The organism is Geomonas oryzisoli, from assembly GCF_018986915.1.
Classification (GTDB): Bacteria; Desulfobacterota; Desulfuromonadia; order Geobacterales; family Geobacteraceae; genus Geomonas; species Geomonas oryzisoli.
In genome coordinates, this window is record NZ_CP076723.1 from 57,672 (window position 1) to 114,788 (window position 57,117).

General features: G+C 61.4%; 52 protein-coding genes (2 of these 52 running past the window's edge). 38 read left to right on the forward strand and 14 right to left on the reverse strand.

Going from position 1 to position 57,117, the window contains the following annotated elements; all coding sequences use genetic code 11:
* From rpmE to recQ, 22 genes are all read left to right on the forward strand, one after another.
* A protein-coding gene (gene rpmE, locus KP004_RS00225) for a 50S ribosomal protein L31 (RefSeq protein WP_183349277.1) crosses the window boundary here: on the forward strand, positions 1-62 show its 3' end. It extends 142 nt beyond the left edge of the window; the window shows 62 of its 204 coding nt (coding positions 143-204); the start codon falls outside the window, past its left edge; it ends in the stop codon at positions 60-62.
* 110 nt (positions 63-172) lie between these two features.
* Complete coding sequence (gene thyX, locus KP004_RS00230) at positions 173-862, forward strand: FAD-dependent thymidylate synthase (RefSeq protein ID WP_183349275.1); 690 nt, start codon at positions 173-175, stop codon at positions 860-862.
* A 216-nt stretch (positions 863-1,078) separates the two neighbouring features.
* The gene (locus tag KP004_RS00235) at positions 1,079-1,984 is read left to right on the forward strand and encodes a DUF1385 domain-containing protein (RefSeq protein ID WP_216800408.1); all 906 of its coding nucleotides are present in this window, start codon (positions 1,079-1,081) and stop codon (positions 1,982-1,984) included.
* 123 nt (positions 1,985-2,107) lie between these two features.
* A complete protein-coding gene (gene prfA, locus KP004_RS00240) occupies positions 2,108-3,181 on the forward strand; it encodes a peptide chain release factor 1 (RefSeq protein ID WP_199391177.1) in 1,074 nt (357 codons plus the stop codon).
* 77 nt (positions 3,182-3,258) lie between these two features.
* A complete protein-coding gene (prmC, locus tag KP004_RS00245) occupies positions 3,259-4,113 on the forward strand; it encodes a peptide chain release factor N(5)-glutamine methyltransferase (RefSeq protein ID WP_216800409.1) in 855 nt (284 codons plus the stop codon).
* A gap of 126 nt (positions 4,114-4,239) precedes the next feature.
* On the forward strand, positions 4,240-5,505 hold the full coding sequence (gene murA, locus KP004_RS00250; protein WP_216800410.1) for a UDP-N-acetylglucosamine 1-carboxyvinyltransferase: 1,266 nt from the start codon (positions 4,240-4,242) through the stop codon (positions 5,503-5,505).
* A gap of 180 nt (positions 5,506-5,685) precedes the next feature.
* The gene (gene hisG, locus KP004_RS00255; protein ID WP_199391165.1) at positions 5,686-6,324 is read left to right on the forward strand and encodes an ATP phosphoribosyltransferase; all 639 of its coding nucleotides are present in this window, start codon (positions 5,686-5,688) and stop codon (positions 6,322-6,324) included.
* Positions 6,325-6,568: 244 nt separating this feature from the next.
* The gene (hisD, locus tag KP004_RS00260) at positions 6,569-7,858 is read left to right on the forward strand and encodes a histidinol dehydrogenase (RefSeq protein WP_216800411.1); all 1,290 of its coding nucleotides are present in this window, start codon (positions 6,569-6,571) and stop codon (positions 7,856-7,858) included.
* A gap of 133 nt (positions 7,859-7,991) precedes the next feature.
* Positions 7,992-8,579, forward strand: coding sequence for an imidazoleglycerol-phosphate dehydratase HisB (gene hisB, locus KP004_RS00265; protein WP_216800412.1), 588 nt, complete (start codon positions 7,992-7,994; stop codon positions 8,577-8,579).
* 213 nt (positions 8,580-8,792) lie between these two features.
* Positions 8,793-9,416 carry an imidazole glycerol phosphate synthase subunit HisH gene (gene hisH, locus KP004_RS00270; RefSeq protein WP_216800413.1) on the forward strand — a complete coding sequence of 208 codons (624 nt, stop codon included), beginning with the start codon at positions 8,793-8,795 and terminating at the stop codon, positions 9,414-9,416.
* Between the two features lie 140 nt (positions 9,417-9,556).
* Positions 9,557-10,285, forward strand: coding sequence for a 1-(5-phosphoribosyl)-5-[(5-phosphoribosylamino)methylideneamino]imidazole-4-carboxamide isomerase (gene hisA / locus KP004_RS00275; RefSeq protein ID WP_216800414.1), 729 nt, complete (start codon positions 9,557-9,559; stop codon positions 10,283-10,285).
* A gap of 192 nt (positions 10,286-10,477) precedes the next feature.
* A complete protein-coding gene (gene hisF / locus KP004_RS00280; RefSeq protein WP_199395663.1) occupies positions 10,478-11,236 on the forward strand; it encodes an imidazole glycerol phosphate synthase subunit HisF in 759 nt (252 codons plus the stop codon).
* A gap of 129 nt (positions 11,237-11,365) precedes the next feature.
* Positions 11,366-11,695, forward strand: coding sequence for a phosphoribosyl-ATP diphosphatase (locus tag KP004_RS00285; protein WP_199391170.1), 330 nt, complete (start codon positions 11,366-11,368; stop codon positions 11,693-11,695).
* A gap of 131 nt (positions 11,696-11,826) precedes the next feature.
* On the forward strand, positions 11,827-12,024 hold the full coding sequence (rpsU, locus tag KP004_RS00290) for a 30S ribosomal protein S21 (RefSeq protein ID WP_183349251.1): 198 nt from the start codon (positions 11,827-11,829) through the stop codon (positions 12,022-12,024).
* A gap of 13 nt (positions 12,025-12,037) precedes the next feature.
* A complete protein-coding gene (locus tag KP004_RS00295) occupies positions 12,038-12,481 on the forward strand; it encodes a GatB/YqeY domain-containing protein (protein WP_216800415.1) in 444 nt (147 codons plus the stop codon).
* Between the two features lie 116 nt (positions 12,482-12,597).
* Positions 12,598-13,173: a CvpA family protein gene (locus KP004_RS00300; protein ID WP_216800416.1), complete on the forward strand. Its 576-nt coding sequence runs from the start codon at positions 12,598-12,600 to the stop codon at positions 13,171-13,173.
* A gap of 12 nt (positions 13,174-13,185) precedes the next feature.
* Positions 13,186-14,943 carry a DNA primase gene (gene dnaG, locus KP004_RS00305; RefSeq protein ID WP_216800417.1) on the forward strand — a complete coding sequence of 586 codons (1,758 nt, stop codon included), beginning with the start codon at positions 13,186-13,188 and terminating at the stop codon, positions 14,941-14,943.
* A gap of 52 nt (positions 14,944-14,995) precedes the next feature.
* Entirely contained in the window at positions 14,996-16,753 is a 1,758-nt protein-coding gene (rpoD, locus tag KP004_RS00310; RefSeq protein WP_216800418.1) for an RNA polymerase sigma factor RpoD, read from the forward strand.
* A 176-nt stretch (positions 16,754-16,929) separates the two neighbouring features.
* Positions 16,930-17,607, forward strand: coding sequence for a 7-cyano-7-deazaguanine synthase QueC (queC, locus tag KP004_RS00315; RefSeq protein ID WP_199391174.1), 678 nt, complete (start codon positions 16,930-16,932; stop codon positions 17,605-17,607).
* A 198-nt stretch (positions 17,608-17,805) separates the two neighbouring features.
* Entirely contained in the window at positions 17,806-18,603 is a 798-nt protein-coding gene (gene folE2, locus KP004_RS00320; protein WP_216802316.1) for a GTP cyclohydrolase FolE2, read from the forward strand.
* Positions 18,604-18,728: 125 nt separating this feature from the next.
* On the forward strand, positions 18,729-19,400 hold the full coding sequence (locus KP004_RS00325; RefSeq protein WP_216800419.1) for a TIGR04282 family arsenosugar biosynthesis glycosyltransferase: 672 nt from the start codon (positions 18,729-18,731) through the stop codon (positions 19,398-19,400).
* A 219-nt stretch (positions 19,401-19,619) separates the two neighbouring features.
* Positions 19,620-21,410, forward strand: a complete 1,791-nt coding sequence (recQ, locus tag KP004_RS00330; protein WP_216800420.1) for a DNA helicase RecQ — start codon at positions 19,620-19,622, stop codon at positions 21,408-21,410.
* Between the two features lie 206 nt (positions 21,411-21,616).
* On the opposite strand, the gene ilvA is transcribed toward recQ, so the two are convergent.
* The 3 genes from ilvA to KP004_RS00345 are packed head-to-tail and all read right to left on the reverse strand — an operon-like array spanning position 21,617 to position 24,640.
* Positions 21,617-22,825 (reverse strand): threonine ammonia-lyase, encoded by a 1,209-nt coding sequence (ilvA, locus tag KP004_RS00335; RefSeq protein ID WP_216800421.1) that lies wholly within the window; start codon positions 22,823-22,825, stop codon positions 21,617-21,619.
* 21 nt (positions 22,826-22,846) lie between these two features.
* Positions 22,847-23,860 carry a cation diffusion facilitator family transporter gene (locus tag KP004_RS00340; protein ID WP_216800422.1) on the reverse strand — a complete coding sequence of 338 codons (1,014 nt, stop codon included), beginning with the start codon at positions 23,858-23,860 and terminating at the stop codon, positions 22,847-22,849.
* Positions 23,861-23,902: 42 nt separating this feature from the next.
* Positions 23,903-24,640, reverse strand: coding sequence for a hypothetical protein (locus tag KP004_RS00345; RefSeq protein WP_216800423.1), 738 nt, complete (start codon positions 24,638-24,640; stop codon positions 23,903-23,905).
* Between the two features lie 146 nt (positions 24,641-24,786).
* On the opposite strand from KP004_RS00345, the gene trxB reads away from it, so the two are divergent.
* From trxB to KP004_RS00360, 3 genes are all read left to right on the forward strand, one after another.
* Positions 24,787-25,737, forward strand: a complete 951-nt coding sequence (gene trxB / locus KP004_RS00350; RefSeq protein WP_216800424.1) for a thioredoxin-disulfide reductase — start codon at positions 24,787-24,789, stop codon at positions 25,735-25,737.
* Positions 25,738-25,864: 127 nt separating this feature from the next.
* Complete coding sequence (locus KP004_RS00355) at positions 25,865-27,391, forward strand: YifB family Mg chelatase-like AAA ATPase (protein ID WP_216800425.1); 1,527 nt, start codon at positions 25,865-25,867, stop codon at positions 27,389-27,391.
* Positions 27,392-28,492: 1,101 nt separating this feature from the next.
* On the forward strand, positions 28,493-29,728 hold the full coding sequence (locus KP004_RS00360) for a diguanylate cyclase (RefSeq protein ID WP_216800426.1): 1,236 nt from the start codon (positions 28,493-28,495) through the stop codon (positions 29,726-29,728).
* A gap of 241 nt (positions 29,729-29,969) precedes the next feature.
* Here KP004_RS00360 and KP004_RS00365 read toward each other — a convergent pair whose 3' ends face one another.
* Complete coding sequence (locus KP004_RS00365) at positions 29,970-30,416, reverse strand: ferritin-like domain-containing protein (RefSeq protein WP_216800427.1); 447 nt, start codon at positions 30,414-30,416, stop codon at positions 29,970-29,972.
* Between the two features lie 182 nt (positions 30,417-30,598).
* On the opposite strand from KP004_RS00365, the gene KP004_RS00370 reads away from it, so the two are divergent.
* Positions 30,599-31,606 (forward strand): YhdH/YhfP family quinone oxidoreductase, encoded by a 1,008-nt coding sequence (locus KP004_RS00370; protein WP_216800428.1) that lies wholly within the window; start codon positions 30,599-30,601, stop codon positions 31,604-31,606.
* Between the two features lie 135 nt (positions 31,607-31,741).
* Here the strand turns inward: KP004_RS00370 and KP004_RS00375 are convergent, their stop codons facing one another.
* From KP004_RS00375 to KP004_RS00385, 3 genes are all read right to left on the reverse strand, one after another.
* Positions 31,742-32,140, reverse strand: a complete 399-nt coding sequence (locus KP004_RS00375) for an Hsp20/alpha crystallin family protein (RefSeq protein WP_216800429.1) — start codon at positions 32,138-32,140, stop codon at positions 31,742-31,744.
* Between the two features lie 31 nt (positions 32,141-32,171).
* Complete coding sequence (locus tag KP004_RS00380; RefSeq protein ID WP_216800430.1) at positions 32,172-32,618, reverse strand: Hsp20/alpha crystallin family protein; 447 nt, start codon at positions 32,616-32,618, stop codon at positions 32,172-32,174.
* Between the two features lie 196 nt (positions 32,619-32,814).
* Positions 32,815-33,216, reverse strand: coding sequence for a YidB family protein (locus KP004_RS00385; protein WP_216800431.1), 402 nt, complete (start codon positions 33,214-33,216; stop codon positions 32,815-32,817).
* 193 nt (positions 33,217-33,409) lie between these two features.
* Between KP004_RS00385 and KP004_RS00390 the strand changes: the two genes are divergently transcribed.
* The 7 genes from KP004_RS00390 (at position 33,410) to KP004_RS00420 (ending at position 39,152) form a co-directional block, all read left to right on the forward strand.
* Entirely contained in the window at positions 33,410-33,859 is a 450-nt protein-coding gene (locus KP004_RS00390; RefSeq protein WP_216800432.1) for a DNA-processing protein DprA, read from the forward strand.
* A 273-nt stretch (positions 33,860-34,132) separates the two neighbouring features.
* A complete protein-coding gene (locus KP004_RS00395; protein ID WP_216800433.1) occupies positions 34,133-34,582 on the forward strand; it encodes a Fur family transcriptional regulator in 450 nt (149 codons plus the stop codon).
* A gap of 242 nt (positions 34,583-34,824) precedes the next feature.
* The gene (locus tag KP004_RS00400) at positions 34,825-36,258 is read left to right on the forward strand and encodes a carbohydrate porin (RefSeq protein ID WP_216800434.1); all 1,434 of its coding nucleotides are present in this window, start codon (positions 34,825-34,827) and stop codon (positions 36,256-36,258) included.
* 69 nt (positions 36,259-36,327) lie between these two features.
* Positions 36,328-36,582 carry a FeoA family protein gene (locus KP004_RS00405; RefSeq protein ID WP_216800435.1) on the forward strand — a complete coding sequence of 85 codons (255 nt, stop codon included), beginning with the start codon at positions 36,328-36,330 and terminating at the stop codon, positions 36,580-36,582.
* Between the two features lie 4 nt (positions 36,583-36,586).
* Positions 36,587-36,814, forward strand: a complete 228-nt coding sequence (locus KP004_RS00410; RefSeq protein ID WP_216800436.1) for a FeoA family protein — start codon at positions 36,587-36,589, stop codon at positions 36,812-36,814.
* Positions 36,811-39,024, forward strand: a complete 2,214-nt coding sequence (feoB, locus tag KP004_RS00415) for a ferrous iron transport protein B (RefSeq protein ID WP_216800437.1) — start codon at positions 36,811-36,813, stop codon at positions 39,022-39,024. Before KP004_RS00410 ends, feoB begins: the two co-directional genes overlap by 4 nt.
* Positions 39,025-39,026: 2 nt before the next feature.
* Positions 39,027-39,152, forward strand: a complete 126-nt coding sequence (locus KP004_RS00420; protein WP_216800438.1) for a FeoB-associated Cys-rich membrane protein — start codon at positions 39,027-39,029, stop codon at positions 39,150-39,152.
* Between the two features lie 63 nt (positions 39,153-39,215).
* On the opposite strand, the gene KP004_RS00425 is transcribed toward KP004_RS00420, so the two are convergent.
* Together KP004_RS00425 and KP004_RS00430 are read right to left on the reverse strand one after the other, a co-directional pair.
* Positions 39,216-39,392: a hypothetical protein gene (locus tag KP004_RS00425; RefSeq protein WP_216800439.1), complete on the reverse strand. Its 177-nt coding sequence runs from the start codon at positions 39,390-39,392 to the stop codon at positions 39,216-39,218.
* Between the two features lie 146 nt (positions 39,393-39,538).
* The gene (locus tag KP004_RS00430; protein WP_216800440.1) at positions 39,539-40,783 is read right to left on the reverse strand and encodes a bifunctional alpha/beta hydrolase/OsmC family protein; all 1,245 of its coding nucleotides are present in this window, start codon (positions 40,781-40,783) and stop codon (positions 39,539-39,541) included.
* A gap of 277 nt (positions 40,784-41,060) precedes the next feature.
* Here KP004_RS00430 and KP004_RS00435 point away from each other — a divergent pair, with 277 nt between their 5' ends.
* The 3 genes from KP004_RS00435 (at position 41,061) to KP004_RS00445 (ending at position 45,022) form a co-directional block, all read left to right on the forward strand.
* Positions 41,061-43,529: a methyl-accepting chemotaxis protein gene (locus KP004_RS00435; protein ID WP_216800441.1), complete on the forward strand. Its 2,469-nt coding sequence runs from the start codon at positions 41,061-41,063 to the stop codon at positions 43,527-43,529.
* A gap of 272 nt (positions 43,530-43,801) precedes the next feature.
* Complete coding sequence (locus KP004_RS00440; protein WP_216800442.1) at positions 43,802-44,581, forward strand: endonuclease/exonuclease/phosphatase family protein; 780 nt, start codon at positions 43,802-43,804, stop codon at positions 44,579-44,581.
* Positions 44,582-44,680: 99 nt separating this feature from the next.
* On the forward strand, positions 44,681-45,022 hold the full coding sequence (locus KP004_RS00445) for a hypothetical protein (RefSeq protein WP_216800443.1): 342 nt from the start codon (positions 44,681-44,683) through the stop codon (positions 45,020-45,022).
* Between the two features lie 183 nt (positions 45,023-45,205).
* Here KP004_RS00445 and KP004_RS00450 read toward each other — a convergent pair whose 3' ends face one another.
* A complete protein-coding gene (locus tag KP004_RS00450) occupies positions 45,206-47,023 on the reverse strand; it encodes a KUP/HAK/KT family potassium transporter (RefSeq protein WP_216800444.1) in 1,818 nt (605 codons plus the stop codon).
* Positions 47,024-47,304: 281 nt separating this feature from the next.
* Here KP004_RS00450 and ileS point away from each other — a divergent pair, with 281 nt between their 5' ends.
* Together ileS and lspA are read left to right on the forward strand one after the other, a co-directional pair.
* On the forward strand, positions 47,305-50,082 hold the full coding sequence (ileS, locus tag KP004_RS00455; RefSeq protein WP_216800445.1) for an isoleucine--tRNA ligase: 2,778 nt from the start codon (positions 47,305-47,307) through the stop codon (positions 50,080-50,082).
* A gap of 145 nt (positions 50,083-50,227) precedes the next feature.
* The gene (lspA, locus tag KP004_RS00460) at positions 50,228-50,734 is read left to right on the forward strand and encodes a signal peptidase II (protein ID WP_216800446.1); all 507 of its coding nucleotides are present in this window, start codon (positions 50,228-50,230) and stop codon (positions 50,732-50,734) included.
* A gap of 133 nt (positions 50,735-50,867) precedes the next feature.
* Here lspA and ybgC read toward each other — a convergent pair whose 3' ends face one another.
* The 4 genes from ybgC to gatB form a co-directional block, all read right to left on the reverse strand.
* Positions 50,868-51,269, reverse strand: a complete 402-nt coding sequence (ybgC, locus tag KP004_RS00465; protein WP_216800447.1) for a tol-pal system-associated acyl-CoA thioesterase — start codon at positions 51,267-51,269, stop codon at positions 50,868-50,870.
* A gap of 135 nt (positions 51,270-51,404) precedes the next feature.
* Entirely contained in the window at positions 51,405-54,581 is a 3,177-nt protein-coding gene (glnE, locus tag KP004_RS00470) for a bifunctional [glutamate--ammonia ligase]-adenylyl-L-tyrosine phosphorylase/[glutamate--ammonia-ligase] adenylyltransferase (RefSeq protein WP_216800448.1), read from the reverse strand.
* Positions 54,578-55,618, reverse strand: coding sequence for an S-methyl-5-thioribose-1-phosphate isomerase (gene mtnA, locus KP004_RS00475; protein ID WP_216800449.1), 1,041 nt, complete (start codon positions 55,616-55,618; stop codon positions 54,578-54,580). The genes glnE and mtnA overlap by 4 nt, the downstream gene beginning before the upstream one ends.
* Before the next feature lie 278 nt (positions 55,619-55,896).
* Positions 55,897-57,117, reverse strand: the 3' portion of a protein-coding gene (gene gatB, locus KP004_RS00480) for an Asp-tRNA(Asn)/Glu-tRNA(Gln) amidotransferase subunit GatB (RefSeq protein ID WP_216800450.1). Its footprint extends 219 nt past the window's final position; the window shows 1,221 of its 1,440 coding nt (coding positions 220-1,440); the start codon falls outside the window, past its right edge; it ends in the stop codon at positions 55,897-55,899.

A 57,117-nucleotide genomic window follows, 5' to 3' on the forward strand; every position in this document is an offset into this window, starting at 1 on the left:
AGCTGATCGACACCGCAGGCCGCGTCGAGCGCTTCCGCAAGAGATACAACCTGGAGAAGTAGGCTTTCGCGGTTGCGAATCCGTTCGGAGGGGATTTTGTCTATGGCGAAATCCCCTTGTTTCGTTTTCTATGGCCTCGATTGCAAAACAATGCAGCATGTGAAGGATCTTCATGAAGGTTGCCCTTCTGCAGCACACCCCCGATCCCGAGTTGACCATCGCACTTGCGGCCCGGCTCTGCTATTCGTCGGCCGACATCGAGGCGCTCAAGGACAAGCTCTCCGGCGCTGACGTCAAAAAATTCCTGGACAAGATCATGTCGCTTGGGCACCAGTCGGTGCTGGAGCACGCATCGTTCACCTTCGGCGTGGACGGGATCTCGCGCGTCACCAGCCACCAGCTGGTGCGGCACCGGGTCGCCTCCTTTTCCCAGCAGTCCCAGCGCTACGTTTCCCACAAGGAGCGTTTCGCGGTGGTGACGCCGCAATCGATCGCGGACAATCCCAAGCACCTGGAACTCTTCGAGGCCCAGGTCGCCTCGCTGCACGCGGCCTATGCCGCCCTGGTCGAGGCGGGTGTCCCGGCCGAGGATGCGCGCTACCTGCTTCCCAACGCCACCGAGACCAAGATCATCATCACCATGAACGCCCGGGAGCTGTTGCACTTCTTCGCCGTGCGCTGCTGCGAGCGGGCCCAGTGGGAGATCCGTGCCATGGCCATCGAGATGCTCCGTCTGGTGAAGCCGGTCGCGCCGACCGTATTCGACAAGGCCGGTCCCGGCTGCCTTGGCGGTCCCTGCCCCGAAGGTGCCATGTGCTGCGGCAAGATGGCGCAGGTTCGGGAGTACTTCCGGGAGATGTAAAACATCCCCCTCCCTGTCCCTCCCCCTCCGGGGGCGGGAACGCTAGCTCACCTCCCTCTGAGGTTTGAGACGCACGGCTCACGTTCCAGCGAGGCAGGTTGTCCATGCTCCCCCGGGGGCGGCGTCCATGCTCCTCCCCCTGGAGGGGGGAGGTCGGGAGGGGGGAAGGCTTTTTGACCCTGAAGGTTTTTTGCCCCTCAACACACGAGGTAACAAGTGTCAAAGATAAACATAGGCGGACAGGCGGTTCTGGAAGGCGTCATGATGCGGGCCCCGCGCTCGATGGCCATCGCGGTGAGAAGGCCCGACGGCGAGATCTCGGTCAAGAGCGAGACGGTGATCCCGCTTTCCGAGCGTTTCCCCATCACCAAGCTCCCCATAGTCCGGGGGGCGGTGGCGCTCTTTTCCTCGCTCATCATCGGCATCAAGGCGCTCAACTTTTCAGCCAACGAAGCGCTCGCCGAAGGTGAGGAAAAAGAAGAGATCAACGACTGGGCCATTGCCGGGACCATGGCCGTGGCGTTCGGCTTCGGCATCCTGCTCTTTTTCATCCTGCCGCTCTACCTGACCAAGCTGCTGATCCCGATCATCGGCGACTCCAACATCGTCTTCAACCTTGTCGACGGCGTCATCCGGGTCGCCGTGTTCCTGATCTACATCATCGGCATCTCGCGCATGAAGGACATCCAGCGGGTGTTCCAGTACCACGGCGCGGAGCACAAATCGATCTTCACCTTCGAGGCGGGCGAGGAGCTCACCGTTGACAACGTCAGGAAGTACAGCTGCCTGCACCCGCGTTGCGGCACCAGCTTCCTGTTGATCGTCATGCTGGTGAGCATCGTGGTGTTCTCCCTGATCCCGAAGCTGTGGCCGTTTTACTTCAAGGCCGGCTCAAGGATCATCCTGTTGCCGATGATCGCCGGTCTTTCCTACGAAGTCCTCAAGTGGACCGCGAAGCACGACAACCACGCCCTGGTGAAGATGGTGATCGCCCCCGGCCTCGCACTGCAGCGGCTCACCACCCGCGAGCCGGACGACAGCCAGCTTGAAGTTGCCATCAAGTCCATGCAGGTCGCCCTCGAACTGAACGACGGCTTCAAGGACGACCGGCTGGTGGTTTAACTAAAACACGTTCAACGTTCAACGTTCTACGTTCTATGTTAGAAGCAACCACCTGCGGGTGTGCCTTTAACGTTGAACGTTGAACGTTGAACGTTGAACCTCTTTTGAGGTGTTTTGATGTCCATGTTCGATAAAATAGCAGATCTTGAAACCCGTTTCGGCGAGCTCGAATCGCTCCTTTCCGATCCGGAGGTGCTGGCGAACCAGGTCGAGTTCCGGAAGCTCTCCAAGGAGCACGCCGGTCTCACCGAGCTGATCGCCGCCTACCGCGAGTATAAGAAGGTGCTCTCCGACATCGAGGGGAACAAGGAACTCCTGAAGGAGCCGGACCAGGAGATGCGCGAGATGGCCCAGGCCGAGCTGGAGACCCTGGAGGAGCGCCGCGAGCAGCTGGAAAGCGAGATCCAAGTGCTCCTGCTCCCCAAGGACCCCAACGACGACAAGAGTGTCGTCCTCGAGATCCGCGCCGGTACCGGCGGCGACGAGTCGGCCCTCTTCGCGGGCGACCTGTTCCGCATGTACAGCCGCTTTGCCGAGACCAACCGCTGGAAGGTCGAGGTGATCTCCGCCTCCGAGTCCGAGCGTGGGGGCTTCAAAGAGGTCATCGCGCTGGTCGAAGGTGACGGCGTCTTCGCCAAACTCAAGTACGAGTCCGGCACCCACCGCGTGCAGCGCGTGCCCGAGACCGAGGCGCAGGGACGCATCCACACCTCCGCCTGCACCGTCGCCGTCATGCCCGAGGCCGAGGATATCGACATCGACATCAATCCGGCCGACCTGAAGATCGACGTGTACCGCTCCTCCGGCGCAGGTGGCCAGCACGTCAACACCACCGACTCCGCGGTCAGGATCACCCATATTCCGACCGGCACCGTCGTCGCCTGCCAGGAAGAGCGCAGCCAGATCAAGAACCGCGCAAAAGCGATGAAGGTTCTGAAGTCCAGGATCCTGGACAACATCGTCATGGAGCAGAACGCGAAGATGGCCGCCGACAGGAAGAGCCAGGTAGGTAGCGGTGACCGCAGCGAGCGCATCAGGACCTACAACTTCCCGCAGGGACGCATGACCGACCATCGCATCGGGCTCACCCTGTACCGCCTCGACTCCATCATGGCCGGCGACATCGCCGAGATCGCGGACTCCCTGCGTGCCCACTACCAGATGGAAGCCCTGCAGGCCCAAAGCGAAGGTATGTAACAGACGCCGCCCCCAGGTCGATCAGGTCCACCCGGCTCACCGGGTTCACTGGGGCCGCAACATCCAAGTAGGTTGCCATGACCACCACCCCCGAAAAATGGGATGTCCTCAAAGTCCTCAATTGGACCAAAGGCTACCTTGCCGAGAAAGGCGTGGAAAACCCGCGTCTCGAGGCGGAGTGGATGCTGTGCGAGGCGCTCTCCCTGGACCGGGTCGGGCTCTACCTCAATTTCGACAAGCCCCTTTCCGACGCCGAGCTGGCCGCCTACCGCACCATGGTGGCGCGGCGGGGCAAGCGCGAGCCGCTGCAGTACATCCTGGGGACCCAGGAGTTCATGGGGCACGAGTTCCACGTCACCCCCGCAGTGCTCATCCCGCGCCACGACACCGAGGTGCTGGTGACCGAGGCGATCAAGCGCGCCACTGCCGCGAAGAGCATCCTCGATATCGGCACCGGTAGCGGCTGCGTAGCCATATCCCTTGCCAAAGAACTGCCGCAGGCCGAGGTCTGCAGCGTCGACGTTTCCGCGGAAGCCCTCGAGGTGGCGCGCGGCAACGCCGAGCGCAATGGGGCCAGCGTGCAATTTTTCCAGGGATCCCTGTTCGAACCGTTTGCGGGACGACGCTTCGACATGGTAGTATCCAACCCGCCCTACATTCCCAATTCCGAACTGGCGACATTGCAGGCCGAAGTGCGCGGCTTCGAACCGATGGGCGCGCTCGACGGCGGGGCCGACGGCCTCGACTTCTACCGGCGCATCGTGAACGACGCGCCCGGCTATCTGAACCCCGGCGGCTGGCTCATCTTCGAAGTCGGCGCCGGACAGGCTCCCCAGGTGCTGGGGCTTTTAAAGGCCGGCGGCTTCGCCGACGAGACCTTCACCCAGACCGATCCCGCGGGCATCGAACGCGTAGTCGGCGGTCGGCTGTAGGGGACTGGCTCCGAGGGGACTGGCTCCGCCAGGTGCCTGTCCCCCTTATGCGTCCCCTTAGGGCGCTGACACATTTCCATCCGCCCCTCGGGGCGCTGAACAAAAGAAAAGAGAACAGAGGTAACAGTGGAAAAACTGGTAATCAAAGGTGGCAACAAACTCTCCGGAGAAGTGACCGTTAGCGGGTCGAAGAACGCTGCCCTCCCCATATTCATCTCGACCATCCTGGCACCTGGGTGCCACACCATCAGCAACGTCCCTTTCCTGCGCGACATCAACACCACCATCAAGGTGCTGGAGAAACTGGGCGCCCATGTCGACGGTCGTGGCAACGTGGTGAAGATCGACACCACCGACCTTAACAGCTGGGAAGCGACCTACGACCTGGTGCGCACCATGCGCGCCTCCGTCTTGGTCCTCGGACCACTCCTCGCCCGTTTCGGCCAGGCCCGCGTTTCCCTTCCCGGCGGCTGCGCCATCGGCGCACGCCCCATCAACCTGCACCTGAAGGGCCTTGCCGCACTGGGGGCCGAGATCACCCTGGAGCACGGCTACGTCGAGGCGAAGGCCAAGAAGCTCAAGGGCGCGCGCATCAACTTCGACATCTCCACCGTCGGCGGGACCGAGCAGCTTTTGATGGCCGCCGCCACCGCGCAGGGCGAGACCATTCTCGAGAACGCCGCCCGCGAACCGGAGATCGTAGACCTTGCCGACATCCTCACCAAGATGGGCGCCAACATCGAAGGCGCAGGCACCGACACCATCAGGATCAAAGGCGTTGAGCAGTTGACCGCCGCCGAGCACGCCGTCATGCCGGACCGCATCGAGGCCGGCACTTTCATGATCGCCTCCGCCATCACCGGCGGCGACGTCAAGATCAAGAACATGCGTCTTGAGCACCTGGACGCGCTGACCTTCAAACTGCAGGACGCAGGCGTGGAGATCATCAACAAGGACAACGTCGTTCGCGTCAAGGGTCCCAAGAAGATCCGCAACGTGAACATCAAGACCCGTCCCTACCCGGGCTTCCCGACCGACATGCAGGCGCAGTTCATGGCCCTCATGTGCATCGCCGAAGGCGCCAGCGTGATCTCCGAGAACATCTTCGAGAACCGTTTCATGCATGTCTCCGAGCTGCTGCGTTTCGGTGCCGACATCATCTGCGAAGGGAACAGCGCCACCGTGAAGGGCGTCAAGAAGCTCTCCGGCGCGCCGGTCATGGCGACCGACCTCAGGGCCTCCGCGTCGCTGATCCTCGCCGCCCTCGCTGCCGACAACACCAGCGAGATCTCCAGGATCTACCACCTGGACCGCGGTTACGAAAACATCGAGAAGAAGCTCGCCGGTCTTGGTGCCGACATCGTCCGCGTCCCGGACGTCGACGCGCCTTAAGACTGATACAGGTTGATCCCCTCTCCGCTGATGAGAGGAAAACAGTGCAGGCGTCCCCTCCCCCGGAGGGGGAGGGCTAGGGAGGGGGCACCACAAGCTTCCTCCCTCCCATCCTCCCCCCCTCCGGGGGGAGGTGCGCATCGTTAATCACTGAATGCCATGCTCCACTGGAGTTTTTAAATGACCGACTACGTCACCATTGCCATCCCCAAAGGCCGCATCCTGCAGGACTCCGTCGCCCTGTTCAAGAAGATCGGCATCGACTGTGAAGAGCTCCTCTCCGACACCCGCAAGCTGGTCTTCGAGAACCATGAGCAGAAGATGCGCTACATGATCGTGCGCGCCACCGACGTCCCCACCTACGTGGAATACGGCTGCGCTGACCTCGGCATCGTCGGCAAGGACACCCTGATGGAGGCGGAGAAGGATCTGTACGAGCCGCTGGACCTGAAGTTCGGCTACTGCCGCCTCATGGTCGCCGAGCCGGTCGAGCTCTCCACCAAGGACGATCCCGCGGCCTGGAACAACATCCGTATCGCCACCAAGTACCCCAACGTCACCGAAAAGTATTTCGCGGCCAAGGGAATACAGGTTGAGCTGATCAAGCTCTACGGCTCCATCGAGCTGGCTCCGCTGGTCGGTCTTTCCGAGCGCATCGTCGACCTCGTTTCCACCGGCGAGACGCTGAAGCAGAATGGCCTGGCAGAGATTGAAACCATTGCCGAGATAACCTGCCGCCTCATCGTCAACCGCGCGAGCCTCAAGACCAAGCACGAGCGCATCTCCAAGATCATCGAGGGGCTCGAGCAGCATATTTAGGTAGCGGGAAGGGACAGGCTCCGCCAGGTGCCTGTCCCTCTAGCGGAACGCTCCATTCCGCTGCAGCCATCTTACCCAACTCAACAGCTTCCCCCTTTCGCAAAGGGGGATTGAGGGGGATTTAACACTCTTGCAGCCCAGGATGCTATGGATACCTGGGCTAAATCCCCCCGGGCCCCCCTTCGCAAAGGGGGGTAAAGGCGAGACAACACAAAATTAATGCCATGATTCGCGAGGTCTAAAGATGCAGTTCCTCGACATTAGGGAAGCAGATTTTCAGGCGAAGTTCGATGCCATCGTAGAGCGCGGCGAGGAGTCGGGGCGCGAGGTAGAAGAGGTGGTGCTGGGCATCATCTCCGACGTGCGCAAGCGTGGCGACGAGGCGCTCATCGAGTACACCCGCCGTTTCGACCGACTGGAGTGCGACGCCGCCGGTCTCGAAATCACCGAGGCGGAATTCGCCAAGGCTTTCGCCCAGGTAGACGAGAAGGACCTCGCGGCACTGAAGCTCGCCGTCGAGCGTGTCGCCCGCTACCACGAGAAGCAGAAGCAGCAGACCTGGCTTTCCACCGAGGAGAGCGACATCATGCTGGGCCAGAAGGTGACCCCGCTCGCCAAGGTCGGCATCTACGTCCCCGGCGGCAAGGCCTGCTATCCCTCCAGCGTCATCATGAACGCTGTCCCTGCCAAGGTCGCCGGCGTGGGCGAAATCATCATGGTCGTCCCCACTCCGGGCGGCGAGACCAACGCCCATGTCCTGGTTGCCGCCAAACTCTCCGGCGTCGATCGCGTCTTCCGCATCGGCGGCGCGCAGGCCGTCGCGGCGCTTGCCTACGGCACCGCAACCGTCCCCAGGGTCGACAAGATCACCGGCCCGGGCAACATCTACGTCGCCACTGCCAAGAAGCTGGTCTTCGGCCAGGTCGGCATCGACATGATCGCCGGCCCCAGCGAGATCCTGGTCATCAACGACGGCAGCGGCAACCCCACTCACATTGCCGCGGACCTTCTCTCCCAGGCCGAGCACGACGAGCTTGCCTCCTCCGTGCTGATCACCACCGACCGCAGTTTCGGCGAGAAGGTGGCGGCCGAGGTGGAGCGCCAGTTGAAGGAACTCTCCCGCGAGGCCATCGCCCGCAAGTCTTGGGAGTCCTTCGGTGTCATCATCGTGGCCGGCAACCTGGAAGAGGCCATCGCCTTCTCCAATCGCATCGCGCCGGAGCACCTGGAGCTCGCCGTGGAGAATCCCTTCGAGATCATGCCGCTCATCACCAATGCCGGCGCGATCTTCATGGGACACTACACCCCCGAGGCCTCCGGCGACTACCTGGCCGGTCCCAACCACACGCTTCCCACCGGCGGCACTGCCCGTTTCTTCTCGCCGCTGTCCGTGGATGACTTCGTCAAGAAAAGCTCCCTCATCTATTTCACCAAGGGCGGTCTGCAGCGCGTCGGCAAGGACATCGTCCGCATCGCAACGCTGGAGGGGCTCGAGGCCCACGGCAAGTCGGTCAGCTTCAGGCTCGACAGCTAGTAAGGCAAAAGCAGTTACGCAAAGAACGGTAAGTATCCGCGAAGGGCGCGAAGGAAGGCAGGAGGGATTATGATCCCGTACGCCTTGCGCGTCTGCCTGCTTTACATGTGACATTTCTATTCAAGGAGGCGGCATGGCCAGGTCGGCAAACATCGAACGCATCACCAAGGAGACGCAGATCAAGCTCTCCCTCGAAATCGACGGTAAAGGGGAGGCGCAGATCTGCACCTCGGTTCCTTTCCTGGACCACATGCTGGACCTCTTCGCCAGGCACGGCCTCTTCAACCTCAAGGTCGAGGCACACGGCGACATCGACATCGACTTCCACCACACCGTCGAGGATATCGGCATCGTGCTCGGGACCGCGTTCAAGGAAGCGCTGGGCGACAAGTGCGGCATCCGCCGCTACGGCCAGGCCACCGTGCCGATGGACGAGACCCTTGCCAGCGTCGCCACCGACCTCTCCGGTCGTCCCTACCTGGTCTACAACGTCAATTTACCCAAGGTGAAGATCGGAGATTTCGACGTCGAGCTGGTGCGTGAGTTCTTCCAGGGCTTCGTGAACCACTGCGGCGCCAACCTCCACATCAACGTCATGTACGGCGACAACGTGCACCATATCCTGGAAGCCTGCTTCAAGGCCGCCGCCCGCGCACTGGACATGGCGACGCAAATGGATTCCCGCATCGAAGGGGTCATGTCCACCAAGGGGAAACTGTAAAATCTGCCCTCACCCCGAGCCTCTCCCGGAGGGCGAGGGGGAGTGGACCACGTTGACGGCCTTCTTTTTAGAGTTGGGCTGTCCATCCCTTCCCCCACCGGGGGAAGGTGCCCTGAAGGGGCGGATGAGGGCGTTGGCAGCACGTGTAATGCGCCAGCGCGATAACGGTAAAACAGCAACAGGCGCCGCCTACGGTGCCGGAAGGATAGATAGATGATCGCGATCATAGATTACGGCATGGGGAACCTCCGCTCCGTGCAAAAAGGGTTCGAGAAGGTCGGCTGCGACGCCGTCGTCACCTCCGATCCCAAGGTGCTGCTGGACGCCGAGCGCGTCGTGCTCCCGGGCGTCGGGGCCTTCCGCGACTGCATCAGGAACCTCGAAGAAGGGGGCTTTGTCGAGCCGATCCTCAAGGTTATCAAGGAAGGCAAGCCCTTCCTCGGCATCTGCCTCGGTCTGCAGCTCCTCTTTACCGAGAGTGAAGAGTTCGGCATCCACAAGGGCCTGGACGTGATCCCCGGCAAGGTGCTCCGCTTCCCGGAAGGGATGCAGCAGGCGGGCGAAGACCTGAAGGTGCCGCACATGGGCTGGAACCAGCTTGACATCAAGCGCCCGTCCCCGCTGTTCCAGGGTGTCGAGCAGGGCTCCAACGTCTATTTCGTGCACTCCTACTACGTGAAGCCCGATGACGAGAGCGTGGTGGCGGCGACCACCAACTACGGCATCGACTTCTGCGCCGCCATCTGGCGCGACAACGTGGTAGCCGCCCAGTTCCACCCGGAGAAGTCCCAGGACAAGGGGCTCGCCATGCTCAAGAACTTTTCGCAGATGAAATAATCTCTGCCCGCCCGGGTCTTTGTTCCCTCCCCCGGAGGGGGAGGGTTAGGGAGGGGGATGTTTTTTCTTCCGCCAGCATAGCCCCCCACCCAGCCTCCCCCCTCCGGGGGGAGGAGATATGAAATTACCGAGGGATTGAAATGATCATTATTCCGGCAATAGATCTGAAGAACGGCTGCTGTGTCCGCTTAGAGCAGGGGCTGATGGAGAAGGACACGGTTTTCAACGACGATCCGGGCGCGCAGGCGGCCGAGTGGCAGCGCCAGGGTGGCGAGATCCTGCACATCGTCGACCTCGACGGCGCCTTCGCCGGTGAGCCGAAGAACCGCTCCGCCATCGAATCCATCGTCAAGTCCGTCACCATCCCGACCCAGCTGGGCGGCGGCATCCGCGACATCGCCACCATCGAGGCCTATCTTTCCCTCGGTATCGGACGCGTTATCATCGGCACCGCTGCTCAGAGAAACCCCGCCTTCGTGAAAGAGGCCTGCGCCAAGTTCCCGGGCAAGATCGTGGTCGGCATCGACGCCAAGAACGGCATGGTCGCCGTGCAGGGTTGGGCCGAGGTGACCGGCATCACCGCCACCGAGCTCGCCAGGCAGTTCGAAGGTGACGGCGTCTCCGCCATCATCTACACCGACATCAGCCGTGACGGCATGATGCAGGGGCCGAACATCGAAGCGACCAAAGCGCTGGCCGAAGCCATCAACATCCCGGTGATCGCTTCCGGCGGACTCTCCTCGCTGAAGGACATCGAGAACTTGATCGCCATCGAATCCTCCGGTGTCACCGGTGTCATCACCGGCAAGGCCATCTACTCCGGCGCCATCAACCTCGCCGAAGCGATAGCACTGACCAAACAAAAATAGCTTCGCCTCCTCCGGCGTACGGTCGGTCGCCGCTGCTAGTTCCCAAGCTGGAGCTTGGGAACCAGGATGGTGGAGTTGCTGCTCGTTCCCAAGCTCCAGCTTGGGAACGCAAACCCTCTGCGAAGCTCGAGCTTCGCGTAAGCTGTGGGTTCCCAAGCAGGAGCTTGGGAACCAGGACTGTGGAGTTTTCAGATGCTGACCAAAAGAATCATCCCCTGCCTGGACGTAAAAGGTGGCCGGGTAGTAAAAGGTGTCCAGTTCCTGGGCCTGCGCGATGCGGGCGACCCGGTCGAGATAGCCGAGCTGTACGACCAGCAGGGCGCTGACGAGCTGACCTTCCTCGACATCACCGCTTCCTCCGACGAGCGCGACATCATCATCGACGTGGTGCGCAGGACCGCCGAGCGCGTCTTCATGCCGCTCACCGTGGGCGGCGGGGTACGCACCGTCGACGATATCAGGCGCCTTTTGAACGCCGGGGCCGACAAGGTCTCCATCAACACCGCGGCAGTGCATCGTCCCGAGTTCGTGAACGAGGCGGCCGAGAGGTTCGGCTCGCAGTGCACCGTGGTCGCCATCGACGCCCGCTCCCGCGCCAACGGCGGCTGGGAAGTCTACACCCACGGCGGCCGCAACCCGACCGGCATCGACGCGGTCGAGTGGGCGCAGCGCATGGAAGAGCTGGGCGCGGGGGAGATCCTTCTCACCAGCATGGACCGTGACGGCACCAAGGACGGCTACGACCTGCCGCTCACCCGCGCGGTCGTTGACGCGGTCAGCATCCCGGTCATCGCCTCGGGCGGGGTCGGCGGGCTGTCGCACCTCTACGACGGTTTCACCCAGGCCGGCGCCAGCGCCTGTCTCGCCGCCTCCATCTTCCATTACCGCGAGTACACCATCGAAGAAGCCAAGACCTATCTCCGCGAGCGCGGCGTGCCGGTGAGGCTCTAACGACCGGACCAAGTCCCCTCCCCCGGAGGGGGAGGGTTAGGGAGGGGGAAGTTTTTCTTCAGCCAGCATAGCCCCCCTCCCGACCTCCCCCCTCCAGGGGGAGGAGTGATAATGCCAAGGAGCATCCTTATGGAGCAGCATAAAGACGACATCATCGCCGCGGTCTACCGCGTCATCCAGGAGCGCAAGGCCAACCCCAGCGAAAACTCCTACACCGCAAGCCTCATGGCCAAGGGTATCGACAAGATCCTCAAGAAGCTCGGCGAAGAGGCGACCGAGGTGGTCATTGCGGGTAAGGGGGGCAAGCGCGAGGAGATCGTCTATGAGACCGCCGACCTTTTCTTCCACAGCCTGGTGCTCCTCGGCTTCTACGATATCGACCCGGAAGAGGTCTACGCGGAACTCCGGCGCCGCTTCGGCATGTCCGGCATCGAGGAGAAAAACTCCCGCGTCGGATAGCCCGTTCCACAATGGCACAAATGCCTTGACAAAAAAGACCGCGATGGTATATTGCTGGTTCCTTGAATAATGTCTGCCGGCCCGTACCCACACAAGTAGTAAATCTAGCTAGAGAAGGGGGGGGAATATGAATGCCGGGAGTAAAGGTAAAAGAAACTGAACCGTTTGAGCTTGCGCTCAAGAAGTTCAAGAAGCAGTGCGAGAAAGCCGGAATCCTTTCTGAGGTCCGCAAAAGAGAGCACTACGAGAAGCCGAGCATCAAGAAGAAGAAAAAGGCCATTGCCGCTCGCAAGCGCGCTCTGAAGAAGCAGCGCAAGATGGTCGACTAAGAAAGAGGGTTTCATGCAACTGAGGGAGAGACTTAACGCGGAACTGAAGGAGGCGATGAAAAGTCGTGATACCTTGCGTTTATCTACCATCCGCATGGTACTCTCCTCGGTGAAAAACCGCGATATCGAACTCAGGCGTGAACTGAACGATAGCGAGATCACCGAAGCCATCGTTACCCTCTGCAAGCAGCGCAGGGAATCCATCCGACTCTTTAAGGAAGCAGGCAGGCAGGAGTTGGTGGATAAAGAGGAAGCGGAGCTCGCGCTCCTTATGGGCTATCTCCCCCAGCAGCTGACACGGGAAGAACTGGCCGAACTGGTGGCGAAAGTCATCGCGGAGGTCGGCGCTACCGGCGGCAAGGATATGGGCAAGGTCATGAAGGCCATCCAGCCCCAAGTCGCCGGCCGTGCAGATGGCAAACTGGTGAGCGAAGTTGTGAAGGAAAAACTCGCATGATCAATGCCCCCGGGACCAGTTCCCGGGGGAGTTTGCGGGTTTTGGGTGTCATGAGTAGGGGCGAATCGCAGCGATTCCCCCTTCTTTTGCTTTGTAGCTACTGACCAGGTGTTTGCATGATCCTTCTTGACATCCTTATCTGGGTCGTATTGCTTTTCTTTGTCGCGAAGGGGTTTTCGAAGGGGTTGGTGCGTGAGGCTTGCTCCCTGCTCGGCCTCGTCACCGGCGGCTGGGCCGCTTTCCGATACTATTCCACTCTCAGTCTGGGGATCAGGCATTTCATCAACCTCCCCCCGCAAGTCGCACAGCCGCTGGCGTTCCTCCTTATCTTCATGCTGCTCGGCATGCTTTTCTATTTCCTCGGTCATCTGCTCACCGTCGTCTTGAAAGTCATGCTCCTGGGTGGAATCAACCGCGCGGGCGGGATCGTCTTCGGTTTCCTCCAGGGTGGCTTCATACTCTGCGTGCTCCTCTACCTGGCCACCACCAAGCCGATGCCGGAGAAGGTGAAGGTCTGGATCCACGGCTCCAAGACCGCGGCCGCGTTCGCCTCGACCGGTGCGGACATCGCCGCCGGTTGGGAAGGTGCCATAGCCCAGAACAGGGAAAACCGGGACGCTAAAGAAACAAAGGAAGGCAGCGAAAGCAAAGAAGTAAAGGCGTCGACTCCGCACGGAGCGCATAAGAAATAAGGATTAACCGCAGTGTCGACGATACCGGACGAGAAGATCAGGGAAGTACGCGAGAGGGCCCCGATCCTCCAGGTTGTCTCCGACTATATGAGCCTCAAGAAGTCCGGGGCCAACTACCAGGGCGTCTGCCCCTTCCACGGCGAGAAGACCGCGTCGTTCAACGTGAACCCGGCGCGCGGCATCTTCCATTGCTTTGGTTGCGGCGTGGGCGGCAACGCCGTTGATTTCGTCATGCGCATGGAAGGGCTTTCCTTCCCGCAGGCGGTCAAGTTCCTGGCCAAGAAGGTAGGGGTGGAAATCCCCGAACGTCCGCTGACCCGCGAAGAGAAGCGCAAGGTGGACGAGCAGGAACAGGCCTACCAGATCAACGAGCTGGCCTGCGAGTTTTACCGCCGGGTGCTGGAATCGGACGAGGCGGGTGCCGCCGGCAGGGCCTACCTGGAGAAGCGCGGGGTCGATAAGAACACCGCCGCCACCTACCGCATGGGCTTCGCACCGGCGGGGTGGGACAACCTGACCAGCTTTCTGCGACGCAAGGGGATCCCGCTGGAAGCGGCCGAGAAGCTTGGCCTGCTGAGAAAGCGCGAGGGGAAGGACGGCTACTACGACACCTTCCGCAACCGTCTCCTCTTCACCATCGCGGACCTGCACGGGCGGGCCATCGGTTTCGGCGGGCGGGTCATGGACGACTCGCTCCCCAAGTACATAAACTCGCCGGAGTCCATCGTCTACCGCAAAAGCGAGGTCCTCTTCGGGGTCGACCTGGCCAAGAAGGGGATGCGGGAGAAGGGGAGCGCCATCGTGGTCGAGGGGTACTTCGATCACCTGGCACTGTACCGGGCCGGTTTCACCAACGTGGTCGCCACCTGCGGCACGGCCCTCACGCCGCCGCACGTGAAGCTTTTGCGCCGCTATGCAGACCGGGCCTTCATGCTGTTCGACGGCGACGAGGCCGGGCGCAAGGCGACGGTCCGCTCCATGGAACTGTTCCTCGAGGAAGGGTTCCCGGCGCGGGTGGTCGAAGTCCCGGCGGAGGACGACCCGGACACCTTCATCAACCGTGAAGGGGGCACCGCCTTCCAGCCGCTTTTGGACAAGGCGCTTCCCATCTTCGAGTCCTTCTACAAGGGACTCCTCAAGCGGATGGACGTGAGGAGCGTGGAGGGGAAGGTCGCCTTCGTCAACGAGGTCTCGCCCCGGCTCCAGAAGATCGGCGATCCGGTGGAGCGCGGGCTTTACGAGAAGGAGATCTGCCGGGCGCTCGGCATCGACCGCGCCATGCTGCTGCAAAAAGTGGGGATCCCCGCGCAGGTTCAGGCGCCGCGTCCGCAGCCCAAAGGGGCGCCGCAGCAGCGAGGCACCGAAGAGGTGCTGCTGACCCTGATGGTCAAGTACCCGGACGTTGTGTTAAGGGTTCGCGACCACGGCGCCGATAAGCTGTTCAGCGCAAGCCATCTGAAGCTGGCGCAGGCCATCGTGGCACAGTCGGAAACGGGGGATCTCGATCTCCCCCTGGTGTTGGAACAGATCGAGTCGCACGAGGAAAGAAGCCGTCTCTATTCACTGTTCGTGGAGGATGCACACCTTGAGGACCTTGACCCGATCAAGGCCTTTGAGCAGTGCTGCCAAGCCCTCGAACGGCGGGCGCTCAAGGGGGACGGCAAAGCTCTGGCAAGGGAACTGGCTACTGTCGACCCGGATTCCCCGAGATACTTGGAGATACTGTCTGAACTTGAGCGGTTGCGTAATAAAAAATCGAAATTACTATAGTAGGATTCAAGCGGTACCTGTGCTGGATTCAAGCTGTAGCGGAGCGTGGTAAATGGCCAAGAAAAGCATGGACGAAGTGAAGCAGCTCATCGACCTGGGCAAGGAGAAAGGTTTTCTCACCTACGAAGAGGTGAACGACCTGCTCCCCCCTGACATCGTCTCCTCCGATCAGATCGACGATGTGATGAGCATGTTTGGCGATATGGACATCGAGATCGTGGATTCCGCCCAAAAGGTGAAGATCCCCAAGATCAAGATGGACCTGGAAGAAGACGGGGAAGAGCACGAAGGCGGCGAGGGTGAAGAGGTCGAGTTCGAGCCCGGCACACTCGGCCGCACCAGCGACCCCGTACGCATGTACCTGCGCGAGATGGGTTCCGTTTCCCTTTTGACCCGTGAAGGCGAAGTCGAGATCGCCAAGAGGATCGAAGTCGGCGAGCGCGACGTGGCCAGCGTCATCCTGAACACCCCGATCACCGTGCGCGAGGTCATCTCACTGGGCGACCGTCTGCGCAAGCAGCAGATAGGCGCCATCGAGATCTCCAAGGATGTCGAGGAGGAGGTCCTGGAGGAGGGCGAAGAGGACCTGCAGGCGCTGCGTGTCCTGGGGATCATCGACGAGATCAGCGAGATGTCCCAGCGCATGGAGCAGATCCAGACTGCCCTGGAAGGCAAGGTCTCCGCCAAGGAAGGCGAGGCGCTCAACACCGAGCACGGCGAGCTGAAGGTCAAGATGGCCGAGACCCTGAAGTCCCTGCGCCTCAAAGACCGTCACATCGAGAAGATCGCCCAGCGCCTGAAGGAGCTCTCCTGCAAGGTCGACACGGTCATGCAGGAGATCGCCGAACTGGAGAAGGAAACCAGCACCGTCAAGGACGTGTTCCTGGCCGCCTTCGAAGGGCTGAAGAACGCATCCGATGCCGACTTCTCCAAGAAGATGAACATGAGCCTTGAGGAGGGGCAGAAGCTCGAGAAGCGCTACCGCTCCAGCGAAGCGAAACTGAAGAAGATCGAGCAGGAGTCCGGCTTCAAGGCGAGCGAGCTCGCCAACGCGCTGCTCGCGATCGAAGAAGGTGAGCACAAGGCCAAGCTGGCCAAAAGCGAGCTGGTCGAGGCGAACCTCCGCCTGGTCGTTTCCATCGCCAAGAAGTACACCAACCGCGGTCTCCAGTTCCTCGACCTGATCCAGGAAGGGAACATCGGCCTGATGAAGGCGGTGGACAAGTTCGAGTACCAGCGCGGCTACAAGTTCTCCACCTACGCCACCTGGTGGATCCGTCAGGCCATCACCCGCGCCATCGCGGACCAGGCCCGCACCATCCGTATCCCGGTGCACATGATCGAGACCATCAACAAACTGATCCGTACCAGCCGCCAGCTGGTGCAGGAGATCGGCCGCGAGCCCTCCCCGGAGGAGATCGCCGAGCGCATGGCGCTGCCGCTGGACAAGGTAAGGAAGGTGCTGAAGATCGCCAAGGAGCCGATCTCCCTGGAGACCCCGATCGGCGAGGAAGAAGATTCCCATCTTGGCGACTTCATCGAGGACAAGGGTGTGGTAAGCCCCCTCGAGGCGGTCATCAAGGCGAACCTTTCCGAGCAGACCTCCCGCGTGCTCTCCACCCTCACCCCGCGTGAGGAGAAGGTGCTCAGGATGCGTTTCGGCATCGGCGAGAAGAGCGACCACACCCTTGAGGAGGTCGGCCAGGACTTCGAGGTAACCCGCGAGAGGATCAGGCAGATCGAGGCCAAGGCGCTCAGGAAGCTGCGGCACCCGAGCCGGGCGAAGAAGCTGAAGAGCTTCGTAGAGTAGTCACCAAGGCCGCACCGGAATCGCCGGCGCGGCCTTTTTCTTTTTGTATCTTCCCCAGACCAGCCTTTCATCCCCTCCCCCGGAGGGGGAGGGTTAGGGAGGGGGAAGGTTCCGAGAAAAATCCCCCCTCCCAGCCTCCCCCCTCCGGGGGGAGGAGCCAGGGACAGAGGTAAGCGATGAAGAAGAAAGCGGTAATCCTGTACAGCGGCGGGCTCGATTCGACCACCTGCATGGCCATCGCCCGTCACCAGGGCTTCGAGCCCTACGCCATGAGCTTCAGCTACGGGCAGCGCCACCAGCACGAAGTGGCTCTCGCCAAGCAGAACGCGCGCCCGATGGGGGCCGTGGACCACATGCTGGTCGAATTTGATTTACGAATGATGGGTGGCAGCGCCCTCACCTCCGATATCGCGGTCCCCAAGGAAGGTGTCGGGGAGGAGATCCCGGTCACCTACGTGCCGGCCAGGAACACCATCTTCCTTTCCTTTGCACTGGGCTGGGCGGAAACGCTCGGGGCCTTCGACATCTTCATCGGTGTCAACGCCCTCGACTACTCCGGCTACCCCGACTGCCGTCCCGAGTATATCGCCGCCTACGAGGCGATGGCGAACCTCGCCACCAAGGCGGGCGTGGAAGGAAAGAAAATGACCATCCACACGCCGCTCATCAGCCTGACCAAGGCCGAAATCATCAAGACCGGCCTGACGCTCGGTGTCGACTACGGCAAGACCCATTCCTGCTACGACCCCACCGAGGACGGCGCCGCCTGCGGCCTGTGCGACTCCTGCCGCCTGCGCCTGAAAGGGTTCGCGGAGCTGGGCGTCACCGATCCGGTCCGGTACGTCAAAAGGTAGAGACAGGCCTCTCGAAGATAGACAACGACTCCCGCTGCCTAGCCTGGCTCCCCCTCCCTTGACGGGAGGGGGCCGGGGGGGTGGGTGAAGTTGCCATGTGCAATGCAGTTTGCGGATTCCCCCACCCCCTAACCCCCTCCCGCAAGGGGAGGGGGGAGCAAGTTATCCAGAGCCTGAGGAAAAGGCATGAGCAAAGATATGGAGCAGAAGAAAGAAGGCAAGACCCTCACCGACGTGCAGTTGACCCGCGACACGCGCAACATCCCCATCGGAAAGGTGGGCGTCAAGGACGTCTCCTATCCCATCGTGGTGATGGACAAAAACAAGAAGTTCCAGAACACCATCGCGCGCATCAACATGTATGTCGACCTCCCGCACCACTTCAAGGGAACCCACATGAGCCGTTTCGTGGAGATCCTGAACAAGTACCGGGAGGACATCGCCCTCGACAAACTGGAGGTGATCCTCTCCACCATGAAGGAGAAACTGGGGGCCTCCAACGCGCACCTGGAGATGGAATTCCCCTACTTCGTGGAGAAGAAGGCGCCGGTTTCCAAGGCCAAGAGCCTCATGGAGTACACCTGCACCTTCAGCGCCTCGCTGTCCGACCATTTCGATTTCGTGCTGACAATCAAGGTGCCGGTCACCTCGCTGTGCCCCTGCAGCAAGGAACTTTCCAGCTACGGCGCCCATAACCAGCGCTCGATCATGACCGTCCAGGTCCGCTACAGCGAATTCATCTGGATCGAGGACCTCATCGACCTCATCGAAGAGTGCGGTTCCTCCCCTGTGTATTCCCTGCTCAAGCGCGAGGACGAGAAGTTCGTCACCGAACGAGCCTACGAGAATCCCCGTTTCGTTGAGGATATGGTGCGCGAGGCGACGGTGCGCCTGCTATCTATGGAAAATATCACATGGTTTTCCGTCGAAGCGGAGAACTTCGAGTCCATCCACAAACACTCCGCCTACGCCGCCATCGAGAGAAAAAAGGGGTAGCCGGACCGGTAAAGTCAACAGCTTGACTGGTTCCGTCTGTGGATAACTTTGTTGAAAAGTGGGAAAATTGTGGACAAGTCTAGCTTTTACCCCTTCATTTAACTCCCTTAAGGTTTCTTTCTCTAATGAAACGCGCGCTCGCCATCTTCGCCAAGACACCGCTGCCGGGACGGGTGAAGACCCGTCTCACGCCTCCCTTGTCGCCGCCCCAGGCGGCCGAGCTTTACCGCTGCATGCTGCTGGACATCATCGAGCGCGCGGCCGGGCTTGAGGCGGACATCGTGATCTTTTACGAGGGGAGCGCGGAGTTCTTCAGGAAGGCCGCGCCGGATGCGCTCCTGGTGCACCAGAGCACGGGCGGGTTGGGCCTGCGCCTGGAGCATGCTTTTGAAGAACTGAGCGGGCGAGGATACGGCGCTCGCGTGGTGATAGGAACCGATTCCCCCGATCTCCCCATTGCCTTCATCGAGGAGGCGTTCCGGAACCTTGAACAGGGCAGCGACGCGGTCTTTGGTCCGGCAGATGACGGCGGGTATTACCTGGTGGGAGTCAAAGCCGGCTACGGTGCCCTGTTCCAGGACATCCCCTGGTCCAGTGAAAGGGTGCTGGAGACGAGTCTCAGGCAGGCACAAACCTCGGGGCTGACCGCAGCGCTGCTCACTTCCTGGTATGACGTCGACAGCTATGAAGATCTGCTCCGTCCGAGCCTCCTGGACCCTGCCAACGGCGCGCCCCGCACGCGCGCGTTCGTAGCGGCCCTCGACCTTGCCGCACCGCTTGCCGCCGACGCGATCTGACGGCGCGCGAAGTTGACAAGGTTCCCAGACCTGTTTTGATCTATGGCGTGGCGCGGACCGCGCCTTTGTCGTTTATCCCCTCTCCCTCCGGGAGAGGGCTAGGATGAGGGCGTTGCCCAGAGCAGATTGTCTGAGCCGGCAGAGCCCTCACCGTTGGGCACCCTCTCCCTGAGGGAGAGGGACTATCGGAAGATTGTCACCAATCAGGAAGGTTTATATATGTCGCTTTCCCACATCCAGATCCTGAACGAGGTGTTCGGCTTCAAATCCTTCCGGCCGCGCCAGCAGGAGATCGTGGAGACGGTGCTCTCCGGTAAGGATGCCTTCGTGCTGATGCCGACCGGTGGCGGCAAATCCCTCTGCTACCAGGTCCCCGCCCTTTGCCTTCCGGGCACCGCCCTCATCGTCTCTCCGCTGATCTCGTTGATGAAGGATCAGGTAGATGCGCTGCGCGAGAACGGCGTCGCCGCTGCCTGCTACAACTCCGCTCTCGGCGAGGCCGAGGCACGTCGGGTGCTGGCCGAGTTTCACGCCGGGGAGTTGAAGCTCCTCTACGTGGCACCGGAGCGGCTGCTCTCAGACGGTTTCATCGACCGCATCAAGGCCCTCCCCATTTCCCTCTTTGCCGTCGATGAGGCCCACTGCGTCTCGCAATGGGGGCACGACTTCCGTCCCGAGTACGCACAACTTGGCATGCTGCGCGAGATCTTCCCGCAGATCCCGATGATCGCGCTCACCGCGACGGCCGACGCACAGACCCGCGGCGACATCCTCTCCCGGCTCGGGCTCCAGGACGCCACCTGCTTCTGCACCGGTTTCGACCGCCCCAACATCCGCTACAGCGTCGTGGAAAAGAACAAGCCGTTCAGCCAGCTGACGGCCTTTTTATCGACCCGGAAGGACGAGGCGGGGATCGTCTATGCCCTGTCCCGCAAACGGGTCGAGGAGGTGGCAAGGAAGCTGTGCGAGGCGGGCGTGAAGGCGGCCGCCTATCACGCGGGGCTGCCCGACAAGGAGCGCCACGAGGTCCAGGAGGCGTTTCTGAGGGATGACGTGAAGGTCGTGGTTGCGACGGTCGCCTTCGGGATGGGGATCGACAAGTCCAACGTCCGCTTCGTCGTTCACTACGACATGCCCAAGAGCATCGAGAGCTACTACCAGGAAACCGGCCGCGCCGGCCGCGACGGGCTTCCCGCCGACGCGCTGTTGCTGTTTGGTTACGGAGACATCGCGGTGGCCCGGGGGCTGATCGGCAACGGCGGCAACGAGGAGCAGAACCGGATCGAGCTGCACAAGTTGAACTGCATGGTGGGCTTTGCCGAGGCGCAGACCTGCCGGCGCCAGGTGCTCTTGGGATACTTCGGTGACAGCCTGGCCGCCGGGTGCGGCAACTGCGACATCTGCGAGAGCCCGCCCGAGCGTTTCGACGGGACAGAGGATGCCCGTAAGGCGCTCTCCTGCGTCTACCGGGTCGGTCAGCGTTTCGGCATGGGGCACGTCATCGACGTGTTGCGGGGATCGCAAAACCAGAGGATCCACGAGCTGAAGCACGACCAGCTCTCCACCTTTGGCATCGGCAAGCACCATTCCCAGGAGGTGTGGGGCAACCTCCTACGTCAGTTGATACACCTGGGTTACCTGGAGCAGGACCTGGCCAATTTTTCGGTGCTGAAGCTGACGGAAAAGGCGCGGCCGCTGTTGCGGGGGGATATGGCGCTGGAGTTGGCCAAGCCGAGGGATACCAGGGTGGTCGAGAAGAAGACCGCAGCCAGGAAGCCCAATTATGACGGCGAGCTCTTCGGCGAACTGCGGGAGCTGCGCAAGCAGATTGCCGATGAGCAGCAGGTGCCGCCGTACGTCGTCTTCCCCGACGCGACACTCGCCGAGATGGCGGCGCACATGCCCAAGGACAAGTGGGAGCTGTTGAAGATCACCGGCGTCGGCCAGCACAAACTCGCCCGTTACGGCGACGCCTTCCTTCGGGTGATAAAGGCACACCAAAACCATTAGCCACGGAGAAAGTCTGAAAAAAACGGAGAGAGGCTAAGAACTCGGATTAACCTTTAACAACGAGAAAGTCTGAGGACATCTGAGAGAGACAAAAAGAAAAGGGGACAGGATACCTTATGGAAAAGTAGCCTGTCCCCTGTCCCTAATCCGTTTTAGATCCGCTCAGATTTCCTCAGATTTTATCCGTGGCCAATGGTTTTAGCTTTTTACTTAATCACCTCAATCTGATACCCGCACTTCGTCAGGTGCCGGGTCACCTCCTGGATGTGCTCCGTGCCGCGGGTCTCCAACTCGACCAACACCTCGGTCTTGCCGATCGGCAAGGACTCGGAGCGCCGATCATGGGTAATAATGGAGATGTTGGCCCTCGCCTCGGCGATCTCGGCCGCGAGCCGCGCCAGCGCACCCGGCACGTCGTCCAGTTCCACCTTCAGCTTCAGATAGCGCCCCGCCGCCAGCAGACCTCGCTCCACGACCACCGCGATGGTCTTCACGTCGATGTTCCCGCCCGACAAAAGCACCACCGTCTTGCCGGTGATCTTCTTCACCTTGCCGTTCAGGAGCGCCGCCAGGCCGACCGCGCCGGCACCCTCCACCATTAGCTTGTTGCGCTCCATGAGCGACACGATGGCAAGCGCGATCTCTTCTTCGTCCACCAACACGATCTCATCCACATAGTCCCGCACCACCGGAAAGGTGTTGCTGCCGGCAGTTTTTACCGCGATGCCGTCGGCAAGGCTGGCGCGAATCGGGATGGTAAGAACCTCGCCCGCTTTCACCGCCTGGCGCATGGAGGGGGCCGCCGCTGACTCGACGCCGATGACGCGCACATGGGGATGGGTTTCTTTGATGGCGCGGGCAATCCCGGCGATCAGGCCCCCACCGCCGATCGGCACCAGCACGTTGGCCAGATCGGGAATGTCCTCCAGCAGTTCCAGCCCGATGGTCCCCTGACCTGCCATCACCAGCGGGTCGTTGAAGGGATGCACGAACAGGGCTCCGGTCTGCTCGGCCTGCCTCAGCGCGGCGGCGCAGGCCTCATCGAAATTTTTCCCCTCCAGGACCACCTCCGCGCCGTAGTCGCGGGTGGCGAACACCTTCTGCGGCGGCGTGCTTTCCGGCATGTAGACCACTGCCTTCACGCCGAGCAGATCCGCGGAGAAGGCGACGCCCTGGGCATGGTTGCCTGCCGAGGCCGTGATCACGCCGCCGGCTAGGGCGTCGCGCGACTGGGCCGTCATGAAATTGAGCGCGCCGCGGATCTTGAAGGCGCCGGTGCGCTGCAGGTTTTCGCACTTGAAATAGAGGGGGATGCCGAGTCGTTCGCTGAAGTGGTGGGCTTGGATCAGTTCGGTGCGACGGACCCTTTTTTTCAGGCGTTGGGCCGCGTCGAGAATCAGGTTGTAATCGAGCATCTAAAGGTTTCCGTTCGCAGGTTAATGTGTGTGATCGTGGTCGTCGCAGTGATGGTGCCCCTGGCACGTGCCGTGCGGGTGGTGGTGCGGGTGCGCGTGGGCATGCGCCAGCGACGCGGCGCGGGGACGATGTCGGAACTGCTTGGCCCCCTGCACCTCGGTGCAGCGGGCGCTCTCGACCTGCAGCGTGGTGTGGGAGATGTGGAAATGTTGGAACAGCTTCTCCTCGATCTTGCGCAGGATCTCCCCTTGGTCGCTGGTTGAACAATCGGGGATGACCACATGCGCCGAGAGGGCGATGATGTGGGAGCAGATGGTCCAGATGTTCAGGTGGTGCACCTCGGCCACCCCTTCCACCTCCCGCATGGCGAAGGCGACCTGGTTGATGTCGATGCCGCGCGGAACCCCCTCAAGGAGGATATGTACCGACTCGCGTATGACCCGCCACGACCCCCAGAAGATGATGAAGCCGATGCCGACCGAGATGATGGCGTCGAGAAGGTACCAGTTGGTGAAATACATGATGATGCCGCCCACGATGACCCCGACCGAGGCGGCAGCGTCGCCGATCACGTGCAAGAAGGCGCTGTGGACGTTCAAGTCGTCGTGCGAGTGCGAGTGCAGCGCGCCGGCGGAGAGCAGGTTCATGGCCAGGCCCACGGCAGCGATGATCAGCATCTCGAGGCTCTTTACCGCCTGCGGCTGCATCATGCGCTCTACGGCCTCGTAGCAGATGATGCCGGCGATGAGAAAGACGGTGGTGCCATTGATGAAAGAGGCGAAGACCTCGGTGCGGTGCCAGCCGAAGGTCCGGGTGTCGCTGACGGGATAGGAGGCGAGCTTGATGGCGCCCAGCGAGAGCAGCAGGGCGAACAGGTCGAGGAACACGTGCGCCGCATCGGAAAGGAGGGCGAGCGAGTTGGTCCAGATGCCGCCGACCAGCTCCGCGACCAGGGTCAGCGAGGTGAGCAGGATGGCATACTTGAAGCGTCCGGTTATGCTCTGGTCCAGGTGGCTGTCGGCATGGGCGTGCATAGCGTATCTCGATGGGGAGGGGCCGAAGCCCCTCACTCCCGGTTAGAAGCTCAACCCGGCCTTAAGCGAATAGATCGGGCGTTGCTGGTACTCAACCTCGGCGGTGATGCCGATCAGTGGCAGCGGCGAGAACTTGACCCCGCCGAAGACGCGAGGCTGGAAGACGTCCTCGGACTTGAGAGTCGGGGCCAGGGCCTTCAGGTGCCCTTTTGCCTCACTGTTCACCCACACCCCGCCGACCCCGGCGTAAGGCGTGAGGATCAGGAACCCCTTGCTGATGGAAGCGTCGATGCCGGCGGTCTGCAGGTCAAGGTCGTTGACGCCGGAAAGCCTGCTGTAGGTGGCTCTCACCCCAAGGGCGGGCGTCGCCGCGGTTCCTTCCAGGATCGCCTTGCTCACCTCCAAGCCCCAGAGCTTTATGTTGGAATCGGGTACATAGGAGTACATGGCGCCCACGTCGATCCCCATGGGGAGCCCTTTCCTGGCGCGCAGCTTCGGAATCGCGAGGAACGAAGGAGCGTCGTTGCGGTATGCATCCTTCCAGTAGCTGCTGTTGCTGATGTCAATCGCCGAGAGCTCGACGCCGACGTCGAAGCCGGTGATTCCGAGCGGCTCGGCGGGGGCGACGTTTTTGTAAGAGATGGCGGCACCCGCCTCCCTGGTCAGGTCCCTGAACTCCTTCTGCGTCAGCGGTGAGGTGAAGCTTATGTCCCTGGCCATCGCCTGCGCGGCAGTAAAAAGACCGACCGACAAGGCCAGTAAAACGGCAACCTTTTTCATGTTTTCCCCCTTTTCATTATACTGAGCAATGGGTTGAATCTTAGCAGAGCTGCCTATCGGGGTCAATCGCTTACCCGCCTGGCGCCTTGCAATTTTAACTATATACTGTTATCTTTCCGGCAAATTTCTGTCGGAGGTCTGTACACATGGAACCGATTCACCATCGTCTCATCATATTAGGGTCAGGTCCTGCGGGGTACACTGCCGCGATCTACGCGGCGCGCGCCAACCTGAACCCTGTCCTCATAACCGGGCTGCAACAGGGGGGGCAGTTGATGACGACGACCGAGGTGGATAACTGGCCCGGCGACCCGGAAGGGGTGATGGGGCCCGAGCTGATGGAACGGATGCGCCAGCACGCCGAGCGCTTCGGTGCCGAGTTCATCTTCGACCACATCAACAAGGCTCAGGTCACCAAGCCTCCCTTCGTCCTGGAAGGCGACAGCGGCAGCTACAGCTGCGACGCGCTCATCATCGCCACCGGCGCCTCCGCGAAGTACCTGGGGCTTCCGTCCGAGCACGCCTTCAAGGGTAAGGGTGTGTCCGCCTGCGCGACCTGCGACGGCTTCTTTTACCGAAACAAACCGGTCGCCGTCATCGGCGGCGGCAGCACGGCGGTTGAAGAGGCGCTGTACCTCTCCAACATCGCAAGCCACGTGACGGTGGTGCACAGAAGGGACAAATTCCGCGCCGAAAAGATCCTGGCCGACCGGTTGATCGAGAAGACCAAGAACGGCAACGTCACCATTGAGTGGAACCACCAGCTGGAAGAGGTGATCGGGGACGAGTCCGGCGTCACCGGGGTCAGGCTGCGCCACAAGAGCGGCTCGGACAAGCTGATCGACGTGCACGGCTGCTTCATCGCCATCGGGCACCAGCCCAACACCCACATCTTCGAAGGCCAGCTCGAGATGGACGAGGGGTACATCCGCACCAACTGCGGCTACGAGGGGAACACGACCGCCACCAGCACCCCCGGTGTCTTCGCCGCCGGCGACGTCCAGGACAGGAACTACAAACAGGCGATCACCTCCGCCGGCACCGGCTGCATGGCCGCCCTCGACGCCGACCGTTATCTGGAAATGCTCAAAGGCTGATTGAGGGGACTGATTGAGGGGACTGGCTCCGCCAGGTGCCTGTCCCCTTTGCCCCCGCTAAACCAGAAGCAGCGCACCACCGCAGCCACCGCACGAACTCACCCTTCACCGTTAGTTGGGGGTTCTCATGCTTGCCAAGGTTCTCGCCAGCGCGCTCTTAGGCATTGATGCCATCCTGGTCGACGTGGAAGTCGACATCGCCCAGGGACTCCCCCAACTTGCCACCGTCGGTCTCCCCGATGGCGCAGTCAAGGAGAGCAAGGACCGCGTCAAGGCCGCCCTCAAGAATTCCGGCTACGATTTCCCCAACCGCAAGATCACCGTCAACCTGGCCCCCGCCGACGTCAAGAAGGAGGGGGCTTCCTTCGATCTCCCCATCTCCATCGGCATCCTTGCCGCCACCGGCGCGGTGAAAGAAGAGCAGCTCCAGCGCTATATCCTCCTGGGCGAACTGTCGCTGGACGGCGGCGTCAAGCCCGTGCGCGGCTGCCTTTCGGTCGCGGTCGCCGCGCGCGAGGCGGGACTTGCCGGCATCATCATCCCGGCGGAGAACCTCTGCGAGGGGGGTGTCGTCGAGGGGGTAGAGGTGATCGGCGTCACCGAGCTCTCCCAGGTGGTCGAGTTCCTGAACGGCAACCTCGTCATTCCCCCGTACCGCGCCGACGTCGAAGCCCTCTTCAGCCAGGGGTGCGAGGCCGGCGACGACTTTTCCGAGGTGAAGGGGCAGGAGCACGCCAAGCGCGCCCTGGAGGTCGCCGCAGCGGGGTCGCACAATCTACTTATGATAGGTCCGCCGGGATCGGGAAAGACCATGCTGGCCCGGCGCATCCCCTCCATCCTGCCCCCGATGCTCTTTGAGGAGGCGATCGAGACCACCAAGGTCTACAGCGTCATGGGGCTATTGGAGCGGGACCACGCGCTCATCTCCACCCGTCCCTTCCGTTCGCCGCACCATACCATCTCCGACGTGGGGCTCATCGGCGGCAGCAACACGCCCAAGCCGGGGGAGGTATCCCTGTCCCACAACGGTGTCCTGTTTTTGGACGAGCTGCCCGAGTTCAAGCAGCACGTCCTGGAAGTGCTGCGCCAGCCGATGGAGGACGGCCGGGTCACCATCTCCCGGGCGCTTTCCTCGGTCACCTATCCCTCCCGTATCATGCTGGTCGCTGCCATGAACCCCTGCCCCTGCGGCTACCTCTCCGACCCCGTGCACCAGTGTTCCTGCACCCCCCTCATGATCCACCGTTACCGCTCTCGCGTTTCCGGCCCGCTGCTGGACCGGATAGACATCCACATCGAAGTGCCCGCGGTGAAGTACCGTGACCTGGCTGACCGGGGCGAGAGCGAGAGTTCCGCCGCCATTGCCGCGCGCGTGGCGCAGTCCAGGGAAGTGCAGAAGGAGCGCTTCAAGGGGACCAAGGTGAGGAGCAATGCCCAGATGACCGCCCGGATGATCCGCAAGTTCTGTGAGCCCGACGAGGCGGGGAGCAGGATGCTCGAAGTGGTCACCGACCGTCTCGGCCTCTCCGCCAGGAGCTACACTAGGATCCTGAAGGTAGCCCGCACCATCGCCGACCTCGAAGGCGCTTCCAGCATCGCCGAACATCACATCTCCGAAGCGATCCAGTACCGCAGTCTGGACAGGAAGACCTAAGGGGACTGGCGCCAGATGCCCTGTCCCCCTTACCTTGGCAGATTAGACGGTCTGCCCCCCCTCGATGTCGTCAGGCTCATCGGTAATTTGATAACTCGAAAGGCTGAGCCTCCAGCCTAGGGAGTAATTTGAAAAAGTAAAAGGCTGAGCCTCCGGCGCTGGGAGTAAATTGAAAACGAAGAAGGCTGAGCCTCCAGCCTAGAGAGTAATTTGAAAAAGCAAAAGGCTGAGCCTCCGGCGCTAGGAGTAAATTGAAAACGAAGAAGGCTGAGCCTCCAGCCTAGGGAGTAATTTGAAAAAGCAAAAGGCTGAGCCTCCAGCGCTGGGAGTAAATTGAAAATGAAAAAGGCTGAGCCTCCAGCCTAGGGAGTAATTTGAAAAAGCAAAAGGCTGAGCCTCCAGCGCTGGGAGTAAATTGAAAATGGAAAAGGCTGAGCCTCCAGCCTAGGGAGTAATTTAAAAAAGCAAAAGGCTGAGCCTCCAGCCTCGGGGGTAATTTGAAAAAGTAAAAGGCTGAGCCTCCGGCGCTGGGAGTAAATTGAAAACGAAGAAGGCTGAGCCTTTAGGCTCGGGAGTAAATTGAAAACCGAAGAGGCTGCATCTAGTGGTGCCACATCTAGGGGCTAGTGGTGCCGGCTAGTGGTGCCCGGCTAGGGGCTAGTGGTGCCAGGTCTTGAAAAATCACTATTGCGATGCAAGGATCCGGTGGCGGAGCGGAAGGCCTCGAAAAGGGGACTGGCTCCGCCAGGTGCCTGTCCCCTTTGCCTTGGTTCCTTATGAAGGCCCACCTTGCGCTCCTCCAAGCTTCCCACCCATGATCAGAATCCTCGACAGGGTTAACTTCCAAGCCGATTCCTCCCATCTCAGCAACGCCACTGGCATAACCAATTGGAATTATCAAGTATCCAACTTTCTGAATTTTTTGTGACTTAACTCACTTGATTAGAGGGCATATTTAGTTGTGCATTCATGAATACTGGTATAATGTCATTTGCGACTTTATGTCAGTTTGAATAACTCCCGGTAGTATGCCGTACGGCCTATGAGTGAGATATGCACAACATCGACATAAATGTGAATGTCATGACTCCCAGTCCTGAAATGGAGATGGTGCAAAAGGCCAGGGAGAACCTGGGGGAAGGGGGGCTGAAGTCCGTCCGGTTCCCGGAACCGCTGGAATCCGCCTTCAACGAGTACTACGGCGACAAGACCCTCAAACACGTCAGGGTCGCCCTCTTCACCGGGTTGATTCTCTACGCGGTGTTCGGACTGGTGGACGGCCTGCTCCTGCCTGCTGACCGCGCCCACATGTGGTTCATCCGCTACGCGGTGGTCTGCCCCACGGTCGTCGCCGGCCTTGCTTTCACGTACTTCCCACACCTCAGGCGTTTCATGCAGCCGGTGGTCTCACTGGTGATGCTGGTGGGGAGCCTCGGCATCGTCTCCATGGTCTACTATGACCCGACCCCCACCAAAAATTATTACTACTCCGGTCTGCTGCTTCTCATCATGGGGGCTTTCACCTTCGTGAGCCTCAGGTTACGCTACGCGATGTGCTGGGCCGTCGCCACCACGATGGCATATGAGACGGTAGCTTTTTTCATCAACCACACCGACATCACCATCCTGACCCAGAACACCTTCAGCATCGTCGCAACCATCATTATCGGGGCCTTCTCCAACTCGCTGATGGGAAACTACCTGCGCCGCGACTTCCTGAACGCGAAACTGCTCGAATACGAAAACCGGCAGCTCCAAAACGCGACGCTTGAATTACGCAGGCTTTCCATCTCGGACCCGCTCACCAGCCTGGGCAATCGCCGCCATTTCGAGGTGATGCTCGACCAGGAATGGCTGCGCGCCGTCCGTTCCGAGGCGCCTATCGCGCTCATCTTCTTCGATATCGATTGCTTCAAGCTGTACAACGACAACTACGGGCACCAGGCGGGCGACAACTGTCTGAAGCTCGTAGCGCAGGAATTGGGACGGTTTGCGAGGCGGCCGGGGGACACGGCGGCGCGTTACGGCGGGGAGGAGTTCGTTCTGCTCCTTTCCGGCATCGGCCTCGCCGATGCGGCGACCATCGCCAAGGCGTGCCGCAAGGCGGTGGAGGCCCTTCACATCCCGCACAGCCACTCTCCCGTGGCCCGGGTTGTTACGGTAAGCGCCGGTGTTGCCGCCATGATTCCCGACCTCGACGCAGACAGGCAGCAGCTGGTGGAGGCCGCAGACAAGGCGCTCTATCGGGCCAAGCTCAAAGGGCGCAACAACGTGGTTGCTTCGAGTCGGGACACTGAGCGGAGAGGCCGGCAGGTCTACCAGCAGGCTGTCAGTTAATGGTCGGTGCTGCGCTGCGTCGCTAAATCCCCCCTATCCCCCCTATCCCCCCTTCGCAAAAGGGGGGGACTCCGGTTCACGTGTACCACTTCGTAAGTGGCACTTTCAGCCGGGAACCTTTCAGGAACGCTCCTTTCAGCTCAGCCACTTTCTACAAGCAGTAAGGGGACAGGCACCTAGCGGACAAGCGCTAAGGGGACAGGCACCTGGCGGAGCCAGTCCCCCTCTTCGCAGGGCGGGATCAGAGTTCGCGGCGCGGTATGGACAGAAGCTCTCCGATATAGGAGAGGTGGCGCTGCTCCTGGGAGAGGTTCACCCGCAACACCTTCATGACCTCTTCGGGAAAACCCAGGGTTACCGCTTCCTGATATTTGCGGTTGGTAAGCCTCTCATTGCTCTTCATCGCCTCCAGGGCTTCCTTGGTGCCGGTGAGACTCATCAGGGCGGTGAACCCTTCGATCAGGTAACCTTTGAGATCAGGCACGGGCTTGACCGGCGTCCCCCCCATCTGCTGTACCACGGCGGTAAGGTTGGTGATGTGGGCCTGGTGGTCTTCCTGGAAACCGCGAAACCTCTTTACGATGTCACGATAGTGGATGTGCTTGATGGCATGATCGTAGGCCTCCGCCGCATCGACGTCCAACTGGATCAGCTCGTTCAGTTTGTCAATTATCTCCGCCCTTTCCATGTCCGCCTCCCCTGTTTGAAATGTGAATACTCTAATCTTAATGACAGGCATACATTGTAGCTGCTGCCCGGTTGATGGCAACCGCGGCGGCCACAACTCTCTTGCTGTGCTTGACCTCTCTTTTCCAGCCGTTATCATCCTTGTGTCGAGTCATCACACACAGACACAGCACGGAGAACTACATGGAAACAAGGACCAGGTTCAAAGCACTGGTAGTTGAGAAGGGGGCGGACCAGACCTTCACCAGGAGCATTAAAGAGCGCGACATAGACGAACCAGGGCCGGGGGAACTATCGGTGCGGGTGCGCTATTCCTCGCTCAACTACAAGGATGCCCTCTCCGCCACCGGCCACCCCGGCGTGACCAGACAGTTCCCGCACACTCCCGGGATCGACGCCGCAGGCGAGGTGGTGTCATGCAGCGACGGGAGTTTCGCCCCCGGTGACCAGGTCGTGGTTATGGGGCACGACCTCGGTATGGAAACCGACGGCGGCTGGGGGGAGTACATCCGGGTTCCCGCGAGTTGGGGGGTACCCCTTCCCGCCGGGCTCTCCCTGCGTGACAGCATGATCCTCGGGACCGCCGGATTCACGGCAGGGCTGTCGGTGCTGAAACTGGAATGGGCCGGGGTAAGGCCGGAAAGCGGCGACATCCTGGTCACCGGCGCGACCGGCGGCGTGGGGAGCATGGCGGTGAGCATCCTCGCCGCGGCAGGTTACCGCGTCGTGGCCGCCACGGGCAAGGCGGCCGACGAGAGTTTTCTCCGGGAGCTGGGCGCGGCGGAGGTCATCTCTCGCGAAGAGGTGACCTCGGGAGGGGAGCGAGCCCTGATGAAGGAGCGCTGGGCGGGCGCCGTCGACGTGGTCGGAGGGGAGACCCTGGCAGCGGTGCTGAAGTCGACCCGCTACGGCGGTACCGTCACCTGCTGCGGTCTGGTCGGCTCCGCGGAGCTCCCGGTCAACGTCCATCCTTTCATCCTGCGTGCCGTCACCCTGATCGGGGTCGACTCCTCGCGCTGCCCGCGCGATACCCGGTTTCAGGTTTGGCAGCGCCTGGCCGGCCCATGGCGGCCGCGCCTCTTGGAGCAGATGGTGACCGAGGTGCCGCTGGAGGGGCTGGAGGAGAAGGTCGGGCAGATCCTGCAGGGAAAGGTCACGGGGAGGGTCCTGGTAAAATTGTGTCCCGCTTGAAGTAGCGCTACAGCAGTGGAGCGTTCCGCTACAGGGACAGGCACCTGCGGAGCCAGTCCCTTCCGGCATAAAAAAAGGCCAGTCCGTGACGGACTGGCCTTTTGACTTTGCAGGCGGCTTAGGAGTGTAACATCGTCAGCTCACCTGCACCTCGATGCGACGCGGCTTGGCGATCTCGGCCTTGGGGATGCGCAGGGTGAGTATGCCGTTGGCGAAATCGGCCTTGGCCTTGCCGTGGTCGAGGCTTTCCGGGATGGTGAACTGCCGGAAGTAGCTCCCTAGTTCGAATTCCCGGTAGACCGCGTTGCCGGGCACGGAGTGGGCCGCGGGCGCGCTGATGGTGAGAACTCCCTTTTCCACGTTGACGTCGATGCCTTCCTTGGTTGCGCCCGGGAGGTCGGCTGTCACGAACAGGCCTTCCTCTGTTTCGATGATGTTCACTGCCGGGCGTATGAATCTCTCGTTCGACCTCGTTTCTTCACGGGCCTGGACGTTCATTTCGTCATTTCTTTCGGTCAAGCTGTTGGGTGCCATATCGACGACCTCCTTTCTTCAATGTTCTCGCTTATGAAAGCTTGATCTCGATCTTCTTGGGCTTGGCGTGCTCAGCCTTTGCCATGGTTATGGTCATGATGCCGTCCTTGCACTGGGCGGTGATCCTGTTGGCGTCGATGTCGACCGGAAGCTCCAGTGTGCGGCTGAACTTACCGGAGCCGAGCTCGGTGCGGTGCACGATCCCCTTCATGTCGGCGAAGGGCTTGCGCTCGCCGCTGATGGTGAGGGTGTTCCTGAGCACGGAGAGTTCAACATCCTTAGGATCGACCCCCGGCACAAGGGCTTCGACGTAAACGTTGCCCTCATCCTCGCTGAAGTTGACCATCGGGAATCGGCGGGTGGTCACCGGCGAGAGGAAGGTCGGCCCAAAGGGGCGGTTCATCCCGGCGCCGCGGAAAGCTTCGTCGATCTCTCTTCTTAAATTGTCCAGTTCTCTGAAAACGTCCCAACTTGCCATGTCGATTGTCCTCCTTTCGGTGAGTCAATTTCTAAGCGTAAGATAATCACGGTTTTGATCGTGTCAAGGGGGGCAGAGGAGAGCGGAAGGGACAGGCTCCGCTTCGGTGCCTGTCCCTTTAGCGGAACGCTCGTTTCTGCTTAATCTGCTCACCAAGCCCCAAAGGGGACAGGCACCTGGCGGAGCCAGTCCCCTCCTACGAGAACCGGCTCTTCAGGAAGTCCAGTCCCTTGCCGACGAGCCCCCCTTCGGGAACCTTCCCGTCCGGTGTGGCCTGGTCCACCGCGTCGGGAAGGTAGCGGGTCAGTTTGGTGACGGTTTCGTCGGTGGAGAGTCCGGCCTGGTTCGCCAGCCGCTGGACCCGGTCGCCACCGAGAACCTCGTGCAGCTGGTTGGGGGTGACGGGAAGGTTGGGGCCGGTGTCGATCCAGGAAGAGATGATATGTCCGAGTCCCTTCTGGTTGAAGGCCTGGATGATCCCTCCCAGTCCGCCGCTGTGGCGGTCGGTCAACATCTCTATGATCCCTTGCATGAGACCGGCATCCCCACCGCCGGCCAAGCCGCGCGCCTTGCCGACGACATCGTCAATAATGCCCATATGATCCTCCTGTTCGTTGGTTTGGGTTTGCGGGGCGATTGAGGCTGCACCCCTGTCGACAGGTTCCTGACCGCTTATCCCGGGTGGCTGATACATTGCATTGGTGTATCCTAATAAGCGCAGAAGTGTACCACGCGTCTGGTTGGATGGAAGAGGCCGGATATACTTTGCAATCATGCCAAGGGGGTGCCCGATGCATTCGATAGGAAACGCGGCTTTACTGAAGTTGCGCAAGGTGGCTTTCCTGTGTTCCCGCAAGTTCCCCCATGAGGCGGCGGAGAAGGCCTACGACTGGGCGGAGGCGCAACGCGCCGCCGGCACCTGCGTCATCTCTGGCTATCACTCGCCGATCGAGAAGGAGGTGCTGTGCAGGCTGCTGCGGGGAAGCCAGCCAATCATCATCGCCCTGGCCCAGGGGCTGCACCGGCTCGATCCGGAGTGGGAGCGGCACATGACAGCGGGACGCCTCCTGGTGATATCCCGCTATGCCCAGAGTGTGAGCCACCCCTGTGAGTCCAAATGCTATCAGCGCAACAAAATGATGATCGACCTCGCCGATACCATTGTCATAGCGCATGCATCTCCCGGAGGAAGCCTGGAGCGGCTGTGCTCCGAGCACGGGGATAAAGTGGTTCTGCTGTAACGGACTGGCTCGGAAAATTCTAAAAATAAAAATATTGACAATCACAACGCCCTCCTCTATAAACGAAAACAACTTTCAAAACCAACCACATCGTTGATCCATCCGGCTGCTTTATTCCCCAGTCAATCAGATGTTTAGGTCGGCAACGGACGCTGTCGTGACATTCACGACCCAAGGCGTTTCTGTCAACGGATTGTCCGGTCGATGCTTTGAAAGTGAATGTCATTGTATTGAAGTGTCGGGAGGGCTCCCTCCGGTACCACCGAGGCGTATGTGAACCAATCGAAGCAGAAGGTGAAAGAGCAGTTTCACCGTTTTCTCTCCAAGAAACGGCTCAAGGCCACCCTGCAACGCAGCCTAATCCTGGATGCGTTTCTCGACCTTGACCGCTCCACCCATATCGATGAGCTGTATCTGGTCCTGCGTGGCAGGCACCACCACATCGGGCACGCGACCGTGTATCGCGCCTTGCGGCTGTTCATCGCCGCAGGCATAGCCCGCGAAATATACCTGGGAGACGGGTTGACCCGCTACCAGGTCGACGGACAGGGGCAGCGCCGCGATTACCTGGTCTGCAATGACTGCGGCACCGTCACCGAGTTCGACAACAGCTCCACCGAACGGCACCAGGACGAGGCGGCCCGCACCATGGGCTTCACGGTCCAATCACTTAAGATCGAATTGCGCGGGCTCTGCAGCCGCTGCCTGACGCAGCAAAGCTGACAGTCTCAGGCACGGGATTTCTGCAACTGACATATGACGCTGCGGCACTGAGTTACTCACGGCTACGCGGCGACTCAAGGGAGTATTGTTTTTTTTCTCCAATGAATGAAATTGGTTTTCAGTTTTGAATGACTGTTCCGATAAAGGTCAAATAGTGAAAACAGTTTCGTAGATACGAGAGTTTGTTCAGATCTTGCTGTCAAAACCGTCGAAGTCTCAGCAAAGAAATGAGGAGGGATTCTATGTTCAAAATGAAGAAGATTACCGTGACCGGGATGTTCCTGTTGGGGCACCTTTTTATGACTTCCGGGGCGGCCTTCGCCCTGCATCCCGACCTGGTGGTGCCGGAGAAGGTGGAATGCAAAGTGAAGGCCTGCCAGGAGATCATGCGCCTGGGCAACAAGTACCAGGTGGAGGGGCTCTTCTCCAAGGAGTTCCAGGAGGGAAAGGCGCAGTGCTCCCGCATCGACGTGGCCCTGGCGGTACATCTTCTGACCGAGAAGATGGCCGAGAAGGTGGTCAAGGAGGGGAGCCAGGCGGTGGACAAGGAGGACCTTGTCCTGCTGAGCGACCTCAAGGAGGAACTGCGCGCCGAGATGCTGCTGGTCGGCACCAGGACCTTCCAGTCCCGCCACGAGGACCTGGGTACCAGGTTCACCGCCCTCACCAAGAACATAGCCCTCTCCGGCGGGATGGTCGGGGTGCTGCAGGGCTCCATCGGCAACAAGCCCAAGGACTCCACCGACGCGGTGGGGCGCGCCGACCTCGTCTTCAACTTCAAGGTCGGCGAGAACACCATCGCTGTCATCGACGTGGAAGCGACCGGCGGCGACGGCAGCGACTCCAGGGTGGCATCCTTCTCCGGGCTGAACGGTGTCGCCGGCTCCACCGGGGACCGGGTCCGCTTCCGGGAGGCCTGGATCGAGCACTCAGCGCTCAACGACCACCTGGTACTGACCGCCGGCAAGGTCGATCTCTCGAACTATTTCGACTCCAACGCGGTTGCCAACGACGAGAACAGCCAGTTCCTCTCCTCCGCCTTCGTCCACTCCGCGGTCCTTCCCTTCCCGGCCAACGGGCCGGGCGCGAGGATCCAGGCGAAACTCGCCGAGCCGCTTATCTTCGGCATCGGCTACGGCAGCGGCGACGCCGGCAGCGCGGACAACTCGGACAGCGCGGACATCTTTGACCACGGCTTCGGCATCGCGGAGCTGGCTTACAAGCACAAGGCAGGCGAACTCGAGGGGAACTACCGGATCTACGGCGCCCTGGACGGGGCGCGGCAGGACGGGACCAACAAGCTGGTGCGGAAAAACGCCTACAACGTGGGCGTCAGCCTGGACCAGCAGGTAACCGACAAGCTGACCCTCTTCGCACGCTACGGCCAGCGCGACAAGGACGTCTACGCCGTCAAGGGGGCATGGAGCGCCGGCGGCCACTACCAGGGACTGATTCCCGGGCGCAAGGATGACATCCTGGGCTTCGCCTACGGCCAGGTAAGGGCGGCCGGCACGGTGGCCGATGCCCAGGAGAGACTCACCGAGGTCTACTACAAGTACAAGGTGAGCGACCAGATCGAGATCTCGCCGGTGGTGCAGTACCTGGTGAACCCGGCCGGCCTCAGCAGCAGCGACAACGTGGTGGCCCTGGCCCTGCGTACCAAGATCAGCTTCTAGAGAAGGGTAGGGGACGGCGCCCGAAGGCAGCGCCCCACACCGCACAAAGAAAAACGAAAAGGAGCGCCCATGATACCTCTGGGACTTTTAAGCGCGGGAGAAAGCGGCGAGATCGTCGAGCTCGCATTCGGCGCGGCGGCAGGCAGCGCCGCCGTGAAGGCGGAGCAGGACAAGACCATGGTCCGGGTGGAGGAGATGGGGCTTCGCATCGGCAAGAACGTTGAGATGCTGACCAACGGCGGCAGCACCATCCTGCTCAGGGTGGACGAGGCGAGGATCGCCCTGGCCCGCCGCATGGCGATGAAAATTATGGTGAGGAGATAGCGAGATGAATCTGGCAAAGCTGAAACCGGGGCAGAAGGGAACCATCACGTCGATCGGCTCGATCGGCCCCCTGAAGAGGCGGCTCATGGACATGGGTGTGTTGGTGGGAGAGCAGGTGAAGGTACTCAAGGTGGCGCCGTTGGGCGATCCCATCGAGGTGAGCATCAAGAGCTACAACCTTTCCCTCAGGAAGAAGGAAGCCGAAGGCATCGCGGTGGAGGTGGCGGGATGAGCACGCAGCTGAAGCACAAGGACGAGGAATTCGAGGCCGAAGTCTCCGGGCGCTCGGCCGAGGCGCGCGTCATCACGGTCGCGGTCGCGGGCAACCCCAACTCCGGCAAGTCGACCCTCATCAACGCCATCGCCGGCACCAGGCTCCATGTCGGCAACTGGGCCGGCGTCACCGTGGAGAAAAAGGAGGCCCTCTTCGAGTTCGTCGGCAGGAAAATCCGGCTGGTCGACCTCCCCGGCACCTACTCGCTTTCCCCCTATTCGCAGGAGGAGATCGTGGCGCGCGACTACCTGGTCCACGAGCGCCCCGACCTGATCGTAAACGTGGTGGACGCCACCAACCTGGAGCGCAACCTCTACCTCACCGTGCAGATCATGGAACTGGGCATCCCCGTGGTCATGGCCCTCAACATCTACGACGAGGCCCAGGAAAAGGGATACCGGATCGACGAGAAGGTGATGGAGAAGATGCTGGGGATCGCGGTGGTACCGACCTCGGCCACCAAGAGGACCGGCCTGGACGAGCTGCTCGCGACCGTGCTGCGGGTGGCGGACGCCCGGAACCAGCGGGCGCCGAAAAAGCTCAATTACGGCGAGGACATCGAGGTGGCCTCGGAGCACCTGGCCAAGGCCTTCCATACCAGCTACCCCGCGCTTTGGGAGCGCTACCCGAAACGCTGGCTGCTTTTGAAGCTCATGGAGCAGGACAGCCACGTGATGGAGGAGCTGAACCTGGACGACCTCGGCTTCCTGGACCAGGCGCTGCACCACCTGCGGAAGGCGCACGGCGAGGACATCGAGTCCATCATGGCCGACGCCCGCTACTCGCTCGCCTCCGGCCTCACCCGGGAGGTGCTGCACAAACCCGAGCTGCGCCAGACCGAGCTGACCGAGAAGATCGACAAGATCGTGCTGAACCGTTTCCTGGGAATTCCGATCTTCATGGCGGCGATGTGGCTTCTGTTCAAGCTGACCTTCGACCTTTCCGCCCCCTTCGGCAAGTGGATCGGCGCCATGACCGACGGCCCCTTCAAGCGCTGGGCCTCGGCGGTGCTGACCCCGCTTGGGGCACCGGACTGGACCGTGTCGCTGGTGAACGACGGGGTGATTGCGGGGGTGGGATCGGTGCTCGTCTTCGTGCCGGTCATCTTCGCCATGATGTTCTTCATCACCTTCCTCGAGGGAAGCGGCTACATGGCCCGCGCCGCCTTCGTCATGGACCGCACCATGCACTCCATCGGCCTGCACGGCAAGTCGTTCATCCCGATGCTGCTCGGTTTCGGCTGCAACGTCCCGGGCATCTACGCGACCCGGACCCTGGAGAACCCCAAGGACAAGGTGTTGACCGCGCTGCTGGTGCCGCTCATGTCCTGCGGCGCGCGCCTGCCGGTGTACGTGCTCTTCGTCGGCATCTTCTTTCCCAAGAACTCCAGCACCGTGATCTGGTCGCTGTACATCATGGGAATCCTGCTCGCGGTGGGCATGGGGCTCGTCTTCAAGAGGACGCTCTTCCGCGGCGAGGCGCCGATGTTCATCATGGAGCTCCCCCCCTACCGCATGCCGAGCCTGCACAGCCTCTGCGTGCACACCTGGGAGAAGGGAAAGCACTTCCTGTTCAAGGCGGGTACCTACATCTTCGCCGTTTCCGTCCTGGTCTGGTTCCTGCTGAACCTCCCCTGGGGGGTCGAGCACAAGCGCGACTCCTACCTTGGCCAGGCGGGCGCTGCCATTGCCCCCATCTTCCAGCCGGTCGGCTTCGGCAACTGGGAGGCGGCCTCCTCGCTGATCACGGGCGTCATCGCCAAGGAGATCGTCGTGGGGACCATGGGCGAGATCTATGCCCCCAAGAAGGACGAGAAGAAGGAGGTCCCGACCCTGCAGGAAGACCTGAAGGAGGTGGCGACCTCCTTCGGAGAGGCCTGCGTCCAGGCGGTGAAGACCCTGCTCTATCTCCCCCAGGCGGAGGAGAAGGAGGAGGACCGGGGCGGCCTGAATGTGGCCATCCAGGGGGCGTTCACTCCGCTTACCGCTTACGCCTTCATGGCCTTCGTACTGCTCTACATGCCGTGCGTGGTCGCCATTGCGGCCATGCGGCAGGAGTTCGGCACCTGGAAATGGGCCGGCGTGGGGCTCATCTATCAGACGGCGCTGGCGTGGACTGCTGCGCTGATCATCTACCAGGGGGGACGTCTCCTGGGTCTGGGAGGTTGAAAATGGGAGTTGCCGATATCGTCATTGCGGCCGTAATCGTGGCCGGAGCCTGCTACATCCTGTACGCGACACTCTGGAAGAAGAAGGGGTGCTGCGGCTGCGAAGGGGGGAGCTGCTGCAAGAAGTAGGGTGCTGAAACGACAAGGGCCGGGGGAATTCCCCCGGCCCTTTGCGGTTGGTGTTTCGTTGTTTCAGGCGTAGACGGAGAATCCCTCCGGCGGGTTCACCGCGGTCGCCTGCTGGGCCAGGATGTTGGCCATCTGCATCTGGGCCTGCGCGGCGTGCTTCATCAACTCCATGGAAGCCGACTGCTGGGCGAGAGCAGCGGCGCCTGCTACCTGCATGGTTGCTATGGTGGTTACATCCATAACGTGACCTCCTGCGCCGCTTACCTCCGGCGCTGCAGCTCTTTTCGGCACCAGAGAACGAACTCTTGAGAAAAATATCGCGACCGGCTCCGGCGTTGTCCGGTGCCCCCTCCCCTTGCGGGAGGGGGGGTAACCGGGCAACTGGCCTATTGTTCGACCGTGGTTTCCCTCAAGGTGGTTTCCACGCGGATCTCGCTGGTGAGGGTGCGGTGCACCGGACATTTCTCCGCGATCTCCAGGAGCTTTTGCCTCTGCTCCTGGTCTAGCTCCCCGACCAGCTCCAGCTCCCGGTGAAACTTGTCGATGCGCCGGTCCTGGGAGTCGCAGTCGCGGCAATCCTCGGCGTGGATCTTGTGATGGGAAAGCCGCACCAGCGCGTCGACGAGCGGCCACCCCTTGCGCCGGGCGTACATCTGCATGGTCATCGTGGTGCAGGCCGCGAGCCCGGCCATGAGGAATTCGTAGGGAGAGGGACCTTCGTTGCTGCCGCCGTAACTGACGGGCTCGTCCGCGGTCAGGCTGAAGCCGTTGGCGAAGATCTCGGTGCGGAAGCCTTCGGCCCCGGTGCGGGCGGTGACCCGGTTGTCCGAGGCCTGGAACTCGGGCTGGGTCATGGGCTCGGGTTGGGCGACGTCGAGATAGCGCCCGGCCCAGGAGGCGATGACCTCTCCGGCATAGCGCGAGTCGGTCGCCTCGGAGAGGAGGTGGTCGGCCCTTCCGAGCGAGATGAAGCTCTTCGGGTGGTGCGCCGCCTGGAAGATCTGGGTCGCGTTGTCGATCTTCACGATGTCGTCCGCGGCGGAGTGCAGCACGAGGAGCGCCCCCTGCAGATTGGCCAGCGATTCGGCAGGGCGCTGCGCCTCCAGGTCTTCGAGCAGGCTTTTCCTGATGGTGAAGTCGCTGCCGCCCAGGTTCACGGTCGCCTCTCCCCGGCGCTCGGCCTCTTCGGCAGACGGTCCCAGCAGGCGTCGCAGATGGGAAGGGGAGTAGGGAGCCGCTATGGTTGCCACTGCCGTCGCCGAGGGGATTTCCGCGGCGGCAACCAAGACCGCCGATCCCCCCAGCGAATGCCCCACCAACAGCCGCGGCGCCTCGTACTCGCGCTCCAGGAAGCGCGCCGCCGCGACCAGGTCGGAAACCTGCGACGAGAAGGTGGTGTCGGCGAATTCCCCCTCGCTCTCCCCCAGCCCCGTGAAGTCGAAACGAAGGACAGCGATGCGCCGGCTGCTCATGGCGCGCGTGATGTTGACGGCCGCCTTGATGTTCTTGGAACAGGTGAAGCAGTGGGCGAAGATGGCATAGGCCACGGGGCGCTCGTCATCCGGAAGTTCCAGCCGCGCCGCCAGCCGGTACCCGTTGTCGTTTATAAAGGTGACCCTCTTGGTGTTCATGGCGAACTCCTCCGCCGGTCGCCCCGGCTGTAGCATAGACTCTGCTTGATGATGGCAGGAAAATGATAATGCCGGCCGGGATCAAGTCAATGTGTCACAGTAAAAAGATTTAATCTGCGGGCGTACTCCTGTGTTAGTCCTCACGAGGCGAAATTACAATATTGGAATTCAAATCACAAAACGGTAATGATTTGGTACTTTTCTCTTTAAAGAGAATGAGCTATAAAGATAACTTCCATCATTATAATGTAATGCTATGCCAGTGGGGAGCGCGAAGATGTTTGCAACGTGGTCGATTAAGAAGAGAGTTGTCGTTTCCGTCATCGCTTTGTGTGTCGCCAGCATCACCATTTTGGGGGTTTTTGCCTACCAGTACCAGATGCACCAGATGCAGGAAGGCCTCAAGGACGAAGCCGCCAACAACGGTCGCCTGTTCGAGGCGATTCTCAAAGGCGACGCCGAGGGGCTGGGGCGTGCCCACACCGGTCTCGACAAACTCGACGTGCTGATGGCTCCCTTTGCCGCCGGCAACAAGGACGCGCTCCTTGCCGCGGCCCAGCCGATCTTCAGCGAGATCAAGCAGAACAACAACATCACCCACATGTACTTCATCCAGCCCGACGGGAAGGTGCTGTTGCGGGCGCACAAGCCGGAACAGGACGGGGACGTCCTGAAACGGGAAACGTTCCTGAAGGCCCAGGCGACCAAGCAGATGTCCTGGGGGCTGGAGATGGGGAAGAACTTCTTCTCCCTGCGCTGCGTCAAGCCGGTCAGCTACCGGGGCAGCGCCCTGGGGTACATGGAGGTGGCCGAGGAAATCGACCACGTCTTCCAGCAGATGAAGCAGATCACCGGCAGCGACGTGGCCCTCTTTCTCAATGAAGACTTCCTGAAGAGTAAATCCGCCGATGTAAAGAGCGAGTTGGTGCATTCGTTCCGGATACTCTACCCTACCAATAAGCCCATAGCGCTCGGGGTCGCCGCCAAGGTGGGGACCGAGATGACCGAGGGGCTCAAGGACCCCAAGATCGCCATCGTCTCCTTTAACGGGGGAAAGTACCTGGTCGGCATCAGCCCGGTCCGGGACGCTTCCGGCGGCACCGTCGGCGTCGTATTCACGCACAAGGAGATCAGCCCGCTGTTCGTCACCATGTGGAAAGGGGTGGCGGCGCAGCTTGGCATCTTCATCGCCATCCTGTTTGCCTCCATCGCCATTCTCTACCTGTCGCTCAAGCCGAGCCTCAACCTCTTCCACACCTTAAGGGAGCATATCGTCTCGGTTACCTCGACCTGGGACCTGAGCCGCCGCCTCGAGGTGGAAACCCAGGACGAGATCGGTGCCATGGCAAACGATTTCAACGCCATGACCGACAAGCTCGCCATGATGGTGCGGCAGGTGAGCCACTCCAGCAACGAACTCGGTGCGGTTTCCGAGAACCTGATGCAGGTTTCCGGCACGGTGGTGTGGGTCGCCGAGCAGCAGTCCACCTCCGTTGAAGAGGCTTCCAGCGCGATGACCCAGATCACCTCCTCGATCAAGGGGGTGGCACGTGCGGTGGAGGGGCTGTCGCAGTCGGCGTCGGAGAGCTCCTCTTCGGTGCTCGAGATGGCCTCCAGCATCGAGGAAGTGGCGTTGAACGCCGAGGCACTGGCCCAGCAGGTGGACGAGGTCGGTTCGGCCATCATCGAGATGGCGGCCTCCATCAAGCAGGTGGGGAGAAATGCCGACCTGCTCCTCGAGGAGGCCAGCATCAACTCCTCCTCCATCGTGGAGATGGACAGTTCGATCAAGGAAGTGGAAAAGAACGCGCTGAACACGGTGAAGATCTCCGAGACCGTCAAGCAGGACGCCGAGGTGGGCAAGAGCGCGGTAGAGTCGACCATCCTCGGCATCAGCGCCATCAAGGCCTCCTCGCGCATCACCTCGGAGGTCATAGCGACCCTCTCCCAGCGCGCCGGCGACATTGGCACTATCCTCTCGGTCATCGACGACGTGGCCGAGCAGACCAACCTTTTGGCCCTCAATGCCGCCATTATCGCGGCCCAGGCCGGCGAACACGGCAAGGGCTTCGCCGTCGTGGCCGGCGAGATCAAGCAGCTCGCCGAGCGCACCAGCGCATCCACCAGGAAAATCTCCGAGGTCATCAACGGCGTCCTCGAAGAGACCGACCGGGCGGTGGTCGCCATCCGGCAGGCGGAGCAGAACATCGCCCAAGGGGAGGAGTTGTCCCGTAAGTCGGGCGAGGCGCTGGAGAAGATCGTCGCCGGGGTGCAGCAGGCCACCGAGCAGGTGAACGGCATCGCCCGGGCCACCGCCGAGCAGGCGCGCGGCAGCCTGATGATCAGGGAGACCACCGACAACGTCACCACCATGGTGCGCCAGATCGCCATCTCCACCCGCGAGCAGGGGGAGGGGAGCAGTCTCGTGCTGAACGCGGTGGAGAAGATGAAAATGCTTACCGACCAGGTGAAGAGCTCGACCCGTGAGCAGAGCAACGTCGGCAAGTTCATCGCCAACTCGACAGAGAACATCACCGAGATGATCAAACGCATCCAGAAGGCGTGCGACGAGCAGAGCAGGGGCGCCGACCAGGTGCTCCCGGCCGTTGAGAGCATCAAGTCCGCCACCGAGAGCAACATCGGGGCGGTCAAAGTGCTCGGCGAAAGCACCTCGGCCCTGGCCGGTCAGATCAGCGTGCTGCAAAACGAGATCGACCGCTTCGACGTCTCATCCGCCAAGGAGTAGGGGGGGCGCTGCAGCACCAATCCCGTTTCCCAGCTCTCCCCCTCCCTTGACGGGAGGGGGCAGGGGGGTGGGTGACCTTGCCATGACCGCAGATGTGGCACCTTCCCCCACCCCCTAACCCCCTCCCGCAAGGGGAGGGGGACATGTACGCCTGCATCCGCCAATCTCGCCTGCTTAACCTTCTTACCGCCCGCACCCCTCGTAAAACCCGGTATAATTCCTGTCGTTGTTTTTTACGTCCCGGTTCCTAAGGTAGGAGAAAGGCGGCTGGTATGTCCGAAAACGATGGCACCTTCACTGTCATGACCTACAACGTGCACCGGTTGACCGGCAACGACGGCCGCACCTCGGCCGCGCGCATCGCCGAGGTGATCGAAAGTTACCAGCCGGACATCGTGGCGCTTCAGGAACTTCCCGGCGCGCGTTTTCGCCCCGAGACCGGCGGTGCCTGTCAGGATCTGGCGCATGAATTGGCGCTGGTGGTCAGAAGGGACGTTCACTACAATCTCGAACGGGAACGGTGGGGCAACGTGGTCTTCAGCCGCTTTCCGATGCGTCTGGTCCGGGCGGGGGGGCTGCATCCGGAGAACCGCTACCGGACCATGGTGCCGCGGGGCGTGATGTGGGTGGAGATAGATGTCTGCGGCCAAAAACTGCAGCTGGTGAACACCCACCTCGGACTTACCCCCCGGGAGCGCGGCTACCAGGCCAAGGTGCTCACCGGTGCTGAATGGCTCGCACACCCGGACTGCCGTCCGCCGGTGGTGCTGTGCGGCGACTTCAACACCCTTCCCAGCTGGAGCATCCACAAACGTCTCAGAAACGCACTGCAGGACGAGCAGGAACGGCTTAAATTCGGGCACACCCAGTTCACCTTCCCGAGCAACATGCCCATGCTCCGGTTCGACCACATCTTCATCTCCCCCGACCTCGCGGTCGAGAGCGAACTGATCCCGCGCACCAGGCTGACCGGCGTCGCGTCGGACCACCTGCCGCTCATCGTGAAGCTGCGCCTGGCTTGCCTCGAACAGCCGCCGGAGGCGACGAGGTAGCAGCGAAAGTTTCCAAAACTCCTAAAGTCGACGGCCGCCTCTTCCGAAGAGTAGGAAGAATCAAACAGACGCCCCGCAGCGGGGAAACGGAGAGATGCTATGAGCGAATACACGGAGATGCCGGACGATATGGAAGTACAGGAAGTTATCATCGAGCGCGTGCTGCAGAACACGGGCTCTTTGCTGGAAATATGCCTGGTGAAGCACGGCCGCCAGTACGAGGCTGCAATCTTCGTGGAAGGGAAGTACAAGCCGGGACCGCCGCTGCCGCGCCCGCTGGAGTCCCCCTCCGGCAACTTCAGCCACTGGATGGGGGTGCGACCCAAGGTCGGGCTTTCACAGGAAGAGGCGGACCAGATCTTTTATGAGGTGAACGGTCTGAACGCCCTGCACCGGATCCAGATGAAGGATGACTGGGGGCACCTGCTGGATACGGTCTAAGCAGAAGGGACTGGCTCCTTTAGGTGCCTGTCCCTTTAGCGGAACGCTCCATTCATCTCAGTTATCTTTTCAAGCTCCAAGCAAGAAGGGGACAGGCTCCTGGCGGAGCCAGTCCCCCACCAACGAAAAAAGGGCCGCTCCCGTCGAGGGGGCGGCCCTTTTCCTTTTGCTGCAACTCCGTAGCTACATCTCCACCCTGGTCAGGACCCCCTGCAGCTTGCTGGCGGGGAGCTGGTTGAACTGGACGAAGTTCGGGCTCAGCTTCTTGATGGCGTTGAACACCTTCCAGATCGGGTTGTTGGTGGTGATGTCCTCGACGCCGTAGAAGATGACCTTCTCGTGGATGTTGTTCTTCTTCAGGAGGCTTTCGATGTCGATCACCTCCATGTACCCGGCGAAGATCTCGAAGGAGTCCAGGCCGCTGCCCCGGTTTTCGGTCAGCTTGTAGGAAACGCCGAAGGGCTCGTCGGTCCTGATGATGGAGATGAAGACGTTGCGCTCGTAGATGATGTTGCTGCGGATGATGCAGTGCACGACATACGGGGGCACCACCGCCCACTCACGGGTAAAGAAGAGGCCGGTCCCGGGGATGGTGCGGTTCTTGGCGAAGATCTGCTCGTAGGACATGAGGAAGGTCTCCACGTCCAGCGGCTTGAGGGCGCGGTACAGGGCGCGCTGCCCCTTGGTCCAGAGCAGGATGGTCAGAAACGGCACCGAGGCCAGGATCAGGGACCAGTAGCCGCCGTGCGGCAGCTTGTTCAGGTTGGCGATCAGGAACACGGAGTCGACCAGGGTGACGGCGATGGCGATGGGGACCTTCCACCTCTTGGTGGTGTTGGCGAAGATCCAGGTCATCATGATGCCGGTGATGGTCATGCTGCCGGTGACGGCGAGGCCGTAGGCCGCGGCCAGGTTCTCGGACTTACCGAAGAGCAGCATGATGAAGATAACCAGCACCATCAGGGTCCAGTTCACCGAGCCGATGTAGATCTGCGATTTGAGGTGGCTCGAGGTGTAATCCACCTTCATGAGGGGCATGATCCTGGTGGTGATCCCCTGGTAGATGATCGAGAACACGCCGCTGATGAGCGCCTGCGAGGCGATCACCGTGGCCAGGATGGTGAGCAGCAGGAAGGGGATGTACAGGATCTGGGACTGGTCGTGGATCATGCCGAACAGGGTGTTCTTCTCGTGCTGGTGATCCAGCAGGAAGGCGCCCTGCCCCAGGTAGTTGATCACCAGGGCGATGAAGACGAAGTACCACGCGCGCACGATCGGCTTTCGGCCCAGGTGTCCCATGTCGGCGTAGAGCGCCTCGCCCCCTGTGGCGCACAGGATTACCTCGGAGAGGACGAAGAAGGCGGACATCCCGTTGTCCAGGAAGAACTTGATGGCGTACCACGGCGAAATGGACTTGAGCACCTCGGGGTGCCCCACGATGGCGATCAGCCCCGACACGGTAAGGGCGGAGAACCAGAGCACCATGAGGGGGCCGAAGGCGCCTGCCACCTTGTCGGTTCCCTTGGACTGGAAGATGAAGAGGATGATGGCGATGGTCGCGGCGATGGCGATCACGCCCGCCTGGGACAGGTTCGCGGTGGCCGGTATCAGCTCGAGACCTTCGACGGCGGAGAGTATGGAAATCGCGGGCGTGATGACGCCGTCACCCAAAAGCAGGGACACCCCGATGAAGGAGAGCAGGCCGATGAAACCCATGGCGCGCCCCCCCTTGAGCAGGCGGACCAGGATCTCCTTCAAGACGATGGTACCCCCTTCGCCCTTTCGGCCGAGGCTCATGGCGAGCCAGGCGTACTCGACGGTGACCAGGATGAACAGAGTCCACACGATCAGCGACAGGATGCCGAAGATGTTGTCCGCAGTCGGTTTGGTAAGGGCGAAGATGACGGAGAGGGTATAGATGGGGCTCGTACCGATGTCGCCGAAAACCAGGCCCATCGATTTCACTACCCCGCCCCAATATGATTGTTCGTGTTTCTGCATGGAGCACGCCTCCAGATGGTAACAGCGCGCAACTTATAGCACCGCTCTGCACCAGTGACAAGAAAAACCGCGCAAAGGGCCGGTATATCGACATCTCTCCGCTTTTTATACCATCGGCCTCTCCTTTGCCATCTTTGCCTTGTGAATAGGGTGGAGTGACGAGAGTCGGCGTTGCCCTGTAATGGGCGGAAATCCTTGTTTGCGCTTGACATTGTTGACTATTGCTTGTAGCTTAAGTCGTTTCTCTCATGGCTTAAACTGACAGTTCGGAGGCCGTTTATATGGATTATAAGGACACTCTCAATCTCCCCAGCACCAACTTCCCGATGAAGGGAAATCTTCCCCAGCGCGAGCCCGAGATGCTCAAGCAGTGGGGCGAGGTTGACATACACCAGAAGATCGAGGAGGCCGGCAAAGGCAAGCCGCGTTACGTGCTGCACGACGGCCCTCCCTACGCCAACGGGCACATCCATATCGGCCACGCGCTGAACAAGATCCTGAAAGACATCGTGCTGAAGAGCAAGCGCATGGAAGGCTTCGCCGCCCCCTACGTTCCGGGTTGGGACTGCCACGGCCTCCCCATCGAGCTGCAGGTCGAGAAGAACCTCGGTTCCAAGAAGCACGAGATCTCCAAGCTGGAGATGCGCAAGCTCTGCCGCGAGTACGCCGCCAAGTTCGTCGGCATCCAGCGCGCCGAGTTCGAGCGCCTGGGCATTTTCGGCGACTGGGACGAGCCGTACCTGACCATGAACGCGAGCTACGAGGGGGCCACCGCCCGCGAACTGGCGCGCTTCGCCGAGAACGGCGGCCTCTACAAGGGTAAGAAGCCGGTGCACTGGTGCTCCTCCTGCGGCACGGCGCTGGCCGAGGCCGAGGTCGAGTACGCCGACCACAAGTCCCCCTCCGTGTTCGTGAAGTTCCCGCTCAAGGAGGACCTGGGGAGCGCGGTGCCGGAACTTGCCGGCAAGAAGCCCTCCATGGTGATCTGGACCACCACCCCGTGGACCCTCCCCGCGAACCTCGCCATCGCCCTGCACCCGGAGCTCGACTACGTGGCGCTCGTGCTCAATAGCGGCGACGTGGTCATCGTGGCCGACGGCCTGAAAGAAAGCTTCCTGAAGGAGATCGGCGCGGAAGGGACCGTGCTGGCGAAGTTCCCCTCCACGCTGCTGGAGAAGAAGCTGGCCCGCCACCCGTTCTACGACCAGGATTCCATCATCCTCCTGGGTGAGCATGTCACCCTGGAAGCCGGTACCGGCTGCGTCCACACCGCCCCCGGCCACGGCCAGGAAGACTACGAGCTCGGCCTTGCGTCCGGTCTCGACATCTACAACCCGGTCGACAACCGCGGCCGCTTCTACGAGAACATCGAGTTCTTCGGCGGCCAGTTCGTGTTCGACGCCAACAAGAACGTCATCGAGAAGCTGATCGAGGTGGGTGCCCTTCTGGGTTCCAAGGAGATCTCGCACTCCTACCCGCACTGCTGGCGCTGCAAGAAGCCGGTCATCTTCCGCGCCACCGAGCAGTGGTTCATCTCCATGCAGAAGAACGACCTGCGCGGCCGGGCGCTGACCGAGATCAACAACGTGAACTGGATCCCGAAGTGGGGGCGTGAGCGCATCTACGGCATGATCGAGAACCGCCCGGACTGGTGCGTTTCCCGTCAGCGCTCCTGGGGCGTGCCCATCGCCGCCTTCTACTGCAAGAGCTGCGGGCACGTGCTCGCCGACGGCACGATCATGCACCGCGTGGCCGACCTCTTCGCCGAGCACACCTCCGACATCTGGTACGACTGGGATGCCGCCAAGTTCCTGCCGGAAGGGACTACCTGCCCCTCCTGCGGCAAGAACGAATTCGAGAAGGAAGGCGACATTCTCGACGTCTGGTTCGACTCCGGCACCTCGCACGCCGCCGTGCTCGAGCTGCGCGACAATCTCGGTTCGCCGGCCGACATGTACCTGGAAGGAAGCGACCAGCACCGCGGCTGGTTCCACTCCTCGCTTTTGGCCAGCGTCGGCACCCGCGGCCGCGCCCCCTACAAGAACGTGCTCACCCACGGCTTCGTCATGGACGGCGCCGGCCGCAAGATGAGCAAGTCCGTGGGCAACGTGGTGGCACCCGAGGACGTCATCAAGAAGTTCGGCGCCGACGTGCTGCGTCTGTGGGTCGCCGCGCAGGACTACCGCGACGATCTGCGCATCTCCCAGGAGATCCTGACCCGGCTCTCCGAGAGCTACCGCCGCATCAGGAACACCTGCCGTTACATCCTGGGCAACATCCACGACTTCAACCCCGACACCGACTGCGTCGCTTACGCCGACATGCCGGAGCTGGACCGCTGGGCCATGCACCAGCTGGAACTCTTGAAGGAGAAGGTGCTTGCCTCCTACACCGACAGCGAGTTCCACATCCTCTACCACGCGGTGAACGGCTTCTGCACCGTCGAGATGAGCGCCTTCTACCTCGACATCCTCAAGGACCGCGTCTATACCTCCAAGGGCGATTCGCTGGCCAGGAGAAGCGGCCAGACCGTGATGTACAAGATCCTGGACGCGCTGGTGCGCATGGTGGCGCCGGTACTCTCCTTCACCGCCGAGGAAGTCTGGGCCGAGATGCCGGGCACTCGCGAAGAGAGCGTGCATCTGGCGCTCTTCCCGGCGCTTACCCCGGAGGTCAAGGACGAGGCGCTGGCCGCCCGCTGGGAGAAGATCATCAAGATCCGCTCCGAAGTTTCCAAGGCGCTCGAGCTCGCCCGCGTCAAGAAGGTGATCGGCCACTCCCTCGACGCCGCCGTCGCCATCAAGGCTACCGGCGACACCGCGGCGTTCCTCAAGGATTACGAGGCGCAGCTTGCCGAGATCTTCATCGTTTCCAAGGCTGGACTGGTCGGCGAACTGGCCGGCGACGTCTACGTGGCGGAAGGGATCGAAGGGCTGGAGGTGGGTGTGAGCGCGGCTCCCGGCGAGAAATGCGAGCGCTGCTGGTGCTACAGCGAGGAACTCGGCAAGGATGCCGAGCACGCGGGCATTTGCCCGAAATGTCTTGCGGCCGTGAAATAAACTACCTTCATCACTCCCCCTCCCCCCTTGCGGGGGAGGGTTGGGGTGGGGGGGAAGGTGCCACCTGCGACGATGTTGGCTGCTTCACCCACCCCCCAGCCCCCTCCCGTCAAGGGAGGGGGGGCGATTGCAACCTAGGGATCCTATGAAACCAAAATACATCATCCTCGCGGCGGTATCGGCGCTGGTACTGGTGCTGGACCAGTTGAGCAAGCTCTACATCGACAGGACCATGACCCTGCACAGCTCCTATCCCGTCATAGAGGGGCTCTTCAACATCACCTATCTGCGCAACAAGGGGGCCGCCTTCGGCATCCTGGCCACTTCGAGCTACCGGCTTCCGTTCTTCCTGCTGGTCTCGAGCATCGCGGTCATCGTGATCCTGGTGGCGGTCGGCAAGCTGCGGGACGACCAGACCCTGAACGTCGCCTCTTTGTCGCTGATCTTCTCGGGAGCGCTCGGCAACATGATCGACCGGGTCCGTCTGGGCGAGGTCATCGACTTCCTCGATGTGCATTGGAAGGGGCATCACTGGCCCGCCTTCAACATCGCCGACTCCGCCATCTGCGTCGGCGTCTTCATCCTGGCCATCGACATGATCCTCGAGGAGCGCAGGGAAAAGAAGAACCCGCCCACTCAGGACGCACACTGACCGTTTCCTTTCATAAAAGGGGACTGGCTCCGCTAGGTGCCAGTCCCCTTTGTTTTTGATGAAGCTGGCGGAGCTGAGAGAAGCGTTCCGCTAAAGGGACAGGCACCTGACGGAGCCTGTCCCTTCTCCCTACCTAGCCGTTCTCCTCCAACAACCTGGTGAACAACTCCCTGATCTCGTTGGGCAGGCGTCGGGCCTTCATCTCCGGACTCACGCAGGCCAGCGTCACCTTGGCCTCCACCAGCAACTTGTCGTCTTCCTTTCTCACCACCTGCTGCGCCACCGTGAACGAGCTGTTCTTCAGCGTCGCGATCTGGGTGCGCACCACCAGCAGGTCGTCCAGCCGCGCCGGTGCGCGGAAGCTGGCGTCGATGTGGACTACCGGGAAGATGATCCCCATGTCGTGCATCTCGCGGACCGATAGCCCGTGCGTCCTGAGAAACTCCGTCCTCGCCCTTTCCATGTAGCTTATGTAGTTGGAGTGGTACACCACCCCGCCTGCGTCGGTGTCTTCGTAGTAAATACGTACTTCCAATGCGACCTCCAAAAAAAATCATTTACAGGGATAAAAGGGATAAAAGGGATAAAGGCCTTTAAGGCATAAAGGACTTGGGTCTCAAACCAAAAAATTGGGTTTTAGATCTTATCCCCTGTATCCCTTTTATCCCTGTTAATTGCCTTTGGTGTTTTCCTCGCCCAGAATCCTGCCGTACACCTCGCGCACGGCCTCGGTCACCCGCTCGTAATCCGCCATGAGCGCCTGTCCGGGGTTCTTCAACATGGGGTCGTAGCCGAGCCTCCTCGCGAGCTTGTTCAGGTATTTGAGCGGCCCGCCCAGGTCGTTCATCGAGTAGTCGTGGATGATCCTCAGCCGGTTCTCGAGGCGGCGCAGGAAGCGGTACCCTTCGGCAAGCGATTGGTAATCCGGCTCGGAAACGATGCCGAGCATGCGCATGGCATCGAGGGCTTCCAGTGAGTTGCAACTGCGGATCTCGCGGTGCTCGCAGCCGTACTTCAATTGCAGGAACTGGATGATGAACTCGACATCGACCATGCCGCCGCGACCGGTCTTGATGTTGTAGCTCCCGGTCGATTCCTTGGCGAGCTCGTTCTCCATGCGCATCCTGAGCCGGTGGATCTCCTTGCGCACGTTATCATCGGCGCTGGCGCCGTAAACCGTCTGCTCGATGACCTGCTCCACCTTTTCCTTCAGCCGCGGGTCGCCGTAGGTCACCCGCGCCTTGGTGAGCGCCTGGCGCTCCCAGATCTGTGCCTCGGTGGCGTGGTAGCTCTGGAAGGATTCCAGGGACGTGACCAGGGGGCCGGCATTCCCCGAAGGACGCAGCCTGGTGTCGATCTTGTAGGCGTACCCCTCGCGGGTCTGGGTGGTCAGCACCAGGATGATCTTCTGTCCGAGTTTCGCGAAGTACTCGCGGTTGGTGATGCTCTTCTCCCCGTCGGTGAACCCCTGCCCGTCGTAGATGTAGATGATGTCCAGGTCGGAGTGGTAGTTCAGCTCGAAACCGCCCAGTTTACCCATGGCGACGATGGCGAATGCGGCCTGATGCCTGGTGCCGTCCTCCTCGACGACGATGGGGCGGCCGAAACGGGCCAGCTCTCCGGTCGCTATGCAGCAGGCCGCGGCCAGGGTCACGTCGGCCAGGTCGGTTAGCTGCTGCGCCACCTCGGGCTGCTTCATCTTGCCGTAGATGTCGTTCATGCCGATGCGCAGGAACTCCTCGTGGCGGTAGCTCCGCATCGCGTCCAGTTGCTCCTCGAATCCGTCGGCCTGGGTGATGAAACCGTCCAGCTCCTTGGCCATGGCGGCCCGCTCCTTCTGCAGATAGGCGTAGCCGCGCGTGGTCATGCTGTCCAAAAGTTCCGGGTGGCCGATGAAGATCTTGGACAGGAACTCGGACATGCCGAACATGGAGGTGAGGAGCTTCAGGATGTCGCGGTTTTCGGCAAGCAAAGCGTAGATGGAGGAGCGGGTTCTCTGCGAGGAGAGGAAGCGTTCCAGGTTCGCGAGTGCCAGGTCGGGGTCGGGGCTGTGGAAGACCTCCTGCAGGAACAGGGGGGCGATCTTCTCCAGGGTGCGTCTGCCCTGTTCGGTCAGGTTCACCTTGGCGGGGCCGTCGCGCAGCACCAGGAGATTCTGGTAGGCGGCATCGGGGTGCTCGAAGTGGCGCTCCTCGAGCATGTCCTTGATGAGGTCCGGGTCGGCGTTGTGGTCGAAGAAGAAGTGCACCTCGGGGAGCACCTCCTCCTTGATCTTCTCGTCGCGCGACAGGAAGAGGTCGCCGTAGATGGCGGAGACGGCGCGCCGGTGCCCTTCCAGTGTCTCCCGGAACCGGTGCAACCCGTCCTTCCTGAGGTAGCCGCAGCGGCGCGCCAACGCGTGCATTTCCTCGTCCTTTCTGGGCAGGGCGTGGGTCTGTCTCTCCTGCACCACCTGGATCCGGTGCTCGACGGTACGCAGGAAGCGGTAGGCGTCGGAAAGGGCGGTGCAGTCGGCTTCCTTGATGATGCGCGCCTGGTAGAGGGTCTGCAGGGCCTTGAGCGAATTGCGCTCGCGCAGGTGCGGGTTCTTGCCGGCGTAGACCAGTTGCAGCGCCTGGATGAAGAACTCGATCTCCCTGATGCCGCCGCGGCCGAGCTTGATGTTGATCTCCCCTTCCTGGTTCCTGGCCAGGGATGCGTCGATCTTCTTCTTCATCGCCATCATGTCCTCGATCAGGTTGTAATCGAGGTAGCGGCGGTAGATGAACGGGGTGAGCGCGGCGAGGATCCGCTGGCCCAGCTCGATGGAGCCCGCGACGGGGCGGGCCTTCATCATGGCGGCGCGTTCCCAGGACTGGCCCCAGGCCTCGTAGTACACCTCGGCGGAGCGCATGGAGCTGGCGAGGTCCCCGGCCTTGCCGTCGGGCCGCAGCCCCATGTCGACCCGGAACACGAAACCGTCCTCGGTGACCTGGGAGATGGCGCGGCTCACCATTTCCGCGAGCTTGACGAAGAAGGTGTGCAGCGAGAGCTTGTTCTTGAACCCGCCGCGGCCGTCCGGGATGCCGGTGCACTCGCCCTTGTCGGAGGAGTAGAAGTAGATCAGGTCGATGTCGGAGGAGAAGTTGAGCTCCCTGCCGCCGAACTTGCCCATGCCGATGATGGTGAATTCCGCGGGGATCAACCCGTCGGGGCTGTTTTCCATCGGCGTGCCGTGCTCTTGCACCAGTTGGGTGAAGGCGGCCTCGTAGGCTAGTTGCAGCGTGGCCGCGGCCAGTGCCGACAGTTCGCCGGTGACCTCCTCCAGGGTGGCCAGACCGTTCAGGTCCCGTGCGGCGATGCGCAGCATCTCCGCGTACTTGAAGCGGCGCAGGCAGGAGAAGAGATCGGCGTAGCTGGTGCCTGTCGGGACGCGGTCGCGCAGGGCCTGCAGCATCTCGTCCTCGCTGCGGCGCTGCATGATCTCGCGCTCGATGAAGAGACGCCGCAGGTAAGAAGGGTCCCGGCAGATGATGTTGGTGAGGAAAGGGGAGGAGCCGCAGATGTTCATCAGCTGGATGGTGACTGCGCGGCGGGAGCAGATCTCCAGCAGGACCTCGCGCGGCACCACGGTGCTGATACGTTCGAAGCCGTTCAGCGCCATATCGGGAAGCGGGGTGGCGAGTGCGGCGAGCGCCAGTTCGACCAGGCGCTCGCCGGGCAGCATCTCGGAGAGGAGCCGCAGGTTTTCCACCGACCGTGCGCCATAGCTGAAGCCGACCTGTTCCAACTGGTGGGACAGATCAGCTTTGTCCGGCTCGGAGAGCGCGGACAGCAGCAGCGCGGCGAGGTCGGCGAGGCGGCTCATAGTCCGACCAGTGCCTTCAGCTCCCTCTCGTAGTCGCCGCGCACCACCCCTTTTTCAGTGATGATGCCGGTGATGTAGCGGGCGGGGGTGACATCGAAGGCGGGGTTTCTGACCTTGACGCCTTCCGGTGCGATGGTGACGCCCTGCACCTTGGTCACCTCTTCGGGGCTGCGCTCCTCGATGGGGATCTGGTCGCCGTTGGCGAGCTTCAGATCCAGGGTGGAGATCGGTGCGGCCACGTAGAACGGGATCCGGTTCTCCTTGGCGAGGACCGCGACGGAGTAGGTGCCGATCTTGTTGGCGGTGTCGCCGTTGGCCGCGATGCGGTCGGCGCCGACTACGCAGAAGTCGATCTGTCCGCTTTTCATGAGCCAGCCGGCCATGTTGTCGGAGATGAGGGTCACCGGGATGGAATCCTTCATCAGTTCCCAGGCGGTGAGGCGCGCGCCCTGGAGCCAGGGACGGGTTTCGTCCGCGAAGACGCGGATGTTTTTGCCCGCCTCGTGCGCGCCGCGGATGACGCCCAGCGCGGTGCCGTAGCCGGCGGTGGCTAAGCCCCCTGCGTTGCAGTGGGTGAGGATGGAGGCTCCCTCCTTGACCAGTGCGGCGCCGTGGCGGCCGATCTCCTTGCAGATGGCGAGGTCTTCCGCCTCGATGCTGATCGCTTCAGCCTTCAGGATTTCGCGGATCGAGTTGAGGTCGAGTTCCTTGTGCTGCAGCGCCACCCGTTTCATCCGCTCCAGTCCCCAGAACAGGTTGACCGCGGTGGGGCGGGTGCGGCCCAGGACGTCGCAGACGTTTTCGAGTTGGCGGTAGAAGGTGTCGAAGCTGTCGGCGATGATCTCGCGTGCGCCGATAGCGACACCCATGGCGGCGGCGATGCCTATGGCCGGTGCGCCACGGACGACCATGCCGCGGATGGCCTCGGCGACCCCTTTGAAGTCCGTGTACTCGTTGTAGACCTCCTCGGCCGGGAGCCGGGTCTGGTCTATCATGATCACCTTGTTGTCGCGCCACTCAATGGTTCTGAAAGACATTTATTACCTCGAAAAAACAACACCGTCGCACACGGATTTGACGGAAACGTGCGGATAAAGGCGGGTACTTCAAAAACGATTTTGGGTTAAACCAAAAACGATTGATTCTGCCTTTTCCGTTTTTTCCGTTCGATAACACCGTCGCACACGGATTTGACGGAAACGTGCGGATAAAGGCGGGTACTTCAAAAACGATTTTGGGTTAAGCCAAAAAACGATTGATTCTGCCTTTTCCGTTTTTTCCGTTCGATCCGCGTGCGATGCCGTTGACTTTGTTTTTATCCCTTCAACTTCTTCAGCAGAAGCTCGTTCACGACCGCGGGGTTGGCCTTCCCTTTGGAGGCGCGCATGACCTGGCCGACGAAGAAGCCGAAAACGGTCTCCTTGCCGCCACGGTACTGTTCGACCTGGGCCGGGTTGTTGTTTAATACTTCGTCCACCATCGCCTCGATGGCGCCGGTGTCCGATACCTGCACCAGCCCCTTCTCTTCGACGATCTTCTCCGGCGCCTTGCCCGTCTTGTACATCTCGTCGAACACGGTCTTGGCGATCTTGCCGGAGATGGTTCCTTTCTCCATCAGTTTCAACATGTCGGCCAACAGCGCCGGGGTCACCGGACAGTCGGTGATTGAGCGGTTGTTGTCCTCGTTGAGGGCGCGGGAGACCTCCCCCATGACCCAGTTGGAAACCGTCTTCGCCTGCGGGAAGCGGGCGACGGTCTCCTCGTAGTACTGCGCCAGTTCGCGGCTCGATACCAGCACCTCGGCGTCGTACTCGGGAAGCCCCAGTTCCGCGACATAGCGGGCGCGCTTAGCCTCAGGCAGTTCCGGCAGCGTGGCGCGCACGTCCTCGATCCACTGGTCCGGGATCAACACCGGAACGAGGTCCGGGTCCGGGAAGTAGCGGTAGTCGTGGGCCTCCTCCTTGCCGCGCATGGAGCGGGTGGTGCCGGTGTTCGGGTCGAAGAGGCGGGTTTCCTGGATCACCTTGCCGCCGTCGTCCAAGATTTCGGCCTGGCGCTCGATCTCGTACTCGATAGCCTGCTTGATGAACTTGAAGGAGTTGATGTTCTTAAGCTCCGCGCGGGTGCCGAAGACGGTGGAGCCGACCGGCATGAGCGACACGTTGGCGTCGCAGCGGAAGCTTCCTTCCTCGAGGTTGCCGTCGCAGATGCCCAGGTACATGACGATCTGGTGCAGCTTCTTGAGGTAGGCGATGGCCTCGTCCGGCGAGCGCATGTCCGGCTCGGAGACGATCTCCAGAAGGGGCGTGCAGGCGCGGTTCAGGTCGACGCAGGAATCGTCCACCCCGGGGATGTCGGCGTGCACCAGCTTGCCGGCGTCCTCCTCCATGTGGATGCGGGTGATGCCGATCCGCTTCGTTTCCCCGTCCACCTCGATGTCCAGGTGACCGTGCTGGCAGATGGGGAGGTCGAACTGGCTGATCTGGTACCCCTTGGGGAGGTCCGGGTAGAAGTAGTTCTTCCTGGCGAAGACGTT

Bases quoted from the DNA above. Each gene is read 5' to 3' on its own strand.
- ileS (WP_216800445.1), top strand. From the start codon at position 47,305: ATGGATTATAAGGACACTCTCAATCTCCCCAGCACCAACTTCCCGATG.
- KP004_RS00435 (WP_216800441.1), top strand. From the start codon at position 41,061: ATGTTTGCAACGTGGTCGATTAAGAAGAGAGTTGTCGTTTCCGTCATC.
- KP004_RS00345 (WP_216800423.1), bottom strand. From the start codon at position 24,640: ATGAAAAAGGTTGCCGTTTTACTGGCCTTGTCGGTCGGTCTTTTTACT.
- KP004_RS00375 (WP_216800429.1), bottom strand. From the start codon at position 32,140: ATGGCACCCAACAGCTTGACCGAAAGAAATGACGAAATGAACGTCCAG.
- KP004_RS00400 (WP_216800434.1), top strand. From the start codon at position 34,825: ATGTTCAAAATGAAGAAGATTACCGTGACCGGGATGTTCCTGTTGGGG.
- feoB (WP_216800437.1), top strand. From the start codon at position 36,811: ATGAGCACGCAGCTGAAGCACAAGGACGAGGAATTCGAGGCCGAAGTC.
- rpoD (WP_216800418.1), top strand. From the start codon at position 14,996: ATGGCCAAGAAAAGCATGGACGAAGTGAAGCAGCTCATCGACCTGGGC.
- hisA (WP_216800414.1), top strand. From the start codon at position 9,557: ATGATCATTATTCCGGCAATAGATCTGAAGAACGGCTGCTGTGTCCGC.
- hisG (WP_199391165.1), top strand. From the start codon at position 5,686: ATGACCGACTACGTCACCATTGCCATCCCCAAAGGCCGCATCCTGCAG.
- KP004_RS00430 (WP_216800440.1), bottom strand. From the start codon at position 40,783: ATGAACACCAAGAGGGTCACCTTTATAAACGACAACGGGTACCGGCTG.
- hisD (WP_216800411.1), top strand. From the start codon at position 6,569: ATGCAGTTCCTCGACATTAGGGAAGCAGATTTTCAGGCGAAGTTCGAT.
- mtnA (WP_216800449.1), bottom strand. From the start codon at position 55,618: ATGTCTTTCAGAACCATTGAGTGGCGCGACAACAAGGTGATCATGATA.
- thyX (WP_183349275.1), top strand. From the start codon at position 173: ATGAAGGTTGCCCTTCTGCAGCACACCCCCGATCCCGAGTTGACCATC.
- glnE (WP_216800448.1), bottom strand. From the start codon at position 54,581: ATGAGCCGCCTCGCCGACCTCGCCGCGCTGCTGCTGTCCGCGCTCTCC.
- KP004_RS00420 (WP_216800438.1), top strand. From the start codon at position 39,027: ATGGGAGTTGCCGATATCGTCATTGCGGCCGTAATCGTGGCCGGAGCC.
- KP004_RS00360 (WP_216800426.1), top strand. From the start codon at position 28,493: ATGGAGATGGTGCAAAAGGCCAGGGAGAACCTGGGGGAAGGGGGGCTG.
- KP004_RS00370 (WP_216800428.1), top strand. From the start codon at position 30,599: ATGGAAACAAGGACCAGGTTCAAAGCACTGGTAGTTGAGAAGGGGGCG.
- KP004_RS00385 (WP_216800431.1), bottom strand. From the start codon at position 33,216: ATGGGCATTATTGACGATGTCGTCGGCAAGGCGCGCGGCTTGGCCGGC.
- folE2 (WP_216802316.1), top strand. From the start codon at position 17,806: ATGGAGCAGAAGAAAGAAGGCAAGACCCTCACCGACGTGCAGTTGACC.
- lspA (WP_216800446.1), top strand. From the start codon at position 50,228: ATGAAACCAAAATACATCATCCTCGCGGCGGTATCGGCGCTGGTACTG.
- trxB (WP_216800424.1), top strand. From the start codon at position 24,787: ATGGAACCGATTCACCATCGTCTCATCATATTAGGGTCAGGTCCTGCG.
- KP004_RS00390 (WP_216800432.1), top strand. From the start codon at position 33,410: ATGCATTCGATAGGAAACGCGGCTTTACTGAAGTTGCGCAAGGTGGCT.
- KP004_RS00365 (WP_216800427.1), bottom strand. From the start codon at position 30,416: ATGGAAAGGGCGGAGATAATTGACAAACTGAACGAGCTGATCCAGTTG.
- hisH (WP_216800413.1), top strand. From the start codon at position 8,793: ATGATCGCGATCATAGATTACGGCATGGGGAACCTCCGCTCCGTGCAA.
- KP004_RS00445 (WP_216800443.1), top strand. From the start codon at position 44,681: ATGAGCGAATACACGGAGATGCCGGACGATATGGAAGTACAGGAAGTT.
- hisF (WP_199395663.1), top strand. From the start codon at position 10,478: ATGCTGACCAAAAGAATCATCCCCTGCCTGGACGTAAAAGGTGGCCGG.
- KP004_RS00380 (WP_216800430.1), bottom strand. From the start codon at position 32,618: ATGGCAAGTTGGGACGTTTTCAGAGAACTGGACAATTTAAGAAGAGAG.
- rpsU (WP_183349251.1), top strand. From the start codon at position 11,827: ATGCCGGGAGTAAAGGTAAAAGAAACTGAACCGTTTGAGCTTGCGCTC.
- prmC (WP_216800409.1), top strand. From the start codon at position 3,259: ATGACCACCACCCCCGAAAAATGGGATGTCCTCAAAGTCCTCAATTGG.
- KP004_RS00285 (WP_199391170.1), top strand. From the start codon at position 11,366: ATGGAGCAGCATAAAGACGACATCATCGCCGCGGTCTACCGCGTCATC.
- KP004_RS00450 (WP_216800444.1), bottom strand. From the start codon at position 47,023: ATGCAGAAACACGAACAATCATATTGGGGCGGGGTAGTGAAATCGATG.
- KP004_RS00300 (WP_216800416.1), top strand. From the start codon at position 12,598: ATGATCCTTCTTGACATCCTTATCTGGGTCGTATTGCTTTTCTTTGTC.
- KP004_RS00410 (WP_216800436.1), top strand. From the start codon at position 36,587: ATGAATCTGGCAAAGCTGAAACCGGGGCAGAAGGGAACCATCACGTCG.
- KP004_RS00340 (WP_216800422.1), bottom strand. From the start codon at position 23,860: ATGCACGCCCATGCCGACAGCCACCTGGACCAGAGCATAACCGGACGC.
- recQ (WP_216800420.1), top strand. From the start codon at position 19,620: ATGTCGCTTTCCCACATCCAGATCCTGAACGAGGTGTTCGGCTTCAAA.
- KP004_RS00355 (WP_216800425.1), top strand. From the start codon at position 25,865: ATGCTTGCCAAGGTTCTCGCCAGCGCGCTCTTAGGCATTGATGCCATC.
- queC (WP_199391174.1), top strand. From the start codon at position 16,930: ATGAAGAAGAAAGCGGTAATCCTGTACAGCGGCGGGCTCGATTCGACC.
- hisB (WP_216800412.1), top strand. From the start codon at position 7,992: ATGGCCAGGTCGGCAAACATCGAACGCATCACCAAGGAGACGCAGATC.
- KP004_RS00325 (WP_216800419.1), top strand. From the start codon at position 18,729: ATGAAACGCGCGCTCGCCATCTTCGCCAAGACACCGCTGCCGGGACGG.
- prfA (WP_199391177.1), top strand. From the start codon at position 2,108: ATGTTCGATAAAATAGCAGATCTTGAAACCCGTTTCGGCGAGCTCGAA.
- KP004_RS00405 (WP_216800435.1), top strand. From the start codon at position 36,328: ATGATACCTCTGGGACTTTTAAGCGCGGGAGAAAGCGGCGAGATCGTC.
- KP004_RS00295 (WP_216800415.1), top strand. From the start codon at position 12,038: ATGCAACTGAGGGAGAGACTTAACGCGGAACTGAAGGAGGCGATGAAA.
- KP004_RS00425 (WP_216800439.1), bottom strand. From the start codon at position 39,392: ATGGATGTAACCACCATAGCAACCATGCAGGTAGCAGGCGCCGCTGCT.
- KP004_RS00440 (WP_216800442.1), top strand. From the start codon at position 43,802: ATGTCCGAAAACGATGGCACCTTCACTGTCATGACCTACAACGTGCAC.
- ilvA (WP_216800421.1), bottom strand. From the start codon at position 22,825: ATGCTCGATTACAACCTGATTCTCGACGCGGCCCAACGCCTGAAAAAA.